Annotated in this window: 65 protein-coding genes, 1 tRNA gene and 1 other RNA gene (2 of these 67 cut by a window edge); 31 read left to right on the top strand and 36 right to left on the bottom strand. The window is 54.5% G+C overall.

What is annotated here, in order from left to right:
• From SRB521_RS16700 to spoIVA, 16 genes are all read left to right on the top strand, one after another.
• Positions 1-167, top strand: partial view of a J domain-containing protein gene (locus SRB521_RS16700; protein WP_033116727.1) — the final stretch only. It extends 439 nt beyond the left edge of the window; only the last 167 of its 606 coding nucleotides appear in the window; its start codon lies beyond the left edge, outside the window; its stop codon occupies positions 165-167.
• A gap of 1 nt (position 168) precedes the next feature.
• Positions 169-708 carry a hypothetical protein gene (locus tag SRB521_RS08520; protein ID WP_116721684.1) on the top strand — a complete coding sequence of 180 codons (540 nt, stop codon included), beginning with the start codon at positions 169-171 and terminating at the stop codon, positions 706-708.
• Positions 709-747: 39 nt separating this feature from the next.
• Entirely contained in the window at positions 748-1,614 is an 867-nt protein-coding gene (locus SRB521_RS08515) for a YicC/YloC family endoribonuclease (RefSeq protein WP_178388489.1), read from the top strand.
• A 14-nt stretch (positions 1,615-1,628) separates the two neighbouring features.
• Complete coding sequence (gene remA, locus SRB521_RS08510) at positions 1,629-1,904, top strand: extracellular matrix/biofilm regulator RemA (RefSeq protein WP_033116724.1); 276 nt, start codon at positions 1,629-1,631, stop codon at positions 1,902-1,904.
• Positions 1,904-2,515, top strand: coding sequence for a guanylate kinase (gmk, locus tag SRB521_RS08505; RefSeq protein WP_075703846.1), 612 nt, complete (start codon positions 1,904-1,906; stop codon positions 2,513-2,515). Before remA ends, gmk begins: the two co-directional genes overlap by 1 nt.
• A gap of 7 nt (positions 2,516-2,522) precedes the next feature.
• Entirely contained in the window at positions 2,523-2,726 is a 204-nt protein-coding gene (gene rpoZ / locus SRB521_RS08500) for a DNA-directed RNA polymerase subunit omega (protein ID WP_052082501.1), read from the top strand.
• A 71-nt stretch (positions 2,727-2,797) separates the two neighbouring features.
• Entirely contained in the window at positions 2,798-5,275 is a 2,478-nt protein-coding gene (priA, locus tag SRB521_RS08495; protein WP_075703847.1) for a replication restart helicase PriA, read from the top strand.
• Positions 5,276-5,297: 22 nt separating this feature from the next.
• Positions 5,298-5,801, top strand: a complete 504-nt coding sequence (gene def / locus SRB521_RS08490; protein WP_116721683.1) for a peptide deformylase — start codon at positions 5,298-5,300, stop codon at positions 5,799-5,801.
• A complete protein-coding gene (fmt, locus tag SRB521_RS08485; RefSeq protein ID WP_116721682.1) occupies positions 5,798-6,718 on the top strand; it encodes a methionyl-tRNA formyltransferase in 921 nt (306 codons plus the stop codon). Before def ends, fmt begins: the two co-directional genes overlap by 4 nt.
• Positions 6,719-8,077 (top strand): 16S rRNA (cytosine(967)-C(5))-methyltransferase RsmB, encoded by a 1,359-nt coding sequence (rsmB, locus tag SRB521_RS08480; RefSeq protein ID WP_242976517.1) that lies wholly within the window; start codon positions 6,719-6,721, stop codon positions 8,075-8,077.
• Entirely contained in the window at positions 8,074-9,096 is a 1,023-nt protein-coding gene (gene rlmN, locus SRB521_RS08475) for a dual-specificity RNA methyltransferase RlmN (RefSeq protein WP_075703850.1), read from the top strand. The genes rsmB and rlmN overlap by 4 nt, the downstream gene beginning before the upstream one ends.
• Positions 9,097-9,142: 46 nt before the next feature.
• Positions 9,143-9,871 carry a Stp1/IreP family PP2C-type Ser/Thr phosphatase gene (locus SRB521_RS08470; RefSeq protein ID WP_033116718.1) on the top strand — a complete coding sequence of 243 codons (729 nt, stop codon included), beginning with the start codon at positions 9,143-9,145 and terminating at the stop codon, positions 9,869-9,871.
• A 20-nt stretch (positions 9,872-9,891) separates the two neighbouring features.
• On the top strand, positions 9,892-11,973 hold the full coding sequence (gene pknB, locus SRB521_RS08465) for a Stk1 family PASTA domain-containing Ser/Thr kinase (RefSeq protein ID WP_075703851.1): 2,082 nt from the start codon (positions 9,892-9,894) through the stop codon (positions 11,971-11,973).
• A gap of 8 nt (positions 11,974-11,981) precedes the next feature.
• Positions 11,982-12,878: a ribosome small subunit-dependent GTPase A gene (gene rsgA / locus SRB521_RS08460; RefSeq protein WP_116721681.1), complete on the top strand. Its 897-nt coding sequence runs from the start codon at positions 11,982-11,984 to the stop codon at positions 12,876-12,878.
• Positions 12,879-13,117: 239 nt separating this feature from the next.
• Positions 13,118-14,644, top strand: a complete 1,527-nt coding sequence (locus SRB521_RS08455) for a DUF3794 and LysM peptidoglycan-binding domain-containing protein (protein WP_075703853.1) — start codon at positions 13,118-13,120, stop codon at positions 14,642-14,644.
• Between the two features lie 16 nt (positions 14,645-14,660).
• Positions 14,661-16,139 carry a stage IV sporulation protein A gene (spoIVA, locus tag SRB521_RS08450; RefSeq protein ID WP_033116714.1) on the top strand — a complete coding sequence of 493 codons (1,479 nt, stop codon included), beginning with the start codon at positions 14,661-14,663 and terminating at the stop codon, positions 16,137-16,139.
• 66 nt (positions 16,140-16,205) lie between these two features.
• On the opposite strand, the gene SRB521_RS08445 is transcribed toward spoIVA, so the two are convergent.
• Positions 16,206-17,168 (bottom strand): DUF6179 domain-containing protein, encoded by a 963-nt coding sequence (locus SRB521_RS08445; RefSeq protein WP_116721680.1) that lies wholly within the window; start codon positions 17,166-17,168, stop codon positions 16,206-16,208.
• Positions 17,161-17,616 carry a DUF6323 family protein gene (locus SRB521_RS08440; protein WP_033116712.1) on the bottom strand — a complete coding sequence of 152 codons (456 nt, stop codon included), beginning with the start codon at positions 17,614-17,616 and terminating at the stop codon, positions 17,161-17,163. The genes SRB521_RS08445 and SRB521_RS08440 overlap by 8 nt, the downstream gene beginning before the upstream one ends.
• A 253-nt stretch (positions 17,617-17,869) precedes the next feature.
• Here SRB521_RS08440 and SRB521_RS08435 point away from each other — a divergent pair, with 253 nt between their 5' ends.
• Positions 17,870-18,691 carry a formate/nitrite transporter family protein gene (locus SRB521_RS08435; RefSeq protein ID WP_075703855.1) on the top strand — a complete coding sequence of 274 codons (822 nt, stop codon included), beginning with the start codon at positions 17,870-17,872 and terminating at the stop codon, positions 18,689-18,691.
• A gap of 4 nt (positions 18,692-18,695) precedes the next feature.
• Here the strand turns inward: SRB521_RS08435 and SRB521_RS08430 are convergent, their stop codons facing one another.
• Entirely contained in the window at positions 18,696-19,316 is a 621-nt protein-coding gene (locus SRB521_RS08430) for a Crp/Fnr family transcriptional regulator (protein ID WP_075703856.1), read from the bottom strand.
• Positions 19,317-19,414: 98 nt separating this feature from the next.
• Between SRB521_RS08430 and leuC the strand changes: the two genes are divergently transcribed.
• From leuC to SRB521_RS08405, 5 genes are all read left to right on the top strand, one after another.
• On the top strand, positions 19,415-20,692 hold the full coding sequence (leuC, locus tag SRB521_RS08425; protein WP_075703857.1) for a 3-isopropylmalate dehydratase large subunit: 1,278 nt from the start codon (positions 19,415-19,417) through the stop codon (positions 20,690-20,692).
• The gene (locus tag SRB521_RS08420; protein ID WP_075703858.1) at positions 20,689-21,174 is read left to right on the top strand and encodes a 3-isopropylmalate dehydratase small subunit; all 486 of its coding nucleotides are present in this window, start codon (positions 20,689-20,691) and stop codon (positions 21,172-21,174) included. Before leuC ends, SRB521_RS08420 begins: the two co-directional genes overlap by 4 nt.
• On the top strand, positions 21,171-22,247 hold the full coding sequence (gene leuB / locus SRB521_RS08415; RefSeq protein ID WP_058117708.1) for a 3-isopropylmalate dehydrogenase: 1,077 nt from the start codon (positions 21,171-21,173) through the stop codon (positions 22,245-22,247). Before SRB521_RS08420 ends, leuB begins: the two co-directional genes overlap by 4 nt.
• A 152-nt stretch (positions 22,248-22,399) precedes the next feature.
• Positions 22,400-23,200, top strand: coding sequence for a type III pantothenate kinase (locus SRB521_RS08410; protein WP_242848452.1), 801 nt, complete (start codon positions 22,400-22,402; stop codon positions 23,198-23,200).
• A gap of 97 nt (positions 23,201-23,297) precedes the next feature.
• Positions 23,298-23,927 (top strand): ECF transporter S component, encoded by a 630-nt coding sequence (locus tag SRB521_RS08405; protein WP_033116705.1) that lies wholly within the window; start codon positions 23,298-23,300, stop codon positions 23,925-23,927.
• Positions 23,928-23,994: 67 nt separating this feature from the next.
• Here the strand turns inward: SRB521_RS08405 and SRB521_RS08400 are convergent, their stop codons facing one another.
• Positions 23,995-24,648, bottom strand: a complete 654-nt coding sequence (locus SRB521_RS08400) for an HAD family hydrolase (RefSeq protein ID WP_116721679.1) — start codon at positions 24,646-24,648, stop codon at positions 23,995-23,997.
• Between the two features lie 120 nt (positions 24,649-24,768).
• Here SRB521_RS08400 and SRB521_RS08395 point away from each other — a divergent pair, with 120 nt between their 5' ends.
• Positions 24,769-25,323: an amidase domain-containing protein gene (locus SRB521_RS08395; protein ID WP_075703861.1), complete on the top strand. Its 555-nt coding sequence runs from the start codon at positions 24,769-24,771 to the stop codon at positions 25,321-25,323.
• Here SRB521_RS08395 and SRB521_RS08390 read toward each other — a convergent pair.
• From SRB521_RS08390 to SRB521_RS08345, 13 genes are all read right to left on the bottom strand, one after another.
• Positions 25,320-26,348, bottom strand: coding sequence for a tyrosine-type recombinase/integrase (locus SRB521_RS08390; protein ID WP_075703862.1), 1,029 nt, complete (start codon positions 26,346-26,348; stop codon positions 25,320-25,322). The two genes, SRB521_RS08395 and SRB521_RS08390, sit on opposite strands and share 4 nt — an antisense overlap.
• 86 nt (positions 26,349-26,434) lie before the next feature.
• The gene (locus tag SRB521_RS08385; protein WP_116721678.1) at positions 26,435-27,169 is read right to left on the bottom strand and encodes an ATP-binding protein; all 735 of its coding nucleotides are present in this window, start codon (positions 27,167-27,169) and stop codon (positions 26,435-26,437) included.
• A gap of 432 nt (positions 27,170-27,601) precedes the next feature.
• A complete protein-coding gene (locus tag SRB521_RS16325; protein ID WP_165816283.1) occupies positions 27,602-27,769 on the bottom strand; it encodes a hypothetical protein in 168 nt (55 codons plus the stop codon).
• A 16-nt stretch (positions 27,770-27,785) separates the two neighbouring features.
• Positions 27,786-27,935: a hypothetical protein gene (locus tag SRB521_RS16130; RefSeq protein WP_165366608.1), complete on the bottom strand. Its 150-nt coding sequence runs from the start codon at positions 27,933-27,935 to the stop codon at positions 27,786-27,788.
• Positions 27,936-28,070: 135 nt separating this feature from the next.
• The gene (locus SRB521_RS08380; RefSeq protein WP_129868837.1) at positions 28,071-28,595 is read right to left on the bottom strand and encodes a hypothetical protein; all 525 of its coding nucleotides are present in this window, start codon (positions 28,593-28,595) and stop codon (positions 28,071-28,073) included.
• 167 nt (positions 28,596-28,762) lie between these two features.
• Entirely contained in the window at positions 28,763-28,975 is a 213-nt protein-coding gene (locus tag SRB521_RS08375; RefSeq protein WP_033116701.1) for a hypothetical protein, read from the bottom strand.
• Positions 28,975-30,195: a hypothetical protein gene (locus SRB521_RS08370; RefSeq protein ID WP_129868836.1), complete on the bottom strand. Its 1,221-nt coding sequence runs from the start codon at positions 30,193-30,195 to the stop codon at positions 28,975-28,977. Before SRB521_RS08370 ends, SRB521_RS08375 begins: the two co-directional genes overlap by 1 nt.
• A gap of 25 nt (positions 30,196-30,220) precedes the next feature.
• Positions 30,221-30,295 (bottom strand) — tRNA-Thr (locus SRB521_RS08365).
• Entirely contained in the window at positions 30,268-30,972 is a 705-nt protein-coding gene (locus SRB521_RS08360) for a rolling circle replication-associated protein (RefSeq protein WP_165816282.1), read from the bottom strand. Before SRB521_RS08360 ends, SRB521_RS08365 begins: the two co-directional genes overlap by 28 nt.
• A 257-nt stretch (positions 30,973-31,229) precedes the next feature.
• Positions 31,230-31,496, bottom strand: coding sequence for a hypothetical protein (locus SRB521_RS08355; RefSeq protein ID WP_129868834.1), 267 nt, complete (start codon positions 31,494-31,496; stop codon positions 31,230-31,232).
• A gap of 10 nt (positions 31,497-31,506) precedes the next feature.
• A complete protein-coding gene (locus SRB521_RS08350; protein ID WP_116721673.1) occupies positions 31,507-31,755 on the bottom strand; it encodes a hypothetical protein in 249 nt (82 codons plus the stop codon).
• Positions 31,756-31,884: 129 nt separating this feature from the next.
• Positions 31,885-32,019 carry a hypothetical protein gene (locus SRB521_RS16695; RefSeq protein ID WP_257534813.1) on the bottom strand — a complete coding sequence of 45 codons (135 nt, stop codon included), beginning with the start codon at positions 32,017-32,019 and terminating at the stop codon, positions 31,885-31,887.
• Positions 32,016-32,225, bottom strand: coding sequence for a hypothetical protein (locus tag SRB521_RS08345; protein ID WP_116721672.1), 210 nt, complete (start codon positions 32,223-32,225; stop codon positions 32,016-32,018). The genes SRB521_RS16695 and SRB521_RS08345 overlap by 4 nt, the downstream gene beginning before the upstream one ends.
• A gap of 131 nt (positions 32,226-32,356) precedes the next feature.
• Between SRB521_RS08345 and SRB521_RS08340 the strand changes: the two genes are divergently transcribed.
• The 5 genes from SRB521_RS08340 (at position 32,357) to SRB521_RS08320 (ending at position 34,145) form a co-directional block, all read left to right on the top strand.
• Entirely contained in the window at positions 32,357-32,575 is a 219-nt protein-coding gene (locus tag SRB521_RS08340) for a helix-turn-helix domain-containing protein (protein WP_116721671.1), read from the top strand.
• Between the two features lie 24 nt (positions 32,576-32,599).
• Positions 32,600-33,193: a DUF2726 domain-containing protein gene (locus tag SRB521_RS08335; protein WP_116721670.1), complete on the top strand. Its 594-nt coding sequence runs from the start codon at positions 32,600-32,602 to the stop codon at positions 33,191-33,193.
• A 233-nt stretch (positions 33,194-33,426) separates the two neighbouring features.
• Positions 33,427-33,606 (top strand): hypothetical protein, encoded by a 180-nt coding sequence (locus SRB521_RS08330; protein ID WP_033116695.1) that lies wholly within the window; start codon positions 33,427-33,429, stop codon positions 33,604-33,606.
• Position 33,607: 1 nt separating this feature from the next.
• Entirely contained in the window at positions 33,608-33,814 is a 207-nt protein-coding gene (locus SRB521_RS08325; RefSeq protein WP_129868833.1) for a hypothetical protein, read from the top strand.
• An 88-nt stretch (positions 33,815-33,902) separates the two neighbouring features.
• Positions 33,903-34,145 (top strand): hypothetical protein, encoded by a 243-nt coding sequence (locus tag SRB521_RS08320; RefSeq protein WP_116721669.1) that lies wholly within the window; start codon positions 33,903-33,905, stop codon positions 34,143-34,145.
• Positions 34,146-34,461: 316 nt separating this feature from the next.
• Here SRB521_RS08320 and radA read toward each other — a convergent pair whose 3' ends face one another.
• Genes radA through SRB521_RS08305 form a run of 3 tightly spaced genes read right to left on the bottom strand, consistent with a single transcriptional unit; the run spans position 34,462 to position 38,166 of the window.
• Entirely contained in the window at positions 34,462-35,832 is a 1,371-nt protein-coding gene (radA, locus tag SRB521_RS08315) for a DNA repair protein RadA (protein WP_116721668.1), read from the bottom strand.
• Positions 35,822-36,571 (bottom strand): N-acetylmuramoyl-L-alanine amidase, encoded by a 750-nt coding sequence (locus SRB521_RS08310; RefSeq protein WP_116721667.1) that lies wholly within the window; start codon positions 36,569-36,571, stop codon positions 35,822-35,824. The genes radA and SRB521_RS08310 overlap by 11 nt, the downstream gene beginning before the upstream one ends.
• A 50-nt stretch (positions 36,572-36,621) precedes the next feature.
• Entirely contained in the window at positions 36,622-38,166 is a 1,545-nt protein-coding gene (locus SRB521_RS08305; protein WP_334260281.1) for an MATE family efflux transporter, read from the bottom strand.
• An 18-nt stretch (positions 38,167-38,184) separates the two neighbouring features.
• On the opposite strand from SRB521_RS08305, the gene SRB521_RS08300 reads away from it, so the two are divergent.
• Together SRB521_RS08300 and SRB521_RS08295 are read left to right on the top strand one after the other, a co-directional pair.
• Positions 38,185-38,643, top strand: a complete 459-nt coding sequence (locus SRB521_RS08300; RefSeq protein WP_058117713.1) for a spore coat protein CotJB — start codon at positions 38,185-38,187, stop codon at positions 38,641-38,643.
• Complete coding sequence (locus tag SRB521_RS08295) at positions 38,644-39,240, top strand: manganese catalase family protein (RefSeq protein ID WP_033116692.1); 597 nt, start codon at positions 38,644-38,646, stop codon at positions 39,238-39,240.
• Positions 39,241-39,303: 63 nt separating this feature from the next.
• On the opposite strand, the gene SRB521_RS08290 is transcribed toward SRB521_RS08295, so the two are convergent.
• From SRB521_RS08290 to murD, 9 genes are all read right to left on the bottom strand, one after another.
• Complete coding sequence (locus tag SRB521_RS08290; RefSeq protein WP_058117714.1) at positions 39,304-40,665, bottom strand: radical SAM/SPASM domain-containing protein; 1,362 nt, start codon at positions 40,663-40,665, stop codon at positions 39,304-39,306.
• A gap of 141 nt (positions 40,666-40,806) precedes the next feature.
• Positions 40,807-42,783 (bottom strand): NAD-dependent DNA ligase LigA, encoded by a 1,977-nt coding sequence (ligA, locus tag SRB521_RS08285; protein WP_075703865.1) that lies wholly within the window; start codon positions 42,781-42,783, stop codon positions 40,807-40,809.
• Positions 42,761-43,375: a VanZ family protein gene (locus tag SRB521_RS08280; protein WP_165366607.1), complete on the bottom strand. Its 615-nt coding sequence runs from the start codon at positions 43,373-43,375 to the stop codon at positions 42,761-42,763. Before SRB521_RS08280 ends, ligA begins: the two co-directional genes overlap by 23 nt.
• A 13-nt stretch (positions 43,376-43,388) precedes the next feature.
• Positions 43,389-44,066, bottom strand: coding sequence for a sporulation protein YunB (gene yunB, locus SRB521_RS08275; protein WP_075703867.1), 678 nt, complete (start codon positions 44,064-44,066; stop codon positions 43,389-43,391).
• Positions 44,067-44,114: 48 nt separating this feature from the next.
• Complete coding sequence (locus SRB521_RS08270) at positions 44,115-45,365, bottom strand: methionine gamma-lyase family protein (RefSeq protein WP_116721790.1); 1,251 nt, start codon at positions 45,363-45,365, stop codon at positions 44,115-44,117.
• A 35-nt stretch (positions 45,366-45,400) separates the two neighbouring features.
• On the bottom strand, positions 45,401-46,393 hold the full coding sequence (locus SRB521_RS08265) for a M42 family metallopeptidase (RefSeq protein WP_116721665.1): 993 nt from the start codon (positions 46,391-46,393) through the stop codon (positions 45,401-45,403).
• 16 nt (positions 46,394-46,409) lie between these two features.
• A complete protein-coding gene (locus tag SRB521_RS08260; RefSeq protein ID WP_116721664.1) occupies positions 46,410-47,432 on the bottom strand; it encodes a M42 family metallopeptidase in 1,023 nt (340 codons plus the stop codon).
• Positions 47,426-48,466, bottom strand: coding sequence for a zinc-binding metallopeptidase family protein (locus tag SRB521_RS08255; RefSeq protein WP_242976516.1), 1,041 nt, complete (start codon positions 48,464-48,466; stop codon positions 47,426-47,428). The genes SRB521_RS08260 and SRB521_RS08255 overlap by 7 nt, the downstream gene beginning before the upstream one ends.
• A gap of 78 nt (positions 48,467-48,544) precedes the next feature.
• A complete protein-coding gene (gene murD, locus SRB521_RS08250; protein ID WP_116721663.1) occupies positions 48,545-49,921 on the bottom strand; it encodes a UDP-N-acetylmuramoyl-L-alanine--D-glutamate ligase in 1,377 nt (458 codons plus the stop codon).
• 115 nt (positions 49,922-50,036) lie between these two features.
• Here murD and rnpB point away from each other — a divergent pair.
• Positions 50,037-50,433: RNase P RNA component class A (gene rnpB / locus SRB521_RS08245), an RNA gene on the top strand.
• A 78-nt stretch (positions 50,434-50,511) separates the two neighbouring features.
• Here rnpB and SRB521_RS08240 read toward each other — a convergent pair.
• The 7 genes from SRB521_RS08240 to glmM form a co-directional block, all read right to left on the bottom strand.
• A complete protein-coding gene (locus SRB521_RS08240; RefSeq protein ID WP_058117720.1) occupies positions 50,512-51,240 on the bottom strand; it encodes a YebC/PmpR family DNA-binding transcriptional regulator in 729 nt (242 codons plus the stop codon).
• 74 nt (positions 51,241-51,314) lie between these two features.
• On the bottom strand, positions 51,315-52,115 hold the full coding sequence (locus SRB521_RS08235) for a Nif3-like dinuclear metal center hexameric protein (protein WP_116721662.1): 801 nt from the start codon (positions 52,113-52,115) through the stop codon (positions 51,315-51,317).
• A complete protein-coding gene (locus SRB521_RS08230) occupies positions 52,103-52,798 on the bottom strand; it encodes a tRNA (adenine(22)-N(1))-methyltransferase (RefSeq protein ID WP_242976515.1) in 696 nt (231 codons plus the stop codon). Before SRB521_RS08230 ends, SRB521_RS08235 begins: the two co-directional genes overlap by 13 nt.
• Before the next feature lie 115 nt (positions 52,799-52,913).
• Positions 52,914-53,120, bottom strand: a complete 207-nt coding sequence (locus SRB521_RS08225) for a DUF1858 domain-containing protein (RefSeq protein WP_033116682.1) — start codon at positions 53,118-53,120, stop codon at positions 52,914-52,916.
• A gap of 185 nt (positions 53,121-53,305) precedes the next feature.
• Positions 53,306-53,590 carry a zinc-ribbon domain containing protein gene (locus tag SRB521_RS08220; protein ID WP_033116681.1) on the bottom strand — a complete coding sequence of 95 codons (285 nt, stop codon included), beginning with the start codon at positions 53,588-53,590 and terminating at the stop codon, positions 53,306-53,308.
• A gap of 74 nt (positions 53,591-53,664) precedes the next feature.
• Positions 53,665-54,300 (bottom strand): sigma-70 family RNA polymerase sigma factor, encoded by a 636-nt coding sequence (locus tag SRB521_RS08215; RefSeq protein WP_033116680.1) that lies wholly within the window; start codon positions 54,298-54,300, stop codon positions 53,665-53,667.
• A gap of 83 nt (positions 54,301-54,383) precedes the next feature.
• Positions 54,384-55,646 carry the 3' portion of a phosphoglucosamine mutase gene (glmM, locus tag SRB521_RS08210; protein ID WP_075703872.1) on the bottom strand. 90 nt of this gene lie beyond the right edge of the window, so the window shows 1,263 of its 1,353 coding nt (coding positions 91-1,353); its start codon lies beyond the right edge, outside the window; the stop codon is at positions 54,384-54,386.

Genomic DNA, 55,646 nt, shown 5'->3' with positions numbered 1-55,646 from the left:
CCGTCAATATGGAGCCGGGGAACCCGGAATACCGGCAGGCCTACAACATGATGCAGCGGGGAGGACAGGCCTATCGGCCCTATGGGTATGCCGGGGGGGCGGACTCCTGTGACTGCTGCACCACCATGTTGTGTCTGAACTGCCTGTGCGGCGGCTGCGGCAACTGATATGAGAAGACAACGACAGGCCGCTTTCAGCGTGGCCTATACGGCCCTTCTGGCCGCGCTGTCTCTGGTGATCCTCTATGGTTCCTGCCTCGTCCCCACGGGGCGCGCGGGCGTGGTGGGATTAGCGGGGCTGTTGCCTGCAGCAGCGGTGATTTCCGGCGGCCCAAGCTCCGGCGTCCTCTGTTACGCCGGGACCGGTATCTTGGCGTTTCTGCTGCTGCCCGACAAGGGAAACGCACTCCTGTACCTGCTGTTTTTTGGACTTTATCCTCTGGTGAAATACAGCATAGAGCGAATTCGGCGCTTACCGTTGGAGCTGGTCTTGAAGCTCGCCTTTTTTAACGGTATGCTGTCTGTCTTTTGGTTTGTACTTCGTACCATTTTTTTGTCCGCGATCCCACTGAGCACACAGTCACTTCCCCTGCTTTACCTGGGGGGGAGCGCCGTATTTCTGATGTATGACTTCGGCTTTTCCAAGTTGATTTCCTTTTATATCGCCCGGGTGGACAAACCGCTGCGCAATGGGCGATCTGCAAATTAGTACGAAAGAAGAAAGGGGAGACCGCCGGTGGTCCGCAGTATGACCGGCTATGGCAGGGGAGAGGCGGTTTTGAACGACCGAACCATTACAGTGGAGGTCCGTTCCGTCAACAACCGTTACCTGGATTGTACCGTCAAGATGCCTCGTGCCTATATGTTTGCGGAGGATGCGATTAAAAGCACCGTCCAGCGCAGTATTTCCAGGGGGAAGGTAGATATTTTCGTCACCATCAACAGCACCAAGGCGGATGGAGTGATCGTCAGCCTGAACCGGCCGGTGGCCGACGGCTATTATGCCGCGCTTACAGAGCTTCGAGACACCTATGGGCTCCGGGACGACATTTCCCTGTCCCTGCTGTCTCGGTTTCAGGACGTGTTTTTTGTGGAGAAGGCCCCCGAGGACGTGGAGGCCGTCGCGGCGGATATCTGTGCCGTACTGGATATGGCTCTGCAGGACTTCAATGGCATGCGGGAGCGGGAGGGCGCCAAGCTCTCTGCCGATATTCTCTCCCGAGCCGGAACCATTGAGGCGCTGACGGCCCAGGTGGAGGCACAGTCCCCTAAAACCGTAGCGGAGTATCGCGGCAGGCTCGAGAACAAAATGAAGGAAGTCCTCCAGAACACCCAAATCGATGAGAGCCGCATCCTCACGGAGGCCGCCATTTTTGCTGATAAAGTCGCCGTTGATGAGGAGACCGTGCGTCTGCACAGTCATCTCTCTCAACTGCGCACGTTGTTGGAGCAGGACGGACCGATGGGGCGGAAGTTGGATTTTCTCATTCAGGAGTTCAATCGTGAGGCAAACACCATCGGCTCCAAATGCAATGACTTGGAGACTGCTCGACATGTCATCGACATCAAGGCAGAAATCGAGAAGATCCGGGAGCAGGTCCAGAATATCGAGTGAGGGAGGCGGGAAGCATGAAGCTCATCAACATTGGATTTGGCAACATGGTCTCCGCCAGCCGGCTGATTGCCATCGTAAGTCCGGAGTCGGCGCCCATCAAGCGGATGATACAGGAGGCCCGGGAGCGCGGTGTGCTCATCGACGCAACCTATGGCCGACGTACTCGGGCCGTACTGGTTATGGACAGCGACCACATCGTTCTTTCGGCAATCCAGCCGGAGACGGTGGCCGGCCGCTTGAGCGGCGGCAGGGATGCCGCGGATCCCATACCGGAGGAGGACGAGGACTGATGGCTCTGAAAAAGAAAGCCAAGGGACAGCTCATCGTCCTGTCCGGTCCCTCCGGTGTGGGGAAGAGCACGGTGATCGCCGAACTCCTCGGACAGAGGCAGGACATCCACTTTTCCGTCTCCTTCACCACCCGAAAGCCGCGGGTGGGGGAGGCAAACGGCGTCAACTACAACTTTGTGGAACGGGACGAGTTTGAACGCATGATTGCTGACGGCGAACTGCTGGAGCATGCAGAGTATGTCAACAACTATTACGGCACCTCTCTGAAAGTCATCCAGGAAAAGCTGGACGCCGGCATCGACGTGCTTTTGGATATCGAAGTCCAGGGTGCGGCCAAGGTGAGGAGCAAATGTCCCGACGCCGTTTTGATTTTCATTATTCCGCCCTCTTTTGAGGAGCTCTCCCGGCGCCTCCGCGGTCGAAATACGGACAGCGAAGAGGTCATAGCCGGACGGCTCCAAAAGGCGAGGGAAGAATATAAGCAGATACCCAAATACGATTATCTGGTGGTCAACGACAAGGTATCCGCCGCTGCGGAGGAGATCATCTCCATCCTGATCGCGGAGGATTGCCGGACCAAGAACCGCATCCATCTCATAGAAGGAGTGTGACTTTTGTATGATGCTCTATCCCGCAATGAAAGATCTGCTCAAGCAGGTGCCCAGCCGCTATCAATTGGTGAACGTGGTGGCCCACAGGGCCCGTGAGATCGCCGCCGATGCCGACGAGCAGGGCTATCCCCTCAACGATAAGCCGGTGTCCATCGCCATCCGTGAGATTGCCGAGGGCAAGGTGGATTTGAGCGTACCGGAACAGCATTGACGGATGCAAGGCAAGTGCCGAGGGGCGGCTATCCCCGGTACTTGCCTTTTGTGGACGAAGGAGGTCGCGGAATGGAGCATGTCAGTATCGCCCGGGTGGCCCTTGCCGCGGCGACCTATGCGATCGACAGGCCCTATGACTATCAGATTCCCCAGGAGCTGGAAGGACGCGCCGCCCCGGGAGTACGGGTCATTGTCCCTTTTGGAGCGGGAAACCGCCGTACAGAGGGATTGATCTTGGCCCTGACAGACGAAACCCGTCTGGAAAAGAAGATAAAGGCTGTCCTTACCGTTTTGGATGATGCGCCGGTGCTGGGTGCCGATGGCATCAAGCTGGCGCTCTGGGTCCGCGACCGTTTTTTCTGCACGGTCTATGACGCGGCACGCGCCATGCTTCCTGCCGGACTGTGGTTTTCCATTCAGGACAGTTACCGTGTGGCGGAAGGTGTAGACCGGGAGCGATCCTATGATGCGGCCGGCCGCTCCGACCATGCACGGCGGATTCTGGATCTGATTTGGGCCGCCGGCGGCTCCGCCGAATTGGGACAGATCAGAGCGGCTTTGGGGACCAAAGATCCAAATCCAGCGCTCCGCCAACTCACCGAGCAGGGGATACTGGTCCTGGAGACCAGCGCCTCCCGCGGCGTGGGGGACAAGACCGAACAGGTAGCCGCGCTAGCCCTTCCAGCGGAGGAGGCGTTGGCTTTGGTGACGCCCAAGCGAAAGACCGCTCCGCTGCGTTACGCTGTGGTAGAACTTCTCTGTGGGCTCGGGAGCGCGGCATCCAAGGAGATCTGCTATTTTACCGGAGCATCCCCCGCCACCCTGCGCGCCTTGGCGAAAAGCGGGATCTTGACGCTGGAAAAGCGCGAGGTATTCCGACGTGTGTCTGCGGGCGAAGTCGAGCCGGCGGCACCGCCGGTCCTCAATCAGGAGCAGCAGACAGCCTTTCTGCACTTGGACGCACTTGCCCGGGCGGAAAAGCCGGCGGTGGCGCTTTTATACGGCGTCACCGGGAGTGGTAAGACCCAGGTCTATATCAGCCTCATCCGTGCGGCGCTGGACCGTGGCGAATCTGCTATGGTGCTGGTGCCCGAGATCGCCCTGACGCCCCAGCTCCTGCGTATCTTCTCCGCCCACTTCGGGGAAAATATTGCCGTTCTTCACAGCTCACTGAGAGCAGGGGAGCGGTATGACGAGTGGAAACGGGTCCGCTCCGGCCGGGCCCGTGTCGTGCTGGGCACCCGCTCCGCTGTGTTCGCGCCGCTGAAAGATCTGGGCCTCATTATCCTGGATGAAGAGCAGGAGGCCTCTTATAAATCAGAAAATACGCCCCGGTACCATGCCAGGGACGTGGCCAAATATCGTTGCGCCAGGAATGGAGGGCTGCTGGTGCTCGGGTCCGCCACGCCGTCTATAGAGACCATGTATCTGGCAAAGAGCGGAGTCTACCATATGGTTACCCTCTCCCGCCGCTATAATGAGCACGCCCTTCCCCATGTCTTTGTCACTGATATGAAGGAGGCGCTTCGCAGCGGAAACGGTACCTCCATCAGTGCGCGCCTGCACAGGGAACTGGCATCCAATCTGGAACGCGGAGAGCAGAGCATTCTGTTCTTGAACCGGAGGGGGGCCAGCCGTATGGTCTCCTGTGGGGAGTGTGGCGCCGTTCCCACATGCCCAAGGTGCTCTGTCCATCTCACATATCATTCAGCCAATGGGCGGCTGATGTGCCACTATTGCGGCCATTCTGAACGGCTGCCGGACCACTGTCCAGAGTGTGGTGGTGCCCTCAATTTTATCGGAGTCGGAACACAGAAGGTCCAGGAGGAGCTGGAGTCGTTGTTTCCAGGGGTGGAAGTTCTGAGAATGGATACCGATACCATTTCCGCCTCTCAGTCCCATGAGGCGTTGCTCTCCAGATTTGAAAAGGAGAAGATTCCCATCCTGGTTGGGACACAGATGGTGGCGAAAGGCTTGGATTTCGAAAATGTAACTCTGGTGGGTGTCATCGCGGCTGACCTTGCCCTGTATGTCGATTCCTTTCGCGCCGCGGAGCGGACCTTTTCTCTGCTTACACAGGTGGTCGGCCGGGCGGGGCGAGGCGGAAAGACGGGGCGGGCGGTCATTCAGACCTATACGCCCGACAACGACGTGATCCGATATGCGGCGGCTCAGGATTACGACAACTTTTTTGAACAGGAGATCGACCTGAGAAGATTGATGGAGTACCCACCTTTCCGGGACCTCTTCGTGCTCACGGCATCGGGGCTGAACGAGGTTTCGGTGCTCAGAGCCTGCCAGCAGCTTCGGCGCAGCCTGGAGCGATGGATCGCCGCCTGGCCTTCCCCGGAAAACCGCCCCAGACTTTTGGGGCCCGCTCCTGCAGCGGTGGCCAAGGTCAACCACCGCTATCGCTATCGCCTGACCTTGATGTGCCAAAATACCAAGGAGGTGCGGGGGCTCTTGGCGCAGATGCTGCGCGCAGCGAACAGTGATAAAGAAAACAGGGGCGTATCCATATTCGCGGATGTGAACCCCTATGATTAGTTGGATACGGAGGAATGCAACCATGGCATTGAGAAAAATTTTGACCGACCGGGACCCGGTGCTGCACAAGACATCCCGTCCCGTTACTAATTTTGACGACAGGCTCTATGATTTGCTGGACGACCTCAAAGAGACCCTCGCCAACGCGGGCGGCGCCGGCCTTGCAGCTCCCCAGGTGGGAATTCTGCGCCGCTGCGTCATTGTAGTGGACGAGAATGATGAGATGCTGGAACTGGTCAATCCCGAGGTCATTGAACGCTCGGAGGAGATCCAGGACGGCTTTGAGGGCTGTCTCAGCGTACCCGGGATGTGGGGGATGGTGGAGCGCCCTATGCGTGTAAAGGTCCGGGCCCAGGACCGTACCGGCGCATTCTTCGAGGCGGAGGGGGCTGGTATCGTGGCCCGATGCTTCTGCCATGAGATCGACCACCTGGACGGGCATCTCTTTACGGAACTCACCGACCACCTCTACACCCAAAAGGAGCTGGACGAGATGATGGAGGCGGAGGAGGGAAAAAAGCGTTGAGGATTCTCTTTATGGGCACGCCGGAATTTGCCGTCCCCTCGCTGGAGGCTCTGCTCACCGCCGGCCATCAGGTCTGCGGGGTGTTTACGCAGCCGGATAAGCCAAAAAACAGAGGGATGAAGCTCCAGATAAGCCCTGTAAAGGAATGTGCCCTGTCATATAATGTTCCAGTGTTTCAGCCAGGCAAAATGCGGGATGGGGAGGCATTGGGGTATCTGCGCGCAGTGGACCCTGAGCTGATCGTGGTGGCGGCCTATGGGCGTATCCTGCCGGATAATATTTTGGCATATCCGCAATACGGCTGTATCAACGTCCACTCGTCCCTGCTGCCCAAATATCGTGGCGCGGCCCCCATCAACTGGGCCATCTTGAATGGCGAAGCGGAGACTGGCGTTACGATTATGCATATGGCCTCCGAGTTGGATGCCGGGGATATCATCTGTCAGTCCGCCACGCCGATTGGAGAGAATGAAACCGCGCCGGAACTCTTTCAGCGGCTTGCGCAACTGGGGGCGGGGCTGTTGCTGGAGGCGGTGGGACAAATCGCGGATGGCAGGCCCGCCAGGGTGCCTCAGGATGCCGCCCTGGCCACCTATGCGCCTATGCTGAGCCGTGCGCTCTCGCCCATCGATTGGAACCGGGACGCCCGCAGCCTCCACAATCAGGTTCGCGGGCTTCTGCCATGGCCGGCAGCCGTGGCGGAGTTTGGAGGCAACCGGTGTAAAGTGCTTTCAACTGTCGTGATTGACGACAAAATGGAGAAGGCGCCTGGGACTGTGATAGAAGCGGGGAAAAACGGCATCGTAATGGTCTGCGGCGGAGGGACGCTCCTTCGCATTTGTGAGTTGCAGCCGGATGGAGGCAAGCGGATGAAGGCCGCCGACTATCTGCGCGGGCACCCCCTGAGTTTGGGGTAGATGGGACGAGTGGGTGAGGATATTATGGCTGGAAATGCCCGGGAAGTAGCGCTGTTGACGCTCTCCGCCTGTGAAAAACAAGGTGCGTGGTCCGACCTCGCCCTCAAGAAAAATATCCATTCCGTCGGACTGGACGGCAGGGACGCCGCCCTGGCCACCCGTCTGTGCTTTGGCGTGCTTCAGAACAGGATGCTTCTGGATTTTTATATTGGAAAGTTCTCCTCCGTGCGGGTAGAGCGTATGGAAAATCGGGTGCTCAACGCACTTCGGCTGGGCGTCTATCAGATGGCGTTTCTCACCAGGATTCCGGTCAGCGCTGCTGTCAACGAGTCGGTAACCCTTTCCCGCAAATACAGCAAGAACCCCAGAAGTCCTGGCCTGGTCAACGGGATTCTCAGGGCGGTGTCCCGAAATATGGACCACCTTCCGCTCATTGAGGAAAAAGATCCAGCCAGATACCTCTCCATTCGATACAGCCATCCGCTGTGGCTGGTACACGAGTTCCTTGACGCGCTGGGGGAAAAGGAGGCGGAGCGGCTGCTGGCGACGGATAACAGCGAACCCGCTACGGTGGCCCAGATCAATATTCTCCGGGCCTCCACGCCGGAGGTCTTAAACGCCTTGGCTGCAGAGGGGGCTGACGCTGCACCCCATCCCTGGCTGCCGGACTGTGTTACGCTGACAGGAGGGGGCGACCTGGAACAGCTCTCGGTATTCCGGGACGGACGACTCTACATCCAGGACGCGGCGGCCCGCCTCGCTGTAATGGCGGCGGCTCCCAGGCCTGGGATGCGGGTTCTGGATGCCTGCGCCGCGCCGGGGGGCAAGTCCTTTGGCACCGCCATTGCGATGGGGGACCGGGGTGAAGTTTTGTCCTGTGATATCCACCCGCACAAGAAAAAGCTCATAGACGCCGGTGCGCAGCGGCTGGGCCTGGCCTGTATCCGCTCGGCTGTGCAGGACGCCAAGTCCCCCTGTGCGCAATGGGTGGATGCCTTTGATCTAGTGATCGCCGATGTACCGTGCTCCGGCCTGGGCATCATCCGAAAAAAGCCGGACATCCGTTACAAGGAGCCGGGGCCTCTGGCTGGGCTGCCTGCCGTACAGCGTTCCATTTTGGAGAATGTATCGGCCTATGTAAAGCCGGGAGGTGCACTGTTGTACTGTACCTGTACACTGCTGGAGCGGGAGAATGGGGATGTGGTGTCTTGGTTTTTGGACGCGCATCCGGAGTATCACACAGAGCCCTTTGAACTGCCTGCTCCCATCGGGCGGGCGGCGGAGGGCAGGCTGACGCTTTGGCCCCATATTCATGGTACGGACGGATTTTACATTGCAAAGCTGCGGAGGGACCTATGACCGATATCAAATCCATGACCCAGGAGGAGATGGCCGCATGGCTCAAAGAGCTGGGGGAACCGGCCTTTCGTGCTAAACAGGTGTTTACCTGGCTCCACCGCGGGGCCATATCCTTTGAGGAGATGACCGATCTCTCCAAGTCATTGAGGGAGAAGCTGTCCCGCGAATGTGTGATCACGAAGCCGGAGGTGGAGCGGAAACAGGTCTCCGCGCAGGATGGCACGATCAAATATCTCTGGCGTCTGGGAGATAAAAATTGCATTGAGACGGTTTTGATGCGCTACCGCCATGGGAATACTGTATGCATCTCTTCCCAGGTAGGGTGCCGAATGGGCTGCGCCTTCTGTGCGTCCACCCTGGGGGGCAAGGTGCGGAACTTGACCCCATCTGAGATGTTGGATCAGGTGCTCTTCACCCAACTGGACGCAGGGGTGACCATATCCAATATCGTGCTGATGGGGATAGGAGAACCGCTGGATAATTTTGACACCGTACTCCGCTTTTTAGAGCTGGTCAATCATCCGGACGGCCTTCATATCGGGATGCGGCATATCTCTCTGTCCACCTGCGGGCTCACAGACAAAATTGACAAATTGGCGGAACATGGGTTACAATTAACATTGTCTGTTTCACTCCATGCCCCGGACGACGAGACCCGCAGCCGTATTATGCCGGTGAACCGCTCGGTAGGTGTGGAAAAATTGTTTGCCGCCTGCCGCCGCTATTTTGAAGTTACGGGACGGCGTATTTCCTATGAGTACGCCATGATCGACGGGGTGAATGACAGCGACTGGCAGGCCGATTTGCTCGCCGCGCATCTGAAGGGGACGCCGGGCCATGTGAATCTCATCCCCCTCAATGAGGTCAAGGAGAGCCCGCTGAAACCCAGCCGCAGGGTCGCCGCATTCCAAAGACGATTGGAGCAGCAGGGTATCAACGTCACGGTCCGGCGGAAGCTGGGAGGGGATATCGACGCCTCCTGTGGTCAGCTCCGTCGGAAAGCCATGCAGGAATCGTGAGACATAAGTCAGCCTGTGCCTGTTAGGGCGAAAGGACTGGTTCAATATGAACATATGGGGTATCACCGACACAGGTGTGGTCCGGGAACAAAATCAGGATTACTATCATATCGAGCTACTCGAGGAGAATGTGGGACTTGCCGTCGTCTGTGACGGTATGGGTGGCGCCAAGGCCGGCAATGTGGCCAGCCATATGGCGGTGGAGACCTTTCTCGAAACGGCCGGGGCGCAGCCGCCAGAACAGTGGAAAAATGAACCGGAGGCTGTGCTTCACTTCGCTGCGGAGCAGGCCAACCAGGCGGTCTACTTCCGCGCCGGTATCGACCCCGATTGCCGCGGTATGGGCACCACGATGGTAGCTGCGCTTGTGGTGGAGCAGACGGCCTATCTGCTGAACATCGGGGACAGCCGGGCATATCTGATTCGACCTGACGGCATCAGTCGCCTTACCCGGGATCACTCCGTGGTGGAGGCCCTGGTGGCCAGGGGAGAGATCACCCCAGAAGAGGCCCGGCAGCACCCTCAAAAAAATCTCATCACCAGAGTCTTGGGGGCGGAAGCCAAACTCCGCGCCGACCTGTACCGCCAACAGCTCAGTCCCGGAGACGTACTGCTCCTCTGTTCGGACGGGCTCATCAACGTGGTCACCGACCAGGAGGTCCTCTATGAGGTCCTGCACGGCGGCCCGGCTGAGGACTGCTGCCAGCGCCTGCTGGATATCGCACTGTCCCGGGGCGCTCCGGACAATGTGACCGTGGTCCTGCTTCAGATGTAACCTAAGGAGGATACCGCTTCATGGATCAGTACATAGGGAAAATGCTGGATAACCGGTATGAGATACTGGAGGTCATCGGCACCGGCGGCATGGCGGTGGTCTACAAAGCCCGCTGTCACCGGCTCAACCGCTTGGTGGCCATCAAGATCCTCCGGGACGATCTGGCAAAGGACGCTGAGTTCCGCCGCCGGTTCCACGATGAGTCCCAAGCTGTGGCGATGCTGTCCCATCCCAATATCATGGCCGTTTATGACGTGAGCCGTTCCTCCGACGTGGAATATATCGTGATGGAACTTATCGACGGCATTACTCTCAAGCAGTATATGCAGAAGAAGGGTGCGCCCCTCAATTGGCGGGAGGCACTCCATTTCATTACCCAGATCATGAAGGCCCTGTCCCATGCCCACAGCAGAGGCATCATACACCGGGATATCAAGCCCCAGAACATCATGGTCCTCCGGGACGGCAGCGTCAAGGTGGCTGACTTCGGGATCGCCCGGCTGGCTTCCGCTGCTCAGAATACGCTGACGCAGGAGGCACTGGGCTCCGTCCACTATATCTCGCCGGAGCAGGCGAGGGGCAGCCGGATCGACGCGCGCAGCGATATCTATTCCGCCGGCGTCGTTCTCTATGAGATGCTTACCGGACGGCTCCCTTTTGAGGGGGATACCCCTGTCTCCGTGGCCATTCAGCATATCAACTCAATTCCGTTGCCTCCCAGAGAGCTGAATCCCGATATCCCCGAGGCCCTCGAGAGCATCACGATGAAGGCTATGGCACCCAATGTGGAAAATCGCTATGCCAGCGCCGACGCCATGCTCTCTGATTTGGAGGAATTCCGCAAAAATCCCAGCATCAATTTTGAGTATACGCCTTCCGACCTCTTTCCTACACCAGGCGTTACTGACGAGCCGACTCAGATCATTGATACGCACCGGCGAAAAGCTTACGCCCCAGCGTCCCAGGAATCCCCTCGTAAGGCGGCGCGCGGAGAACAGCGCAAGGCGGAGAATGACGACGACCCGGAGGAATACCGCAGCTCTGCCAGAAAACACAAGGACCAAGGCGGTGGCATGTCCGTCCCGCTGGCAGTGGCGTCTATCCTAGTGTTTGTGGTCGGGATCGGCGTTCTGCTGTGGGTCATCTTCTTCAGCAATATTTTTGCCAGCACGACTACCTATACCGTCCCCAAAGTGACAGGGATGACGCTGGAAGAGGCCCGGGAGGACCCGGATGTGGTCGGGCGATTTACCATTGTAGAGGGAGAAAAAGTGACCAGCGATACGGTGCCGGCTGGACAGATTGTCTCCCAGGAACCAGCGGCCCACCGCCAGGTAGGAGAGGACGGCCTTACCATTACGGTCAACATCAGTGCCGGTACCGAGACCATCACCATGCCGCCCGTAGTGGGTAAGGAGTATCGCGAGGCCCTGGTAGAACTGCAAAAATATGGACTGCGCCCCACAGAAACGCAGTATGAGGCCTCTGAGACCATTACAGAGAACTATGTGATCCGTACCACGCCCGCTGAGGGAACGGTCGTGGTGCCGGGCGACGATATCCTTGTGGTGATCAGCTCCGGTCCTGCGGTCAAGCCGGTGACGATGCTACCCGTTGTGGGCCAAATGGTGGACGACGCCAAAAAGACACTGGAGGAGGACCTGCACCTGTCGGTAAAGGTGGTCACGATGGACAGCGACAAGCCCGAGGGTCTGGTCCTGTACCAGAGCATCGCGTCCGGCACAGAGGTGGACGAGGGGACTACTGTGACCCTTCAGGTCAGCAACGGCTCCGGCACATCCTCCGGAGAGACGCCCAGCCCCAGCGAGAGCACAAATCCTGGCAGCAGTTCCCAGCCGGAAGATCCCTCTGTCAACGGGAATCTCAAGTCAAAAGATGTGGAGGTTTCTCTGCCCAGTGACGGTGAGCCAGGGGATATCGTCCAGGTCCGCATTTCCGGGAAGGATATCGACCAGTCTAAGAGCGCCGAACGCCGGGTTGGAAATGTTCACTTTACTGTGTGGGGAACCGGAACACAGGAGATAAAAGTCTACATTGACGGCGATTTTATCGGTACTGTGACCGTCAACTTTGACACCTGACGAATCATATGGATGAGGGAATCATTTTAAAAGCGCTCAGCGGCTTCTACTATGTCTACGACGGCACAGGGGACTTGGTGACCTGCCGCGCGAGGGGAAAATTCCGTCACCAGAAGATCACGCCCCTGGTGGGAGACCGGGTGAGATTCACCCGGCTCTCCGGGAGCGAGGGTGCTCTGGATGAGATATTTCCCAGGAAAAACCAGTTCCAACGTCCAGCAGTTGCCAACATCGACCAGCTGGTGATTGTGGTCTCCGGTGCCATACCCATCACCGATCCCTTTCTAATTGACCGTGTGGCGGCGATCGCAGACAACAAAGAGGGCTGTGAAAGTCTCATCTGTATCAATAAGTGTGATTTGGATGCGGCCGACATGCTCTATCAGATCTATACCGCGGCTGGGTTCCACACTCTGCGGGTCAGTGCTGAGACAGGAGAGGGCATCCAGGAGCTTTCTGCTGCAATCGCAGGAAAGGTTTCTGCCTTTACAGGAAATTCGGGCGTTGGGAAGTCCAGCATTCTGAACGCGCTGGACTCAGATTTTCACCTCCAAGTGGGAGAAGTCAGCGAGAAGCTGGGGCGTGGGAGGCATACTACGCGGCATGTCGAGCTCTATCGCCTAAGGAATGGGGCGATTGTAGCCGACACTCCCGGCTTTTCCTCCTTTGACACGGAACGCATGGAGTCCCTGAGAAAAGAATCGCTGGCCCATGCTTTCCGGGAATTTCGGCCCTATCTTGGAATGTGCAGATATGCCGGCTGTGCACATGTAAAGGAAAAAGACTGTGCAATATTGCAGGCCCTTTCCGAAGGGAAGATCCCACCCAGCCGCCATGAGAGTTATGTCCGCCTCTATGAGCAGGCAAGGGAGATCAAGGACTGGGAGCGAGTTACGAAACCATAAACATACTGCCATATACTTTTGCACACGCAGCGCCTTCTTCCGCGTATACTGGTATAGCGATACCAGACCACGTCGGAAGGAGGCGTTTTTGTTGAAGATCGTTGTAGTACGTTCCCCGAAGTGCCTGTGCGGCATTTTGAAAGCGCTGTTTGGACTGCGCTGAAAAAATGAAAAGATGTCATAGCGGCGAGACCTTGTACATATGCTCCCTGTAGAATCAGTACAAGGAGAGGAACGCTATGGAGCTGGAATGTAAGACCACCCATCTCAACTGTTACGATACCGTTCTGGACACCACCCTGTATCAGGAGGAGACCCTGGAGAGCATTGTCCCCGACGCCTGCCCGGATATCCTGCGCATCGTGGATACCGAAGCGGTGGTATGTCTCAAGAGCAAAGAAGCCCAGGAGGGGCGGATCGAGGTGGCCGGAACCGCCCGGTGCGCCGTCCTCTATGTCCCCGATGGCGCCGAAGGGCTCCGGCGGATGACCATCAGTATCCCTTTTACCTGCTCCGCAGAACACGCCGGTCTGGGGAGCAGCTGTCGGCTGATGGCCGTCCCCCGGGTCCAGGCGGCGGATGCCCGCAGTCTAAACCCCAGAAAAGTCCTCACCAGAGTGAGTCTGGCCGTGGAGGTCCAAGTATTCGCCCCCAGAACCGCCAGCTTCTGCGATGGGGTGGAGTGCGAAAGTGCCGCCGGAATCCAGCAGCTTGGCGAGACCCAATCCGCTTGCCTGGTCATAGCTGTGGAGGAAAAACCCTTTACATTTTCTGACGATCTGAACCTCTCAGGCTCCAAACCCACGATGGAAGAACTCTTGAAGAGCAGGGTGGACCTCCGCTGCAGCGAGTCCAAGATCATTGGAAACAAGCTGATCTTCAAAGGGGAGGCGGAGCTGCAGCTCTTGTACCGTGAGCCCTCCGGCGCGATCTGTCCGGCCAGCTTTGAACTGCCCTTTTCCCAGATCATGGAGGTCTCTGGTGTAGAGGAGGACGCTGACTGTACCCTCCAGGTGCTCCTCACGGGCTGTGACTGCAGCCTGGATGGAGGAGAGGGGCATACGGTCGCGGTCTCTCTTGCCATGCTGGCCCAGGCAGTGGTACGCGAGGAGCGGCAGATCGCACTGCTATCCGATGTCTACAGCACGGTCTACGAGCTGAACGCCGAGCGCCGCCCCTATACCTTCTATCGCCTTATGGAGCACACAGAGCGCAGGGTCATGGTAAGAGAGATTCTGGAGACGGTCACACCGGCCCGGGAGGTCTGCGATGTCTATGTGACCGTGGGCGCTGTGAGCCAGAGCCGGGAGAGGAGCCAGGTCAATCTGTCAGCGGAGACCACTGTCAACGTGGTTTATCGCGGCGAAGACGGAAGCCTCTGTACGGTCGCACGGACGCTGCCCTGTTCCTGTTCGGTGGAATTGGCGGAGGGGGCTTCCTGCACCTGCCGCTGTACGTGTCCCGGAGAACGATTTGCCACCCCAGCGGGCGGAGGCATAGAGGTCCGTTATCCTTTGGATTTCCGCTATCTGGCATTGATGCCGCATAACACGACCGGAGTATCCGATATCCGTCTGGATGAGAGCGCACTGCGCAATACCGCCGGTCAGCCCTCCATTGTCCTGCGGATGGTGGGCGAGGGGGAACGGCTCTGGGATATCGCCAAGGCCTACGGCACGACGATGGACGATATCGTTCAGGCCAACGCCTTGGGTGAGGACGTATTGCCCATGGGTCAGTTGCTGCTCATCCCCAAGAAGCGGTAAAAAGGAGGAATTTCCAGTGGAAGATCGGAACATTTACGAGGATATCGCCCTGCGCACGGAGGGTGATATCTACATCGGGGTGGTGGGCCCGGTGCGGACGGGCAAATCCACATTCATCAAGCGGTTTATGGAGACCCTGGTGATTCCCCATATCGACAACGTTTACCGCAAGGAGCGGGCACGGGATGAACTTCCCCAGAGTGGCTCAGGGCGCACCATCATGACTGCTGAGCCGAAATTTGTCCCGGAGGAAGCGGTGGAAATCGCCATGGACGGAGGCGCCAATCTATCGGTCCGTCTCATCGACTGCGTGGGCTACATGGTCCCGGGTGCGGCGGGACAATTCGAGGACGATATGCCCCGGATGGTCACCACGCCTTGGTTCGACCATGAGATTCCTATGACGGAGGCGGCGGAGATCGGCACCCGAAAGGTCATTGCGGAGCACTCCACCATCGGCATTGTCATCACCACCGACGGAACCATCACGGATATTCCCCGAGAGGACTATCTGGAAGCGGAAGACCGGGTCATTTCTGAATTGCAGGAGCTGGGCAAGCCCTTCTTGGTGCTGCTCAACTCGTCCAGCCCCAAGTCGGAGCGGGCACGGGCCATCCGAAACGATATCGCCGCTCGGTACGACGTGACATGTATGGCGGTCAACTGCCTGGAGCTGGACCAGGGCGATGTGGCGGATATCATCAAAGCGGTCCTCTATGAGTTCCCCCTCAAGGAACTGGACCTGTCCCTTCCTCCCTGGGTGGATGCCCTTCCGTACGATCACCCCATCAAGAGCGGTCTGTACGCCGCGATCCGTGAAAACTCCGCTGGGATGCGTCGTATCCGGGATGTGGAGCAGGCGGTGAGCGCCATTGGCGCCTGCGAGGGCGTCAGCAGCGCACGGATTAGCGGTATCCAGCTCGGTACCGGCTTGGCGGCGGCAGATCTGGACCTGCCCAGGGGCCTTTTCTATGAGACATTGTCCAACCAGTCCGGCTTTACCATCCAGGATGACGGGGACCTGATGGAACTTCTGACCGAGTTGGCTGGTGTCAAAAGCGAGTATGACAAGGTAGCCGCCGCCCTCCAAGAGGTGAGAGAGACCGGCTATGGTATCGTGGTCCCCACCACCGATGAGCTCCATCTGGAGGAGCCCGAGATCGTCCGTCAGGGCGGACGCTATGGCGTACGCCTGAAGGCCAGCGCCCCGAGCATCCATATGATTCGGGCCGATATCGAAACCGAGGTCTCTCCCATCGTCGGGAATGAGAAACAATCCGAAGAGATGATCAATTATCTCCTTCAGGAATTTGAAGGGGATACAAAGGCCATCTGGCAGTCCAACATTTTCGGAAAGTCCTTCCATGAGCTGGTCAGTGAGGACCTGAACACCAAGCTCAAACGGATGCCGGAGGATGCCAGAAGCAAGCTTCAGGAAACTCTGCAGCGCATCATCAACGAGGGGTCCGGCGGTTTGATTTGCATCATCTTATAAAGTTATCGGATTTTAAATTCATCCGGCCCAGAGGCGCGCCCCTGGGCCGGATCTTTATGCCCTCCTCTATCGTTCGGCCAAGAGATGAATCATTTGTTTGATTGAGGCAACGCTTATAGAAACGGCCTCTCGGAGCATCGCCTTCGACGAATCCCCCAGTGACGTCTGGAGGGAGGCGTAGGACAGGATCTTTTCCAATCCCTCCAGCAACAGTCTGCGGTCTTCCGTCGCACCGCTCAACCGCTCCCATGCCCGCTGCGCCTCTTCCTTGGAAAAGGTAAGACTGTACAACTCCCCACCGCCCAATCCGCAGGCCAGCGCACAGGCAAGGACCGGTTCGCACAGATTGCAGACCATGCTTTTCACCGTCTCTCCATAATCAATGGCGTGCAGGGAGAGAACACGGGAGACCGCTCTCGGTTCAAATGCTTGGCACAGGAGGTCCTCACTGTGGATGCGGCCCAGATAGAGACGGATAAAGTCGAGTCCCTGATATCCCTGCGGGTAGAGAAGGGGAGGATAGTCCGCCGTGATGGAAATGCGGTGTGAGGTGAATGCAGGACGGTATCGTTCGAAAAAAGCGGGGATTCCGTCCCGCAATGTGGAATTGTAGAGCTCGTTTTCTGTCGGAATCCTGTGCTTCATCACTTGGCGATAAAATTGCTGGGTGGACCGAAGCTGAATGATAAGCTTCAGGCTGCCTCTGCGGTAACCTTCCGCGAGGCTGGTCTCCAAAAGTGCATGCAGCGCATCCTCTGGATCGGGAAACTCTTTCAGCCATATGCCAAGCGTAAAGAGGAGGGAACGGCTCAATTCTTCCGCTGTCTCGACGGGTACTGAACTGCCGGATCCTCCGGTATAGGTCCCACAAGTCTGAGACAGAAGCGCGAGAAACTCTCCCTGCATCCTGAGAAGATCATTTTGCGTGAGGAGTCCGTGATCCAGCGAAACGGAGAGCAGCGTGTCAAAATATCGCCTCTCATCCAGACATTCCCGCCGCAGGACACGCTGCGGCTTCAGATCAGACATCCTGGTCCTCCTCGCATGCGCCTGAACGCAGCCTGTGGGCCAAGCGGTAAAGCGCGCGGCCGCCCAGAAGTTCCAGTGAACCGCCGCAGGGACCGTCAAATGCAGCGCGCATATAGCGGATCAGACCGTCGTCTGTGACACGCTCCCCGGTCTCGCTCTTATAGAGATAAAAAAGCTCCACCAACTCGTTCAAAGTTTCCGCATAGGTCTCTCTGCTGAGATAGGGAGAGGAGCAAAATGCCTCTGCGAGCTTTCCTATCATGCCCGCACCGAACTCCACCCTGCCGCAGGCATGAAGTGCTCTGGAGCGGGTCTCCGCCAATTCCAGAGCCTGCTGTTTGGTGAGTTGCAGGCCAAACGGAAGAGAATGCCTGTTTGAGTGCAGGATTTCTTCCGCAGCCTGTTCCTGAAGGAGAAAGGATGACATTTCGTACCACATCAGCGCCATAAAACCACCCCGTTTGAAAAGAGTAACTATAGATATACACCTGTGCCGGACTTGGGACAAGACTTGAATTTTAGTCGGATTTGTGGTATGATACAAACATAAAAGGGCGGGAATTTTTCAAATTCCCGCCCTTCATCCTTCTATTTCCCATATCTCAATTTTATTACTGTCCTCAGTCAAAGAGGAAAAGCCGGGATTGCAATCTCCTGTCGATTCAGGTATGCTTATTGAGAATTCCTTCTGGAGGTGCGTCGTGAATCTGTTTACACCTATTGAAACCGTTGAAAACTATGCTGCCGCCGGAGTCGCCAAGACACAGGCCCCCGCTTGGAGGCTCCTGATGCTGGGCATACTGGCGGGGTTTCTCATCGCTATGGGCGGGGCCGTCACCAATACCGCCGGACACAGTATCGCCAATGTGGGGCTGTGCCGGCTGGTCTCAGGATTGCTCTTCCCCTTTGGTCTTGCTATGGTGATCCTCACCGGCGCCGAGCTTTTTACCGGAAACACGCTCCTTTTTCTCTCTGTACTGAATCAGAGGACCAGCGCAGCGAGAATGCTCCGCAACTGGGGGCTGGTGTACCTCGGAAATTTTGCCGGTGCGCTGGCCGTGGCCGCCGGTTGTGCCTTTTCCGGTCAAATGGACTACTCCGCTGGTGGACTGGCGGTCTTTACCATAAAGGCGGCCGCCGGAAAGTGTGCTCTGACCTTTGGAAACGCCGTTCTCCTCGGCCTGTTTTGCAATGTACTGGTCACCCTCGGGGTTCTCCTCTCTCTGACAGGGCAGGACCTCACCGGTCGGGTGCTAGGCGCCTATCTGCCGGTCGCCTTTTTTGTAATCTGTGGTTTTGAGCACAGCATTGCAAATATGTTTTATATCCCGGCGGGCCTTTTTGCGCGGAGCATCCCGCGATATGCCGAGCTGGCTGCCAGGGCGGGGCTGGACCTGACCGCGCTTACCTGGGAGAATTTCCTGCTTCGGAACCTGCTTCCCGTCACGCTGGGAAATATTCTGGGCGGTATGGCGGTTGCCCTTGTCTTTTGGCTGTGTCACTTGAGAGGGAAGAGCGGGTGACCTCCTAATCCTCCCTTTGGCTTGCAAAGTCGATGAGCGCCCCGCGGTCTAGGATTCTCATAGAGCGGTAACCGGTCTCCAGAAAGCCGCGACGGGCAAACTCGCTCAAAACCCGGCTCACCGTCACCCGGCTTACGCCCACGGCGGCGCCCAGCTCCTCATGGGTGCAGTGCAGGGTGCCGTCCGTCTCTTCCTGGAATGTGAGGAGACAGCGGGCCACCCGGCGGTCCGCTTGGAGGAAGGACATATTATCCACGTGGCTGGAGAGCATCCGCACCGTGCGGGCCAGGTACTGGAGCATCGGGAGAGCCAGACTCGGGTGAGCACGGAAGATGCGGTCCAGGCGGTCGCGGTCCACCGAGACCACACGGCATTCCGTGACCGCCACAGCGGAGGACACCCGGGGACAAGCGTCAAAAAAAGATGCCTCGCCCATCAGGTCTCCGGAGCGGTGGGTGGCAAGTACCCGCTCCCCGCCGGATGCGGAGCTGATATAGCTGCGTGCCTTACCGGAGAGCAGATAATAGAACACATCCGCTTCCGTGCCCTGAAGGTAGATGAGCTGCCCTGGCGCATAGATCCGCGGCGTCTGGCCCTCAGCCAGTGGGGCCCAATGATACGCCATCTTTTTCACCTCTTTTTTTTAATTGTATCACACTTTACATTCTTTTTCTACCACAGGCTTCATAATAAAGACAATCAAAAACAAGGAGGGACCCAAAGATGGGCATGACCATGACCCAGAAGATTCTGGCAAAGCATGCGGGACTCGCTTCTGTGACGGCAGGGCAGTTGGTCGAGGGCAGGCTGGATCTGGTGCTGGGCAACGACATCACCACACCGGTGGCTATCACGGAATTTGACAAGGCGGGGCTTACACAGGTGTTCGACCGGGACAAGATCGCCATCGTCCTGGACCACTACACTCCCTGTAAGGATATCAAGGCGGCGCAGCTCTGCGCCCAGGCCCGAAGCTTTGCCCAGCGTTTTGGGATCACACACTTCTATGACGTGGGGCAGATGGGAGTGGAACATGCCCTAATCCCCGAGAAGGGGCTGGCCGCCCCCGGTGAGGTCATCACCGGAGCCGACTCCCACACCTGTACCTATGGCGCCCTGGGCGCATTCTCCACCGGTGTGGGCTCCACCGATATGGCCGCCGGCATGGCCACCGGTCTTGCCTGGTTCAAGGTTCCCTCCGCCATCAAAGTGACCCTTACGGGAAAGCCGGGAAAGTATGTCAGCGGAAAAGACGTCGTGCTCCATCTTATCGGTGAGATCGGCGTGGACGGCGCGCTCTATCAGTCCTTGGAATTTGCGGGAGACGGGGTGGCGGAGCTCACCATGGACGACCGCTTTACTATCGCCAACATGGCCATCGAGGCAGGGGCTAAGAACGGCATCTTCCCGGTGGACGCCAGGACCAGGGCCTATTTGAAGGGCAGGGTGGACCGCCCTTGGGAAGCCGTAGAGCCCGATGCCGACGCCGTGTATGAGCGCGAGGTGATCATTGATCTCTCCGCGCTCCGTCCCACCGTGTCTCTTCCGCATCTACCCTCCAATACCAAGACGGTGGACGAGGCGGCTGGTATGTCCATTCAGCAGGTGGTCATAGGTTCCTGTACCAATGGTCGGCTCAAAGATCTTCAGGAGGCCGCCGATATCCTGAAGGGCCGGCAGGTGGCAAAGGGCGTACGCTGCATCGTCATCCCGGCTACCCAGCAGATCTATATGGACGCCATGGCCCAGGGCCTCATCCAGACCTTTATCGAGTCCGGCTGTGCCGTATCCACCCCTACCTGCGGACCCTGCCTGGGCGGCCATATGGGTGTGCTGGCGGACGGTGAACGGGCAGTCTCCACCACAAACCGGAATTTTGTGGGCCGCATGGGTCCGGTGAGCTCTGAAATCATCTTGGCCAGCCCCGCGGTAGCCGCCGCCTCCGCCGTGGCCGGCATCATCGCAGATCCTGAAACCGTGATGGGAGGTACACAGGCATGAAAGTCTATCGCTATGGGGACAATGTGGATACCGACGTTATCATCCCCGCCCGTTATCTGAATGCGCCGGATGAAAAATCCCTGGCCTCGCATTGTATGGAGGATATCGATGCGCAGTTCGCCGGAACGGTGGAGCCGGGCGATATCGTGGTGGCCGGGGCCAACTTTGGCTGCGGTTCTTCCCGGGAGCATGCCCCTCTGGCCCTGAAGGCCTGTGGCGTAAAATGTGTGATCGCGGCCTCCTTTGCCCGCATTTTCTACCGCAACGCCATCAACATTGGCTTTCCCATTCTGGAGTGTCCGGAGGCCGCAGCGGCCATTCAGGCCGGCGACACGGTAGCTGTGGACTTCGGGACCGGCGTCATCACGGATGAGACCCTGGGGAAGACCTTCCAGGCCGCGCCTTTCCCCGCGTTTATCGAGGAGATCATCGAGGGCGGGGGACTGCTCAAGTCTCTGAAAGCCCGGGGGGTGGCAAAATGAACTACAAAATCGCATTGATCAAGGGCGACGGCATCGGGCCTGAGGTGGTCGGCGAGGCCGTGGGAGTGCTGGAGGCCGTCGGGAAGCGGTTCGGGCATACGTTCGATTTTGTGGACGTGCTGCTGGGCGGCTGTGCCACCGATGCGGTGGGGAAGAGCTACCCAGATGGGACTGCAGAGGTCTGCCGGGCTTGTGATGCCGTCCTCCTGGGCGCGGTAGGCGGGCCCAAGTGGGGCTCCGACAAACCGGCTGAACAGCGGCCCGAAACAGCGCTGCTGGCCATTCGGAAGGACCTGGGACTCTATGCAAACCTGCGTCCCGCCACACTGCGCTCCGCTATGGCCGGTGCCTGTCCCCTGAAAAAGGAGACCGCAGAGAAGGGGATCGACCTTATGATGGTCCGTGAGCTCACCGGCGGCGTCTATTTTGGTAAGCGGGACCGGTATCAGACAGAGGACCGGGGCGTGGAATGTACCGATCTTATGGCCTATTCCGAGAAAGAGATCGAGCGCATTGGGCGCCGCGCTTTTGAGCTGGCCCGCCTCCGCCGCGGCAAGGTCTCTTCGGTAGACAAGGCCAACGTACTGGAGACCTCCCGCCTGTGGCGCTCCGTCATGCACCGGTTGGCCGGGGAGTATCCCGACGTCGCATATGAGGATGTGCTGGTGGATAACTGTGCCATGCAGTTGGTCCGTGATCCCGGACAGTTTGATGTGGTGGTAACAGAGAATATGTTCGGGGATATCCTTTCTGACGAGGCGTCTATGGTCACAGGTTCTATCGGGCTGCTGCCTTCGGCTTCCATTGGAGATGCCGCTCCGGGCCTTTATGAGCCGATTCACGGCTCTGCACCGGATATCGCCGGTCAGGATAAAGCCAACCCCATCGCCACCATTTTGTCTGTGGCGATGATGTTCCGGTACTCCTTCCAGTGTGCGGAGGAGGCCGCCGCCATTGAACACGCTGTGGATGCTGTTCTGGCGGAGGGCTGGCGCACTCCCGATATCGCCGAACCGGGTGCTGCCGCCATTGGGACCCGCGAGATGGGACGTCTCATTCGAGAGCACATCTGAATGAATCGAGCTGAGAGGCGGGCCGTTATGGCCCGCCTCTCAAAGCGTCTGCTGGATCACTTGCGGATGTGCCGGTATTTTTAAACAGCGGGAAATCCCTTGCATATTTGTGCTGTCTCTGATAAAATCCTAGTTGACAACGGAGAAGGAGCGTGGCAGAATTGGTTTTGGCAATCGACATTGGGAATTCCACAACGACAATCGCCCTGTTCGGACCAGATGGGAAGCCTGCTTTCCGCTCCGATACTGCGACGAGACGGAATACGACGCGCGACCAGTTTGCTATCGTGCTCAAGGGTATTTTTGACCTGTATCATGCCGACCTCACCGCGATCGGCGGGGCCGTCATCTCCAGTGTGGTGCCCTCTGTGACTCATGCCGCCAGCGCCAGTGTGGAGCTGCTCACCGGAAAGCCACCCATGATGATGAGCCCCGGACTGAAAACAGGACTTAACATTAAGTCGGATATCCACACTCAGATGGGCGGCGACATTGTGGCCTGTTCTGTGGCTGCGATTGACAAATATCCTTCTCCCGTCATTGTAATCGATATGGGAACGGCGATTACTATGTCGTTTCTGCGGGGCAATGTCTATGAAGGCTGTGTTATTATGCCAGGGGTCCGAGTGGCGCTGGAGGCGCTCTCGGAGCGCGCAGCCGCGTTGCCCCACATTTCCATTACGCCTCCGCCCTCGATTTTCGGACACAATACAGTGGATGCCATGCGAGCCGGCGTACTCTACGGAAACGCCAGCATGGTGGATGGAATGATCGGCAGATTGGAAGAGGAGGCCGGGATATCCTCCGCCGCTGTAGTCGCAACAGGCGGAAATGCGCCCGACGTTTTAAAATATTGCAAAAGAGACATTCTATATGATGCCGACCTGCTCATGAACGGGCTCTATCTGATTTATCGGAAGAACACCGAAGGGAAGGGCGGACGCAAAATTTAATATCATGTTTCTCTTGTGCTCAACGGCTGCATGCCGTGGGTAAATAAATTGCGCTGCATCCCCGCCACAGGGGAGCGGTAGCAGGAGGGTTCAAACCATGGAAAAAGCAGTATCCCACTCCCGTACCCATTATGATACCAGGCGGCTGGTACGTATGGCTGTCCTGGTGGCCATCATTTTTTTGCTGGCCTTTACACCTCTGGGCTATTTGGTGATCGGGCCCATAGCCGCCACCACCATTCAAATGCCCGTCATCATCGGTGCGGTCCTCATGGGGCCGACTGCCGGTGCGATTCTGGGTGGCTTTTTTGGACTGTCTGCGCTTTTAAAGGTCATCACCATGCCCGGCGCAGATCTCTTCGCCACCACCATCATGACCTACAGTCCCTTCCTCTATATTGTCATCGCCATGATTCCCCGTATTCTGATGGGGTGGCTGGCCGGGCTGCTGGCGGTCGGTCTGAAAAAAATGTCGTTTGACAAAAGCGGTATGGTCGGCTACGCTATTACAGGCTTTGTAGGTTCCATGCTCAATACGATTTTCTATCTGGGCGCGCTATGGCTGCTGGCCAGCAATGTCGTTGCCACTTATTATGGTATTGACGTAAGCGGCGTAGGTGCCATGGTGATGACGGTTGCGACCACTGCCGGTATTCCGGAAGCAATCGTATCCTGCATTGTTGTCGCAGCGGTCTCTAAAGCGCTCTCAAAGTCCCTATTCAAGTAAACAAAACAGTGGCGGTATAAACATCCACCCCTGACGTGCACTATGCACGTCAGGGGTGGATGTTATTTTAGTATACCAAAAGCTTCTGTAGTTCCAAAGGGGAAGGGATGACCACGGACGCCCCATGCTCTATTAAAAAGTCTCTACTGCGAAACCCCCAGGAGACAGAAATACAGGGGAGTCCTGCATTTTTGGCGGTCTGAATGTCTACGTCCGAGTCTCCCACATAAACTGCGCGGCCCGGATCGGCATCAAGGCACTGGAGGCAGCACTCCACAAGATCTGGAGCCGGCTTTTTCCGGATGCCGGCCTGCTCTCCAACGGCAACAGAGAAGATATCTCCAAAATATTGCCTGCAGAGCCCCTTTACTGCACCGTCAAATTTGTTGGAGACCACACCGATTCGGCAGCCTGACTGTTGAAGTGCGGTCAACAGTTCCCGAATTCCAGGATAAGGTTCTGTTTTACAGCTCATATGGTCGAGATAATAGTGTCTGAACAGTGCCAGACACCGCTCTTCGCAAAACTCCGATGTCCCGTCCGGCACAGCTAGATGGATCAGCCGTGCTACGCCATTTCCAACAAACGCTCGGATCTCTTCCAAGCTGCGTGCTGGAAAGCCGCTACTCACCAAAGCGTAGTTTGTACTCTCGGCCAGGTCTTGCAGGGTGTCCAGAAGCGTCCCGTCCAAATCAAACAGGACGGAATCATATAAAAGCATATTTTGTTCCTCTCTTTCTGAGCGCCCGTACTATTCAAAGATGGGAGGGAACTTGAGAACATTGCGTGGGCCGAGACATAGAATGTAGCGAAAACACTCGTGTGGAAGGAGGGACCCATTATGCCCCCGCCCAAGCCTGTTATCCCATACGATCGAAAGGCAGCCCTGCGTTATGCCCATAAATGGGCCTTTGGCCGCAACCCGGCCTATTATGATTATGAAGAGCTAGGAGGGGACTGTACCAACTTCGCCTCGCAATGTCTGTATGCGGGCACAGGCGTTATGAATTTTACCCCCGACCTGGGCTGGTATTATATCGATGCCAATCGGAAGGCGCCCGCGTGGACTGGGGTTCCATATTTTTATAATTTTATCACACGGGACTGGAACGGTCCCGGCCCTTTTGGACTGGAGACAACGCTCGAGAATTTAGAGCCTGGAGATTTCGTACAGCTCCGATTTCATAAAGAGATTTTTGGACATACGCCGATCATCGTGGCCATGGGAGATCCCCCCACATTAGAAAACACACTGATTGCCGCCCACTCCTACGATGCCGACTGGAGACCTCTGAGCACCTATTTCTTTCAGGAGATCCGTTTTCTACACATCCTGGGCGCATATTCTCCAGGGCCGATGGAACCGCCTCCGGAGAACGGAGCTCCTATGTCCTAATCTCTCTTTGGAGGAGCCGGGGGGCTCCTCTTCTTTTTTAATTTCCCCAAAGGATTGGCCTTCGCCGCCACACGCAGATTGTCGTTCTCTACGTGGGTATAAATCTGCGTGGTATTCAAATGATCGTGGCCCAAGACTTCTTGAAGCGTTCGTACATCAACTCCGTTCTGGAGCATCAATGTGGCCGCCGTATGGCGCAGCTTATGGGGCGAATACTGCGCACTGTCCAATCCTGCTGCGGAGAGATGCTTCTTGACCAGCTTTTCGACAGCGGATTTTGTAATTCGGGTGCGACGTTTGCTGAGAAAAAGAGCATTTTTGTCGATTATTTGGCCTTCCGGACCGCGGACGGCCAAATAATCGTCGATGGCTGTTTTACAGGCATCGTTTAAATAGACGATGCGCTCTTTATTTCCTTTCCCTAGTACTCTGAGGGTATCCTCTCGAACATCTGTTAGATTAAGTCCAATCAGCTCTGAAATCCGCAGACCGCAATTGAGAAAAATCGTCAAAATACAGTAGTCACGCTCCCTAAAAGCACCATCTACAGCCTGCAAAAGCGCCACGCTGCCCTCCAAATCCAGATATCGCGGCAGGGTTTTCTTTAATCGTGGGGAATCCAAGTCCTGCATAGGGTTTTCCGGAATCAGTTTTGCCTTATTGGAAAGGTACTTATAGAACGAGCGGATCGCTGCAACCTTTCGTGCGCGGGCCGCCGCACCCAAACCATAGCTGGTCGCAGAACTGTTGGGATGCTGGGCCCGGTCCCGGCTGAGATAAGCCATATAAGAATATACGTCTGTGAGCGTTACCGATGCGACGAGAGACAGATCCACATCCTCAACAGAAATTTCATCAAGCTCCGCACTGCGCGGAACAAAACCGCGTTCAATTTTTATGTAGCGAAAGAAATTCCTCAGATCCAGGTAATACTCATCAACCGTTTTTCGCGAATGACCTTGAATGGTCTCATGATACATCAAAAAATCGCGAAGAATTGGTGGAGCCTCGGCACGATAATCCATAGGTATTTCGGCATACAGATCAAAGAATTCCTCCCTCCAAGTAAACAAAAACTTTATTTTGTTTACTTGGAGGTGACCCCCTACGCCTACCTCCGTTTCCTGAATTTAAGCCTTGGGAACAGTCTAGCACGTTTCACCGGGATTTTCAATTCCGGAACCTTTTCAAAATCCCGATGCTTCAACTCAGGAACCTTGAAGGAATCGAAATACTTAGTATACCTAGGGATGAAAGTAAACTTCCGAGCACCAGCCCAAAACAAAAGCAAAGAATCAAACACAAGATTCTCATCGATTTTACTCGGACTCTGGCCCGTAGCTTCCACCAAAACCGTCTGACGGAGAATCTTCTTTGCATAAGAAAATACGCGCAGTTTCTTAGTAACCAGATACATTTCATCGGCCAAGTCCCTTATCTTCTTATCAACATCAAAAGTCTGACTGGCGAGAATCACCACATGCTGATAATGACGCTGGAGCTTAAAATAGTCCCTTACCTGAGACGAAAAATTCTTGAAATCACGGTTATCCCAGATCATACCAACTTCATCCACGATAATAACTGACCTGGGAGGAAACTGGACAACACCAACATCCTCCGGACGGATATGATATGTACCAGGACAATTTTCTGTAGAATAGACATTCCAACCACGTTTCAGGTAATCCAAAGCATATTTTGTAAGAAGAGTAGACTTACCACTCCCCTTCTTACCAAAGATGAAAATCAGCTTATAGGGATTCACATACTTTTGAGTACACCGGAAGTAAACAAAAACTAAGATAGGGAAAATAACAAACGCAAAAACAGCAAAAACAGTCATCAAAAAGACCTCATCAATCTTTTAATCAAGACAAAGGAAAAGCAGAACAGGAAAACGCCGAAAACTACAAGAAAAAGACTATTATCAGAAAGAGAAAAAGGGAAAAACAATAAATTAAGCAGAGCTTCAACCAAATCCGGTCCATGCATAAAAACACCTCAAATACAGACAGAGGGGCCCCGGCCAAACTAAAGTTTATGGCCGGGGCCCCTCTATACTCAACTCCGAGACAGGAGACGGCCAAAGATACCGATCACGCCGCCGATAAAAAGGAATCCTACCGTAAGCAGGAGCAGGGGTTGAGCAACAATGACACCAGCCACATCAGCAACCGTATCCAGGACCGCAGTTGCAACAGTGCCAAGTTGAGTCAGGAGCGCAGACATAGCGGAGGGAGTTTCTGTCAAAAGACCACCTTTCAAAAATCATATCCTAGCTGCGGGAGAGCAGCCGCCCAAAAATACCGATCACGCCACCGATGAAGAGGAAGCCGACAGTCAAAAGCAGCAGAGGCTGACCCGTGATTGTCGTACAGACAGTAGCAACATAAGTAATAACCGATGTAGCAACTTCCCCCAGAGACGTAAGCAAAGCAGTCATATTCCTATCCTCCCTTCTAATAAAGTTGGCGAAATATCTTCACGACCTTACGCAGAAGCCACAAGGCCAGAACGCCCGTAAGAACCATCGTACCGGTATAGAGGTTAAAAATAGAAGTGAGCAAATCAAAAATGGAACCAACCATCAAAGTGAGATCATCCAGCACACTACTTCCCCCCTATCCAACTGAGCACAGTCCAGAGGACAGAGGAAACAAACTGGAGGAACCACAGGAGCAGGAGACAGCAAAACACATAAACAAGAGGTTCAAACCCCTGAGGGACCTCACCAAGGAGGGCGACTACTTCTTCATAAAGCATACGACAAGGACACCTCCAAGAAGCAAAAGACTAATGAACGGCAACAGATCAGAAACAGAGTAAGTAGGGCTAGGAGAATCAGGCAGAACCAAATTTGACTCTGAGGGAACCAGATAAAGATCATAATACTGATAACTAGAGCCGCTATAAAGCCGATAACGAGGAATAGCAAAGGAACCAAAGGATACATAGTAAGAATCCCCCGAAGAATCATACAAAACACCAGCAAAAGAAGCATCAGAAACATTAAAGAGCCTGCCAGAAGAATCCAGGCCAAGATAACCATCTTTACGGTTAATCGGAAAATAAAGAGAGACCTTGCCCAGGCCAGAGGCCGTACCCTTCACCCAGGCAGAACCATAAAACGGAAAGCCATCACCAGCAGAGGCCAGAGCAGGGGCAGAGAAAACAACCGGCTCAGAGAGATCATAAACCGGATCAGCCTCGGCAGCAGAAGCCGGAACCACCAGCAGGAGCGAGACCAGGACAACCAGGAGAAGCGACATACCTACCACCCTACACACGATAAATCACAGAACGAACGATCAGACCAATAAAAAGACAAGCGAGGATGATCCACATAACAGACACACCAAGAAGCTGAATCGACCCAAGCCAATCAACACAGACCTGGATGAGAGCAATACACCATTCAATCCACTCTGACATAACATCACCTATCGATCAAAAACAGGAAGACCGAGACAGCAATACCGGTAAGGCCAAAAATAGCCAACACCTGTGGGAGCACCAGAAAGACCGTATTAAAAAAGACGAAGGACTGAGAGACCAGGCCAAAAATCGTGATAAGGCCAGTGATAGTAGAAACAATAAAGTTCAGAACCGTACCGATAGCCTGACCAATCGAACTAATGAAAGAAAGCATCAATCATCCTCCCCCTTCCCCCTGTTAAAAGCACCAGAAGCATAAGCGCGGGCGATACGACCGGTCAAAACCAGACAAAGAGCCAAAGTCAAGGGAAACACAAAAAGTATCTTATAATCTCCGAAGGCATACCAGATATCTTGAAAAATACCAGAGACCAACGCCCCAGCAGACTGGAGATCGGAAGGAAACGTAAAATCAGAGATAGAAAGCTGACTCACATACTGATTCATCTTCTGGCCCCAGTCAGTTTCAAGACCTTCCATTTCATCTATCTTAGACTGGGCATTATCAATAATAGTGCCGATCTCAGGAGAACCAGTATAAACCGTCATAAATGGATCTGACTGATCAGCAGAATCAACACCGATCATAAGACGAAGCCCATAAGTAGCACCCTCAGTAGAAGGAAAAACGACCGTATTACCAATACCATCATGTAAATCCGCAGGATTACCGAAAGTTCCATAGATGCGCAAAACGACAGAAGAAATAGCAACAGCAGAATCATAGCGGACAGAAGTCAAATCGAAATAAGCAATATCAGTAGAAAGAGAAACCGGAACAGGAGACAAAGAACGGAGCAGCTCACCATTAACGAGCACGTCAAGACGATAAGGGACACCAGAAACAGAGGGATGAATTGAAGGAGAAACACAACGAAAAACAAAAGCCAATGGAGTATTAAACTCTAAGGAATAAAAACTACCCAAAGACGATATAGGCAACTGATAATCAAAATAACCATCAGTCCAAACACTAGGAGTAGAACCACTATCCTTAATAGCTCCAACACCATAGCCAAAGACACTACCAGCAGTGTAAGAACCGGAAGCAGAAGGCACAGTCACAGAAGCAGAAAATTGACGGAAAAGAGGAAACTCAGATAAAGCAGCCGAAGTAGCCCCCAAAGAAAGATTCTCACCCGCTACAACCCGAAGAATAGAACCATAAGAATTCGTTAAAGTCTGATACAGACCAAAATTGATAGAAGGGAAGCCAGAGTAAAAATCAGAAATAGAAAAAGATGCTATATCCGAATCATCGGACTCCGCAGCATAAGCAGAAACAGACCTGGAAGCCCTACGCATTGTAGGAGTCTCCCCTATTGCGTACATGCCGTAATCATTGCCTACAAAAGACTCCGCATCCCAGGCAAAGCACGTACCAACGAGGAGAGAGGCGGACAGCGACAGAACCACCAACAGACGACGAATCACTTCTACCTCTCCCCTCTTCAAATTCTGGGTGCGGGAGCTGGAATCGAACCAGCGGCCAGTCATGACAAGAGACTAATGTTCACCACTACACCACCCCGCAGAATCAAACATAGACAACTGCAACAGCGCATTGGACATACAAAGAGGAACTGGAGACTCAGGCGCATAACACGGGAGCTGAAGCGGCTCGGCCGGAAGGTAATCCAGCCAGAAAGACCAATCGACATCCTTCACATATCCGGTAGAGCAATACTTTCCATCATTCTGGATAAACTTATCCAAAGCAACACACCGCTCATAGCTATACCCCATAGGAACAGCACGGGCCAGACGAATAGAACAGTAATACATGTGAAGCCCATAGCCTACACACGCTTCGGCCATATCCTCAGTAATATACTTGGTCACATAATGACCAGCGGCGACAGGGTCCTTGATACGGGCAAGACTACAAAAGCCAAATTTATAAGAGCAATCTCCCCAATTCAAAAAACCGCCATCCACCAGATTACAAGGATGAATACCACGAACAAAAGGCGTCAAGCGATCAGAAGGGACGCCACGGAGAAAACCATGAATATGCCAAGCGCCATCTTTATGACGCTCAGGCACTAAGAGATAACGTATCTTACAACGGTACTTCTTGTTATAATCCCGGAGCCATTGAGGGAATACTTTACGAAAAGAGTCCAGGTCATAACGGTCATGCTTAGCCCCATCCAAAGTACAAGTAAAGAAATAATCCCAATCATTACAGATAGCGACCTGAGTGATCACAGACCGGGCACGGGCAATAGCCTGAGACAACTTCTTCTCCGCATCGCCAAAAGCCTCACGAGGAGTCGGAAGACAAGGGATACGAGGCGTATTAAAGCGGATCAGCTTATAATACCCATCACGAAAATACTTGACGCTATAGACTGGACACAACATATAAAAAGCACTCTCCCCGACTTATGTTACAGAGTCAAGTGCCCCACTGGGAGGCCTCAGCCTCCCGGGAGCACCGCGGAGAATGCATGTCATCACGACGTTCATTCACGCAGACGGTCAAACATGGACCGCCGTACCTTGATCCCATGCTCACGGCACAGGTCCAACAATTCAGTGTTCACTACTACCTCACAGCGATAGAGGAACTCAGTATGGTTATAGGAGGCCCGGAGAGCGTCCAATTCCTTTTCAAGGGATTCTATCCGGGCACGGAGGGAAAGGACCTCCTGGGAGTCCGTGAGGCTCACAGAGAGGCTTACAGGCCCCTCCCCCACCCTGTCCACCAGCCGGGACAGAGCAGAGACCAAAAGCGAGAGATCAGACCGGGACGATATCCGCGATCTTACCATACTTGTTATACAGCAGCCGGCACCGAGCGCCGATCTCAGGGACAAAAGACAGAGAATCAAATCGCTTGGAGGTGACAAAGACCTTCTCAGTCCCTACGCCTTCAATATGGACATCCTCATAAGTAAGGTAAAGATTCATACCCTCTACCTTCTTTCCATCGCCGGAGCCCGTGAAATCCACACTACGCATACCGACCAGCTCATACACATCATTCATTAATAACTACTCCTTTCATTTTTTTATGGCTGAGAAAGCCTTGAGAACACCCGGCGGTCTACGGGACGGCGCCCCGTGGCTTTTTGATGTGACCTAAACTCAGCACTATAATCACGCCCACTGGCGGGATTAAAGAGAGAAAAAAGCATAAACAAAAAGCCAAACAGCCATGAAACCAAGACCACCCCAAACAATGATCCTAGAGTCACGATCTGACTTCTTCCAATGCTCTTCCAGTTTCTGATAAAACTCATCTAAATTCATTCCGAAACCTCCTCAGAGACAGGATCATCCGACTCGCGTTCCAACTCAATACGCTCAACAACCTCAGAAGGTAAAACAGAAAGGCGAAGCCCGGGACGCTCCTCATGAAATTTCGCTAAAAAGTAGTATTGCGCAGACGCAAAAGAGGCAAAATCCTTATGCCGTCGATCTTCAAACTTCCCAGAAACATAACTCACACGAAACATACAATTCATCCCTTCTTAAAAATAGCTGATATCTCAGCTACATAATAGCCGACTTATCAGCTAAAAATCAATAGTCAATATCTCAGCTATGATAAAATCGGCAATATCAACAAAACGGAGACGAAAAAATTATGGAGTACAACGACAGAATACGAGCTCTCCGAGAGGACAAAGACTTAAATCAAAAAGACATAGCAACAATACTAGGAACGACTCAAAGCTACTACAGTGAATACGAGCTCGGGAAACGTCAACTACCGATAGCACATTTAAAAACATTATGTCTCTATTACCATGTATCGGCAGATTATATATTGGGACTACAAAAAGGGCTTGACTGGCCCAGATGAAGAGTGTGGAGGCATAACAAAAAAATGAATACAACAGAAGCTATAATACAATCGACGATATTCGTAGTTATAATCATAGTCCTAGTAAGAGCTTGCCGAAAATACAGCAACCAGCATAAAAAGATACCTCTCACTCCTCCTCAAATACAAGAACCGGAAGAAGAGAGTCTGATATATGATGAAGAACTAGAAAAAGAATTAGACGAAATAGTCAAAGAAATCGAATATACGGAATATATCAGAAAATCCTACACCCCCAAATGGATGTTCACACAAAACGAAAAAAGAGCATACTACAAGCTAAAAGAGATAGCAACTAAATTAGACTTAATCGTTTTCGCAAAAGTAAGACTATTTGATCTCGTGACCCCAATAAGAAAACACCCCAAATACAAAACAAATCTATATAAAATACAAGCAAAACATGTAGATTTTGTATTGACAAGACAAAACTTAGTCGCAAAATATATAATAGAATTAGACGACAACAGTCACAATACCCCCGAAAGAAAAGAACGTGATAAATTCGTAAACACAGTATTAGAGACGTGCGGATATAAAGTCCTACATACAAAAGAAATCACAGAAGAAGAAATAAAAAAATTCATAGGAGAATAAATAAGCCGTCTCCCCACCCGGGGAGGCGGCTTTCTTGTGCGCACTACCGCCACCATCGTGCGGTATTGTTTTGGCACATCTGGGCTTTGCACCATAGCAGGCCAAGGGCCTATGGATACAAGGGTCAAGACAAGCGCCTACGGCGCCCTTGTATCCGGCCCCCAGCCTGCTCTTTGTGCTTTGCCAGATGTACCTTGACAAACCAATACTCAGCACCGAAGGAGGCGATCAGGTTGCGCAAAAGAAGGTACGCCCTCCCGGCCAACGAGGCGGAGATCGTAAGACTGGCGTTACGCATCACCCTCGACGGCCTGGAGGAAACCAAAAACGACAGCGCCTACATGAAGTGGGTACACGCACGGGCCGAAGAGCTCCTAAACAAGCTACAAAATTATCAGTGGGAGGTATTCTAAAATGAGAACAGAACCAATGACAAGAAAAGAATGGGAAGAAATCCTACTTCCAATTGAAACACAAGCACTAGAAGACTACTACGGAAGAAGAGAAGAACTAATAAGCCCAAACGAAGTATTTGAAACAATAGTCGAATGGAACGGCGGAATGGCAAGCGCATACAAAATAAAAAGCTGCATATCGAGAGTCTACGGAGTAGAGCTATAAAAAGGAGAGGGAGGAAAACACTCCCTCTCTCTCCCTTGACACCCATGTTATACTTAAATCACTCAGAACATCAAAGGGAGGCGCTAAAATGACAGATCAGGAAATACTCCAAGCAATGAGCAAAATGATGGACGAGAAATTAACCGCCCAGAGAAAAGACATCATGCACGATGTAGTAGTACTTATGGACGCAGAATTCAAGCCCAAATTCAACCTACTGGCCGAAGAAATGCAAAACATAAATGAAAGGCTCGACAGGATGGAAAAGAAAATAGACCGGATAGAGGACAAAGTAGCAGAACACGAAATCAAACTCAAAATCGTAGAATAAAACAAAGGGGAGAGGCTAAAACCTCTCCCCTTTTCTATGCCAAAGCAACAAGAAGAAAAACTTTATTTTGTTTACTTGTGGACCCTCAACTCTGCCGCCGCGACACCTCCTCTTCTTTGATATTTTTATATTCTTATCATTGCTGGACAGACTAACCAAACACAAAAGCTTTGGAGGGATTTCCTTGAGTTTGATCGCCTGTACCAGTGAATGTATCTACCAGCAGGACGGCTACTGTGTACTCACCCATGCGGCGTCGATTGGAACGCCCAGTCATCTGAATTCCTGCGTCAACTTTGCACCACGTAAAGACCATTTACAAAACTGCGCTGAGCGCCTCCCGAATATTTCGAACTCGGACAAGCTGTAACCCATCCGGTTCCACCAGTTTCATACTTTTTTGAGCTGGAATCAGACACTGTTTAAAGCCCAAACGCCTAACTTCAGAAAGACGCTGTCCCAGGGCGCTGACGGAACGGAGTTCGCCGGTAAGTCCCACCTCGCCAATTGCAGTCAAATCGCCCGGTACAGGCTTGTCCCGAAAACTAGATGCAATGGCAATAATTGCAGCTAAGTCTGCTGCGGGTTCATCCAGATAAAGTCCACCTATCACATTCATATAGGCGTCACAAGAACTTACCATGAGCCCTCCCCTCTTTTCCAGAACTGCCAGCAAGAGCATCGCGCGGTTGTAGTCAAACCCATTGCTGGTCCTGCGAGGGTTTCCAAAACTTGTAGGGGCAAGCAACGCCTGAATCTCGGCCAGCACAGGTCGATTTCCCTCCATAACACAAGTCACACAGGTTCCTGGCGTGTCCTTGGGTCGACCTTCCAATAGCGTCTCAGAGGGATTTGGGACCTCGACGAGACCGCTGTCAGCCATCTCAAAAACACCGATCTCGTTGGTAGCTCCGAACCGATTCTTTGCCGCTCTCAGGATCCGATAGGACATATGGGGCTCCCCTTCAAAGTATAGAACACAGTCTACCATATGTTCCAGTACCTTGGGCCCGGCAATGGAGCCCTCCTTGTTCACATGTCCAATGACGAATACAGTGATTCCTTCTCCTTTTGCGAGCTGCATCAGTGACATGGTACAACACTTTACCTGACCTACACTGCCTGGAGAAGTAGTCTGCTCCTCGTCGTACATGGTCTGAATAGAGTCCACAATAAGTACATCGGGTTTTAACTCATGGACGGACTCCAGAATATTCTCCAGACTAGTTTCAGCCAGCAGATAAAGGCTCTCACTGCGGACGCCTAACCGCTCGGCCCGCAGCTTGATCTGCCGTTCAGACTCTTCGCCGGATACATAGAGCACTTTGGAAAAGCGGCAGAGATTATCGCAGATTTGAAGCATCAGCGTAGACTTTCCAATCCCTGGAGCACCGCCCACCAAAACCAGAGATCCCTGAACAGCTCCGCCGCCCAAGACACGGTCCAACTCACTCAGGCCTGTGGGGAATCGCAGTTCATCTGTGGTTTCGACCTCTGCAAGAGATTTAGGATGACTGACAGAACTCCCTCTGGAAGATATCCCCTGCGCCGCAGGCCCCCCTTTCTTTTTGGACTCTTGGGGTTGTTCCACCATAGTGTTCCAGCTCCCGCAGGCAGGGCACTTCCCTACCCATTTGGGCGTTTCATTGCCGCATTCCGTACAATAAAAAATCATTTTAGCCCTCATTTTGGAATGGTTCCTCCAAATTTGTCTCAGAATAACCAAGATAAGCTCCCGCCAGTGCAGTTGCGATTTTGGTTTGATAGCCACTGGTTTGAAGCAGGACGTCCTCATCCGGGTTGGATAGAAAGCCGCATTCTACCAAGATAGCCCGGCAGGTAATGTGGTTCATGAGATAAACGGTATCTGGGATTTTAGCAGCTTTCCGCCCGTTTTCAGGATCCAATACCACGCGCAGTGTCTCTTGTGCAAATTTGGCAAAGGGCAGGCTCGACGCCTCGCTTGCATAAAAGACCTGTGCACCGTGATATTTCGAACTGCCGCTGTAGGTATTCTGGTGGATACTGATGAGGGTTGCATTGGGAGTTTCCTCAATGATTTTTACCCGTTTATGAAGATCTGACACTTTTTTTTGACGTAGCGTCTCGGAGCCGGGATCATGAAGGGACACATCCTTTTCCCGAAGCATGATGACATTCGCCCCATAAAGGCCTAGAATGGAGTCCAGCCGCTTCGCAACGGCCAAATTGATGCTGCTCTCCACTGTCCCGGAAGGCGAGACGGCTCCCCCGTCCTCACCGCCGTGTCCGGCATCGATTATGATTGTCTCGGCTGAGAATCGGTCGGGATGCGCCATGGCAGGTACCGTGTTTCCCTTCCAGAGAAAAAGATAATAGCAGGTACTTAACGTTAATATACTCAGCAAGGCGACAGAAAAAATGCGTTTCTCAAAGATCTGTTTCACTGTGGACACCCCCTCTCTGCACTCTATGAGAGGGAGGCATCCGATATGTATTACACCTCAGGCAGGGGTTCCGCAGGGGAACGCTTGTTTAATATCTTTCGGATGGTCAGCAGGTAGACCACGACAGATACCAACGCTCCTCCAAAATCTGAAATGGGGCCGGTAAAGAAGACTGCCTCCGCTCCAAAGGCGGCGGGAAGGGCAAACAGACTTACAAAGTAGATCAGCTTGCGCCAAAATGAGAGCGGCAACGCGGCCTGGACCACCCCCATTCCAGTAAAGCCATCCACAATTTCATACTGTATCCCCAAGGGGATAATGCCCAATGTATAAATTCTTATGGCGCGCGAAGCCAACGCCACATATTCCGTTTCACGTGTGAAAATCAAAACAAACAAGTGAGGAGCCAGTTGGGCAAACAAGAACAAGAGTGCAGTGAAGGAGACGCAGAGCAGGATAATATACTTTTGCGCCTTGAGCACCCGGTCTGGCCGCCTCGCTCCATAGTTAAAGCCCAGGATGCTCTGCGTGCCCCCCGTGATGCCGCCTAACGGCATGGTAACCATCAGCATAAAGCTCTGCATAATGGTGCAGCAGGTAATCAAGATATCCCCCTGTCCAGGGCCTCCATATCGCTGCAACACAGCATTCATGGCAATGATCATCCCATTATCAATGGCAATAATCAGAAAGGATGTGAAGCCCACGGTCAGAACCGAACGGACGACCTTGAGTTGGTAGCCGCCAAATGTAATCCGAATCGGCGGGCGCTGTCCGAACAGGAAGAGAAGTACATACGTGCATGACGCCATTTGGGAGAGAACGGTAGCCAAGGCCGCTCCTTTTACCCCCATACCCAAGCTGAAAATAAAAATCGGATCGAGAATAATGTTGAGCACCGCGCCCAAAAGGACCGAGCGCATCCCTGTGTTTGCAAATCCCTGGCAGACGATAAATTGATTCAATCCGGAAGACATCAGGGCAAAGACTGTGCCTAGGAGATAGATTGTGATATAGTCCTTTGCGTATGGGAATGTCAATGCACTGGTGCCAAACCACATCAGGAGCCGTTCCCTCCAGACAAGCGCCAGCGCGGTCAGCAGAGCGGACAGGGCGGCAAGCATCAAAAAGCAATTGGAGAGGATTCTTTGCGCCCCCTCCCGGTCTCCCTCTCCCAGCTTGATGCTCATCAAAGGGGCACCGCCTACCCCGACTAAAAAGGCAAATGCCCCAACCAGGTTCACAATCGGACCGCAGATTCCCACGCCGGCCAGGGCTGTATCGCCGATCTCCGGGATATTCCCGATGTACATCCGGTCCACGATGCTATAGAGTACGCTGACGAATTGCGCCAACATGGAGGGCAGCGCTACACGCAGGACAAGCTGCTTGATGTCGTCTCTGCCCAGGTCATTTACATGCTGCAAAAATTTTTTCTCCCCTAAATCATATTCACCGTGGGCCATTATACCACACCCGCGCTTCAAAAGCAAAATGGTTTCCGGCTTTAAAACGTCAGGTTCCCTTTTGCACCATGCCACATAAGATAAAACGGAGGGGAACTCTGCCGGACAGAGTGTTCTCTCTGAAACCATAGAAGGAGGAATCCTGAATTGTACCCTGACAATGCACCGAATCCCGCCACATGCAGCGATAACTGCGGCACACTGCCCGAATGTGCCCCTCTGGCGGTACCATATGTCCCCTTTCAGCAAAACAATCCAAAGCGATATTCCCAAATGGATGCCCTCAATAATGGGACGCTTTATCCCGGCTTAAATCTCCCCTTCCGTGCCAAAGTCAACGCGGCCAGCCTGCCGCAGACGCCTATGACGGAACTGCAAGCGCTGGAATTTGTGCTCCAGGAACTGGCGCTCTATCTGGATACGCATCCCTCTGACGGCGAGGCCTTCGAGCTTTTCCGCCAGTATGCCGCTCTGGAGGAGACCGCGCGGGCCGACTATGTAGAGATCGGCGGCCCCATTATGCGCGGCGAAACCGCCAGGAGCAAGACCTACACTTGGCTCCAGGATCCGTGGCCCTGGAACTACACAGAGAAGGAGGGCAAATAAATGTTTTCTTACGAGAAGAAACTACAGTATCCAGTGAAAATCAAGACGCCCAATCCCAAACTGGCGTCCTTCATTATCAGTCAGTATGGCGGACCGGATGGCGAACTCGGCGCATCTTTACGCTATCTGAGCCAAAGATACGCGATGCCCTACGCCGAACTGAAAGGCCTTTTGACCGACATTGGTACAGAAGAACTGGGGCATTTAGAGATGATTGGTGCCATCGTCCATCAGCTCACGCGGAACATCAGCGACACCGATGCTCGTATTGCTGAGTTTGCCCCCTACTTTGTGGACCATACCACAGGGGTCTATCCGACTGCGGCCTCCGGTTTTCCCTGGAGCGCCGCCTCCATGGCTGTAAAAGGCGATGTAATCGCCGACCTTACCGAGGACATGGCCGCGGAGCAGAAGGCCAGAGTCACCTACGATAACATTTTACGCCTTTGTGATGATCCGGACGTTACCGACGTAATCCGGTTCCTCCGTGAGCGGGAGGTCGTCCACTTCCAGAGATTTGGTGAAGCGGTCCGCCTGGCAAAAGAAAAAATGGATCAGAAAAATATTTACTTCACCAATCCCGTTACAGACAAATAATCCCCTTCAGGCCGAAAGCGGCGCAAGGCCGATCGCCTTGCGCCGCTTTGAAATAAGAGAAATCTATTCCGCCTTATGGACGCCATCCGGATGTGAAGCCGCCCACAGCGCTCCAGCGGTGACTGCCCAGTGTTCAGCTGCATCCTTACATTTTCCGCAGAGGGTATGTACATCCTCCGGTGCAGCGAGATCCGTAGACTTTGCTCCGCTCTGCTCCACCATGTCCGCCAGCCGTCCATAGTTATCCAGCAGCGGGCAAGGACGCAGATGATTTTGATTGAAAGGCTGATTGTCATGATAGGCCATAAAGAGCGGAGATTGATAGGCCTCCAGAAGGGTTTTATTGTGGATATTGGAGTCTGAATAATGGATAAACGCACAGGGCTCAATGTCCCCCGCCGCATTGATGTGGCAGTAGTGCCGTCCGCCGGCAATACACCCCTCCACATACTCTCCGTCATTCCAGAAATCCAGCGTAAAGATGGGTTTGGAATCCCGAAATTTTCGAATTTGATGGTACATAAACTCCCGCTGCTCGGCAGTGACCATCAACTCCGGCACCGCGTCGGCGCCGATCGGCATATATGTAAAGAACCAAGCAAACTTTGCCCCCCACTCCACCATCTTGTCAAAATAGGCCTCGCTGCCGATAACATCCACGTTGGCGCGAGTATAGCAGCAAGAGACGCCGAAGGGCAGCTTTTTGCGCTTGAGTATCTCCATGGCGCGCATCACAGCTTGAAAAGTGCCATGCCCTCTCCTGGAATCTGTCGCCTCTTCAAAGCCTTCTACGCTGATAGCGGGGACAAAATTCTTGACACGCAGCATCTCGTCGGCAAATGCCTCATCGATCAGCGTCGCGTTGGTAAAAGACATAAATACACAGTCGGGATGGCGTTCGCAGAGGGTAATGATATCCTTTTTCCGAACAAGCGGTTCGCCGCCGGTATAGAGATACATGTAGGTACCCAGCTCCGTACCCTGGCGGATGATGGAGTCCATCGTATCCAAGTCCATATTCATCTTATTGCCGTATTCCGCCGCCCAGCAGCCTGTACAGTGAAGATTGCAGGCAGAAGTGGGGTCCATCAGGATAGCCCATGGGATATTGCAGCCGTACTTCTCACGGTTGTCACACTCTTTTGGGAACCCGATCAGCGCCGAGTTCACAATAAAATTTTCAAAAAGCGTCTTACGAACTCCGTCGTCGATGTCTGTCCACAGACTTTTAATCAGACGATACCAGTTGTTGTCCGGATCCTCGATCACCTTCCGGGCCTGCTTCCGGGCAGCAGCAAAGACATCTTTTCCCGCAAACTGATCTACCCAGTCCATAATTTTCGGCAGATTCCGATCCGGGTCCTTGTCCAAATAGTCGTACATGATGGACATGCCTGTTTTTTTAACCCGATCCATCAGTCCCATGCAGAATCACTCCTTTTTGAATGCAAAAACATTTCGAAACTGCTTTCGCTTTCGTAGTTCTATTATAAAGCGAATTTTTAAGGACTTCCATAGACAAAACAGGGAAACTGTGTCACAGGACGCAAGATTTCTGGATATGATCTATGTGCCGATCATATCCAGAAACTCCTGCTCAGAGAGCACAGGGACCCCCAGCGTACGAGCCTTTTCCAGTTTGGAGCCCGCCTCTTCTCCGGCCACCACATAGCTGGTTTTTTTGGAGACGGAAGAGGACACCTTCCCGCCCAGCGCCTCAATACATGCTCCGGCTTCAGAACGGCTGAAATGAGCCAGTGTCCCCGTAAGGACAAAGGTTTTTCCGGCAAGCTGATCTCCTGTGCTCTGCGCGCTACTTGCCATATTCACACCCGCATCCTTCAGCGCAGAGATCAGGTGTTCCGCCTGAGGACTATGGAGCCACGCAATCAGACTCCGCGCCGTAATTTCACCAATATCGTTTACCTCGGTGAGGGTTTCCACTGTCGCCCCGCGCAGTGCGTCCAACGTACCAAAACGGGCGGCCAGGACCTTGGCCGCCTTCTGTCCCACCTGTCGGATACCAAAGGCGAACAAGAGACGGGAAAGGTCGTTCTGCTTGGAACGCTCAATAGCGTGGATCAGGTTTTCCGCGGACTTTGGTCCCAGTCGCTCCAATTTGGCAACTTCATCGATCCGCAGGGTGTAAAGGTCTCCCGGAGCCTTCAACAGACCGGCGTTTACCAGACTCTCCACCACGGCCGGTCCCAGCCCTTCAATATCCATGGCATCCCTGGATGCAAAATGCGTTAGATTTCTCAGGAGCTGTGCCGGACACTCGGCGCCGGTGCAGCGAATGGCCGCTCCCTCCTCGTCCCGTACTACCGGGGCGCCGCAGACAGGACATTTCCCCGGCAGATGATAGGGGGCTGAATTTGGAAGGCGTTTTTCTTTTATAACTCTTACTACCTCGGGGATGATTTCTCCGGCCTTCTGGACCAAAACGGTATCTCCGATCCGAATATCCTTTTCTGCAATATAGTCCTGGTTGTGCAGACTGGCGCTGGTGACTGTGGTGCCGGCCAGACGCACTGGGCTCAAAGTGGCTTTTGGCGTCAGAACACCGGTGCGCCCCACTTGGACCATGATATCAAGGACCGTAGCCTCCTTTTGCTCCGGCGGGTATTTAAACGCTGCAGCCCAGCGTGGAAACTTTGCGGTACTGCCCAATTCTACGCGCTCTGAAAGGGAATTTACCTTTACAACTGCGCCGTCAATGTCGTAGGGGAATTGAATCCGGTTCTCTCCGATATCTTCCACCTGTTTCTGGGCCTCACGTATCGTCTGACAAATTTTGCGGGGAATCACTTTGAATTTCATCTGCTCCAGAAAATCCAGCGTTTCCGAATGCGTCTGGAACGAGCGGCCCTCCATATACTGGATATTGAAAAGGACAATGTCCAAACGGCGGGCCGCTGCGATTTTAGGGTCCAATTGCCGGAGCGAACCCGCAGCGGCGTTGCGGGGATTTGCAAAAAGGGATTCTCCGTTTTGTTCCCGCTCTTCATTGAGTTTTGCAAATACGGTGCGTGGCATGAACACCTCTCCGCGGACAATGAGGCTGGGCAGTCGTTGTGGCAGCAACATGGGAATGGATTTGATGGTACGAAGATTTTCGGTGACATCCTCTCCCACCAGCCCATCCCCGCGGGTAGCGCCCCTGACAAAAAGGCCATCCCGGTATTCCAGCGCCACAGAGAGGCCGTCTACTTTGGGCTCCACCGTATACTCCACATCGCCAACGCTCTCATGGACGCGCTGGTCGAAGTCGGAGAGTTCTTCCATGGAAAACACATCCTGAAGACTTTCCAGCGGAACACGGTGGCGGACCTCTTCAAATCCGGAGACCGCCTCTCCTCCCACCCGCTGGGTGGGAGAATCCGGTGTGATATACTCCGGGTATGCCTTCTCCAGCTCCTCTAAACGCCGGAGCCGGTGATCATAATCGTAATCGCTCATGGTAGGGCGATCCAAAACATAGTATTCATAGCCGGCCTCGTTGAGCGCGGCACGCAACTGTTCAATCTCCTGTTTTACATCCATGGGAGGTCTCCTCTTCTGTCTTGTATATCACTTTACAGGCTTTTGTCCACCGCGGTCTCCGTCCGTCCAAGGTCCGATATAGTCCATGTCCAATTGCTGTGCCCGACGTGTTGAGCCAAAGGTCGTCAATATCGGTGCTGCGTCCCAGGGGAAGCTGGCACAACTCGATGGTGAGTGAGGTGCAGGCTCCGATCAGCAGTGCGATCCGAAAGGTAATTCTGTGCCAAAGCAGTGCGGGGCAAAATCCTAAAGGCAAAAACATAACAATATTTCCCGGGAAACTAACCCAAAATCCCATCCAGATTCCGGCATGCAGCTCTGAGGCCAGATCCGCTATTATTTGGAACGGGATTAGATTGTCGTGCAGTCCTCCGGAAGATTTTCCGGAGGACTGCACGATCAGCGCAAAAAGCCCCGCAAGAAAAGCGGTGAAGAGCATCAAGCAAAGCTCATGCGCGGCGCTTGTGCCCATATTGTTTCGAGAAAGTCTCCTGCGCCGCAGAGGCAGTGTCGCCGCGCAGAACAGCACCCCGAAGCACCCAGCGGGGAACATTTTGACCATATAAGTTCCGATCACTGCAATCTCGCGCAAAGTACCGCCTCTCTTATGTTCCAAGCTGCAAGTAAGTGTCCGGTACTGCACCCACGATAACAGTTTCCGCCACGGGGACCTGTGCGGTGACCTCGGTCCGTAGGGTATCCCCGGGCAGCAGGATGTCCACAGCGACGGACACATCCAGCAGGATCTGATGCCGGGTCTGGTTGATCCCGGCATAGTCGAACTGATTGTGAAATTCCGCATGGGCGGAACCCACGGCCACCACTTCCACTGGCAGAGATATGCCTCTTCCGGAGAGAAAGTTGATCCCTGTCAGGTTTCCCACCGGAATTGAAAGCTGCTCCTGATCCAGGGTATCCACGGCTGTGACCACAGCGCTGAGAATACTCGTCCGGAGTCGGTTGAGCTCCGCCATATTGCTGGTAAGGGCGGTCACGCGCCCCGTACTGTCCTTTTCCATAGAGATGAGATCTCCGTAGGTGATCCCAACGGAGGATATCTCATTGGCGATGGCGCCATCCAGCGTCTGCGTAACCGTATTGGTCACCTTTGCCGTGGCCATAGCGTTCAGGATTGGATGCAGCCTGATTTCCAGGTATCCGATGAGGAGGAGCGCAAGGCTCACCCCGAGCAGTCCGCTGAGCAGCAGTCCATGCGCCTTTCGGGCTTGGGGCGGTCCCCGTCGCCTGAATCGGGGAAATCCCCATCTGTGCCAAGTCCGCATATATAAGGTCACCCCCATATGCAGACTTTATGCGCACACCGGCTTGTATCAGTCCTTTAAAAGTTCCTCCACGGCCAAAAGCACGCCCGCTTTCCCGGATTCATAGGTGAGGCCGCCCTGAAGATAGAGGGTATAGGGCTCACGCATGGGAGCGTCGCAGGAGAGCTCGATGGAAGCCCCCTGGATAAAAGCGCCAGCCGCCATGATGACAGGGCAGTCATAGCCCGGCATATCCCAGGGCTCCGGCGTCACGTAGGAGTCGACCGGCGCCCCCATCTGGATACCTTTGCAAAACTTTTTCAGCTTTTCCGGCTCACCGAAATGAATCATCTGAATGATATCGTGCCGCGGCGCACTGGAGGCGGGCTCAGCCCGATAACCAAGCAGTTCCATCGTCTTGGCGGCAAATACAGCGGTCTTTACCGCCTGAGCCACGGTGTGGGGTGCAAGGAAAAGTCCCTGATAGAGCAGACGATTGTTTCCCAAAGTAGAGCCGCATTCTCTGCCGATTCCAGGCGTAGTGAGGCGCATAGAGGCCGCCTCCACCAGATCGCGGCGTCCGGCGATGTATCCCCCGGTGGGCGCAAGACCGCCCCCCGGGTTTTTGATGAGGGACCCCACGACCAGATCCGCCCCGGCCTGTGTTGGTTCACGCTCCTCCACAAACTCTCCGTAGCAGTTGTCTACCAAGATATTGACCCCAGGGTTGGCGCTGCGAATGGCGGCGCACAGCGTTCCAATTTCATCCACAGAGAGAGAAGCTCGGGTCGCATATCCCCTTGAACGCTGGATCAGTACCGTACTTACGGAGGGGGCCTTTACCGCCTCCACGATTCCCTCCACATCCGGGCGGTCCTCGGGGGTGACATCTACCTGACGGTAGTTTACGCCATACTGCTTGAGCGATCCTGGGCCTTTATCCACCACTCCGATCACGCCTAAAAGGGTATCATAAGGAGCGCCCACCGCCGAAACCAGAGTATCTCCCGGCTTCAGCGCGCCAAAAAGCGCGCAAGAGATGGCATGTGTGCCGTTGACAAAGCCGATTCGGACCAGAGCATCTTCCGTCCCAAAAAGGTCCGCAAAAATGGCGTCCAACTGGTCACGGCCCAGGTCATCGTATCCATAGCCGGTGGTCCCGGCAAAATAGGACTCCGCCACCCGATGTCTCTGGAAGGCGGCCAGGACCTTCTGGGTATTCTCCTCCGCAATGGCGTCAATGCGTGCAAACTGTTCCCCTAGTGCCGCCTGCGCCTCCCTGCCCAATGTGCGGACGTGATCGCTTATCTGTAATGGCATTTCCCTTTTCACACTCTGCTTTCCTAATAGTTTTATTATAGACTGGCTTCTGCAAAAGCGCAAACCAGCCGGGCACAGGCCTCTACATCGCCGCGGTCCACCATCTCTTGCGGAGTATGGACATATCGGCATGGGATGGAAATTCCACCGGTCAGTACCCCCATCTTCGTGGTATAGATGCTTCCGGCATCGGTGCCGCCGGATCGGATGACATCCATCTGGACATCGATCCCCCGCTCCCCGGCCAGCGCCGATAATTTGGAGACCATTTCAGGGTGACAGATGATGGAGGAGTCCATGACCTTGATCGCCGCGCCTCCGCCCAACCTGCTGCTGCCGGAGTGCTTACTGCCCAATTCATCGGCGGATACGGTCACGTCCACTGCAATGCCGTAGTCCGGATCGATGGCGTAGGCTGCGGTTTTCGCCCCGCGCAGCCCCAGCTCCTCCTGGACGGTAAATACAAAATAGAGATCGTTCTCGCTCTTTTGGAACTGCTCCATTGCCATCAGAAGGACAATGCAGGAAATGCGATTGTCCATGTAGGGGGAGACCAGACGGTCTCCTGCGCCAAAGGCGGGAGTATCATAGACCGCGGTATCGCCAATGCCCACCATTGCGCGTGCCTCCTCTTCGTCATGGGCCCCAATGTCAATATAGAGATCCTCCAAAGTCATTTCCTTGGGCTCGACACCCTCGTTCAGGCAGATCACGCCCCGCACTCCGTTTTTAAAGCGTACAGGTGTGGCGATCAGGTCAGGCGCATGGAGGCCGCCCACTTTGCAGAAGCGGACAAAGCCCTCCTTCTCAATATAGGTGGCGATGAAGCCGATGGAGTCCATATGGGCTGCAAACAGGACCCGTGACCCAGCCCCCTTCTTGTGGGCAATCAGATTCCCCATGGTGTCCCGGCGGCACTCGTCTACAAAGGGCATGGCCAGCTTCTCCAGCAGCGAAGCCACCTCTGCTTCGTCTCCAGAGGGGCCGTGACAGGCATTTAAGCTTTGCAGCGTTTTTAAAATATTCATTTCCTATCCTCCCGTATTATAAGCATGCGACGGCTTCAATCCACTTCCTCGCCAAAGCATGCATATGATCAAAATCCTGGACGCAAGCCACACTGGATGGCGCGTGCAGATAGCGCACGGCCACGGATATTGCCGCCACCCTGACGCCCTCCTTGGTACGTTGGACGGCAGATGCGTCGTTGCCGCCCGAGATGCCGCTTTTCAACTGCCATGGAATCTGGTGCTTTTCGCCCAGCTCCCGCATCAGCTCAAAAAGTTCGCGGTCGTATACCGTGCCTCCGTCCATGAACGAGAGAACCGGACCCCTTCCGGGGACGGCCACCTGTCTGTGGCTGTCGGCTCCTGGCAGATCTGCCGCCGTGGTCCCCTCCAGGACCAGCGCGATCTCCGGCGTCACGGAAAAGGCTGCCCCCAAAGCCCCTCGGGTCCCCACTTCCTCCTGTGTGGAAAATACGAAGGTACAGTCCATGGGAAGCTCCTCTTCCAGGAGCTTGAGCATAACGGCACATCCCACCCGGTCGTCAATTGCCTTCGCTTTAAACATCCCGTATCCAAATTCCACAGCATCGCTCTCAAAGGCGACCAGAGCCCCCAGCGAGACTGCGGCTTCCGCGTCCGCCCGGTCCCTGGCTCCGATGTCAATATACATATCTTCAAATTTGGGGACGTTCTTTTCCTCTTCCGCACTGACCAGATGATACGCCTTGAGACCGATTGCGCCCTGGACCCGTCCCAGGCCCACGCTGACCCGTTTGCCGATCACGACCCTGGGATCGATCCCGCCTACCGGAGCAAATTTCAAATATCCATCCTCTGTGATGTCATTGACGATAAAACCGACTTCATCCATGTGGGCGGTCAGCATCAGCTTGTTTCCGGTGGCCTTCGCCCCTTTTTTGAATACAATGAGGTTGCCCAAGGCGTCGGTCCGCATCGCTTCGGCATAAGGGGCAGCCTTTTCACGGATAAAGGCCCGGACTTCATCCTCTCCGCTGGAGACGCCGTTGAGCAGGCACAATTCCTTTACAAGACTCAGCATATGCTTCCGGCCTCCTTCCCCAAATGTTCGGCAAAGGCGGCCAAGAGCTGCGCTGTCTGCTCGATATCCGCCAGGTCCAGCACCTCGATAGGGCTGTGCATATATTTCAGCGGCAGGGATACCACAGAGGTAGCCACACCTTCGCGGACTATCTGCATGTGCCAGCCATTGGTGCCCGTGTGCCCCTCCATGACCTCCAAATCATAGGGAATTCCAAGCTCACGGGCCTTGACGACCATACGCTCCGTCATCCAGCGCGTCATATTGGGCCCCACTCCAATTTGTGGGCCGCCGCCGATATTGCTGCGGCGGCCCTTTCCCATATCGGGCGTCTTGGCATGTGTGACGTCCACCGCCACACAGTAATCGGGATGTATCCCGTAGGTCCCCACCTTGGCCCCCGCTCCGCTGACCTCTTCCCGGGTGCTGCCCATCACATAGAGGTCAACATCCAGCGGCTTGTCCTTCAAAAGCTCCGCCGTCCGCAGGAGGATGGTAAAGCAGGACCGGTCATCCATAGATTTGCCGCAGAGCCTTCCGTTCTTCAAATCGAAGCATCCGCCGCGAAAGACCATAGGAGTGCCGATGGGAACTGTACGCTCGGCTTCTTTTTGGTCCATACCGATATCTACGCGCAGCTCAGAAATTGGGATGGCCTTCTTGGTATCCCCCGGCTTGAGCACATGGGGCGGCAGACAGGTCACCACGCCTAAGATAGAGGGATGCGTGAGCACGGTGAGTTCCCGGTCCGGCAACATGCGGGGATCTACTCCGCCGATGGTGCGGAAACGGAGAAATCCATCCTCAACTCCGGTCACCATCAGGCTGATTTCATCTAAATGAGCATCCAAAAGCAAGCGGGGGGCTCCCGGCTTGCCACAAAGACGCACCCCCACCGCATTTCCGAAGCGGTCTACATTGGCTTCGTCCAGGAAGGGCCGCATCAGCTCGGCCGCCTGCTCCGCTACAGGGTGCTCAAAGCCTGAAGGACCTGCCATAGCACTCAGTGTACCAAGTGTCTCTCTGATATTCAAAGTCTTCCCTCCTTGGCGGGAAACTCGTCGTTCCGCCGTCTGAATTGTCCGTATATCCACGTGCCCTTGGAACCGGGCCTACAGCTCATAGATGATCTTCTTGAATGCTTCGCCACGCTGGGCAAAGTTTTTGAACTGGTCAAACGAGGCACAGGCCGGTGAGAAGAGGACCACATCCCCTGGCTGGGCCATACCGTGGGCTGCCATCACAGCGGCGCTGAAATCCTCATATTGGGAGATGGACGGCTCGCCACGGTATTCCGCGCATTCCCGGACCGCCGCACTGATCTTATCCGCCGTGGCGCCGGTGAGGACCAGATGCTTCACATGAGCGACCACCTCGGGCCCCAGCACATCAAAGGGGATATGCTTGTCATACCCTCCGGCAATCAGAATGACCTTGTCCGGGAAGGAGCGCAGTCCGGCGATGGTCCTGGAGGGGCTGGAGGCGATGGAGTCGTTGTAATACCGCACGCCGTTCCGCGTGCGCACCAGCTCGATACGGTGCTCCACCCCGCCAAACTCCGCGGCAAACTTGCGGATCACCTCGTCGGGCACCATGCCGTCTACTGCGGCGATGGCGGCCATGTAGTTCTCCACGTTATGCTCACCCGGGAGAAGGATCCCGTCCAGAGGGAGAACCGATCTCCTGCCCCGATCGTTGGCGACCCAGATCGCGCCATCCTTCCCATACACACCTTGGGAGAGCTCCTGCTTGAGGCTGAAGGAGACGGCCCGGCCGGGGGCCTCCTCGAGAAACTCACGCGTAATCTCATTATCATAGTTGAATACGGCGCGGTCCGCTGTACCCTGATGCAGAAAAATATTTTTCTTTGCCGCAGTATACTCCTCCATGGACGTGTGCATATCCAAATGGTTGGGCGCAAGATTGGTGACCACTGCGATCTCAGGACTCAGGTCCATGGTCATCAGTTGAAAGGAGGAGAGCTCCAGTACGGCCCAATCGTCCGGCTCCATCCCGTCTGCGTCGGCCAGAAGGGGGCGGCCAATATTGCCGCCTACAAAAGTATGATAGCCGGCCGCTTTTAAAAGCGAGGCAATGATCGTCGTCGTGGTGGTCTTTCCATCGCTTCCTGTGACCCCAATGGTATGGCATGGGCAGACTTGGAAAAACGCTTCCATTTCAGAGGTGATCATGCTGCCCTTTGCCTGGGCCGACAAAAGTTCGGGAACATCGGGGCGCAGCCCGGGTGTGCGGAAAATCACATCCTGATCCAGACCTTTCAGATAGTCAGGCCCCAGGCGCAATTCGGCCCCCAGACTCTCCAGCTCCTCCGCCAAGCCGCCGAAATCCTCGCGGCGATTCTTATCGCAGGCGGTAACGCGGATTCCTGCCCGCAACAGCATTTTAATAAGCGGCGTGTTGGATACGCCGATGCCGATCACAGCCACTGTTTTCCCCTTGAGCCCGGCCAGATATTCTTTGAGCGTCATTTGCACTGCCGTTCCCCCTTTTGATCGTAATATCGTGAAATTTATTATATCTTATTGCGCAGAATATTTCAATCGAATTGACAGTGTGCTTCTCTTCCGATATAATAAAACACTGCAAGCAGGCTGGACAGCCACGTGGACAGTGCCGAAAGGCCGTTCATGAGGAAAGTCCGGGCTCCACAGGGCAAGGATAACGGGTAACGCCCGCCGGAGGCAACTCTAGGAAAAGTGCAACAGAGAGATACCGCCTCGCCCCTTGAATGCGCTTTCTGTAAGGACTTTGTTTTTGCGGGAACATGCGTCGGCGAGGTAAGGGTGGAAAGGTGAGGTAAGAGCTCACCCGATGGCTGGAGACTGCCCATCGATGTAAACTCTATCCGGAGCAACACCGTGGAGGGACACACGGCCGGCCCGGCCGTCCCGGGGAGGTGGCTGGAACGCGTTGGCAACAGCGCGTCTAGATAGATGGCTGTCTTAAATGACAGAACCCGGCTTACAGGCCTACTTGCATACAGGAAGCGGCGGGGAGCATATCCCCGCCGCTTCTCTTTTTCTTTCTAGCAAAAAGATCCATCCCTAAGCTCAGTAGCTCAGTCCTGCTCCCAGTTGTGGTACACGTTCTGCACATCGTCATTCTCTTCCAACAGATCGATGAGCTTCTCCATGTTTTTGACATCCTCTTCTTTTTCCAGCTTCACATAGTTCTGCGGGACCATATCCACTCCGGCGGAAAGGAAGGCATATCCCTTCTCTTCCAGCTTAGCCAAGACCTCGCCGAAGGAATCCGGCGTAGTAGTGATTTCAAAGCACTCCTCATCCGCCTGCATATCGTCGGCGCCGCTGTCCAGAGCGTCCATCATAACGGTATCCTCATCCAAGTCTTCCCTCTCAATGACGATAACACCCTTCTGATCAAAGGACCAGGAAACACAGCCGGTAGCGCCCAGACCCTTTCCGTACTTGTCCAAAAGATGGCGCACCTCCGGAGCCGTACGGTTACGGTTGTCTGTCAGCGCCTCCACGATCACGGCGACGCCGCAGGGGCCGTAGCCCTCATAGACTACGCTCTCAAAATCGTCGGCGTTCCCGGAGCCAAGCGCCTTGTCAATGGTCCGCTTGATGTTATCATTGGGCATATTGGCGGCTTTGGCCTTGGCAATCACGGTGGCCAGTCGGGAGTTATTGTTGGGGTCCCCGCTGCCGCCCTGTTTCACTGCCACGATCATCTCACGGGCGATCTTTGTGAAGATCTGAGAACGCTTCGCGTCGGCTGCCCCTTTGGTCTTCTGAATATTATGCCACTTGGAATGTCCTGACATTGGATTCGTCCCCTTCTAGAAATCTCAAAATTAGCTAAAACATTTTACCATACCGGCGTCTGTAACGCAACCCCTCACAAGTAGGAAAAAACCTCTTTATGACGCTGAGAAAGCATGACCTCCACGCCTGGAAATATATTGCGCAACTTTTGGGCCAAAATCGGGCAAATCACATTTTCCGTTGGAAAATGTCCTGCGTCGATGAGATTGACGCCCTCCGCCTTGGCGTCCAAAAAAATATTATATTTTACGTCTGCGGTAACAAAGGTATCACATCCCAGCTTGCAGGCCAAGGACAGCATATCCCCGCAGGCGCCGCCGCCAACGGCCACCCGACAGACGGGACGCCCCGCGTCCACATAGCGTACCCCATTTGCCCCCAGTGCCTTTTTTACCTGTGCGGCATAGGTTGCCGCATCCATGCCCGTTCCAGTCCGTAGCACACCGGCGCGACCAATCCCGATCACCGCCCCCGCACGGTCTGTGCCGGACGGTTCCAACACGGTGCACTCCGTCAGGCTCAAGGCATCGGCCAGCGCGTCGTTGACGCCGCCCACCGAGGCGTCCAGATTCGTGTGTGCACAAATTGCGGCAATTCCCCGCTCCGCCAGGGCCAATACGATTCGTCCTACCGAGGTCTCGTCGGTAATGCTGCGGGCAGGATGAAAAATAATGGGATGGTGGGAGACAATGAGTTCAACTCCCCGCTCCACGGCCTCCCAGACGACCTCTTCCGTAATATCCAGCGACACCAGCAGCCGTGTGACCTGCTGCTCTCCCCTGCCTACCAGAAACCCGGCGTTGTCAAAATCCATTTGTGCAGCAAAGGGGGCGATCTGATTCACAGCAGCGTAGACATCCTTCACCGTTGCCATGCTATCCATTCCTCCTTCATCTGTTTTAATTCCGAAACAAGACCTCTCCAACGCTTTGCTCTCTCCTGGTCCTTCAAACGCGCAGAACATCCCAAACCTTCCAGGGCCCGTTCGGCTCTGGAAAGCATCATCGACAGATACTCCCCTCTGTAAGGTGACGTCATGTCGCGGTCCTGTTTCCCACACCATTCTTCTGCGGGCGTCAGCGGCGCCATCTCTCCTCCACGAGCTGTGATCACCACATAGAGCTTGTCTTCACGGACCAATTCCTCCCGTTCGATGACAAAACCATTCCGCCATAGCCACCGCCGCAGATCAGGCACTGAAGTCATTGGTTGGAGGTAAAAAAGGCAGGTCCCCCCGGATGCCCATGGAGCATTCCCCAAAATAGAGGCAATGGTCTCACCACCCATACCCGCGATTGCTACGGCATCGGCCTCCTCAGGTCCCAGGGGCGTCAATCCATCTCCCAAACGGAATGAAATACGCTCTGTCAGATCATGACGCGCAGCAGTCTGGCGCGCACGCGAAAGCGGTCCTTCCTTCAAGTCGGCCGCAATGGCGCTGGGGATCCTTCCGTGTTCCAGCAGCCAGACCGGCAGCCTGGCATGGTCTGTACCGATATCGGCAAAATGCGCACCCATCGGAACCTGGTGGGCAATTGCCAGCAGTCTGGGGGACAACTCAACAGGGCGCACAGAGACCACCTTCCTTTATGCATGATGCACGATAATCCTCTCAATCTCGATCACATAAAAACGGGGCGGCAGATTGCCGCCCCGTTTTTATGTGACGATCTTATTTTGCGGCGGGCACCAGCGCGTTGATCTTCTCCAACAGAGCGTCAACATCCACGCCATGGACCATGCAGGCCTGTTCCACAGTCTCCCCGCGGGAAGAGGGACAGCCCAGGCAGTGCATCCCGATGGACAGGAAAACCGGAGCGGTCTCCGGCGCAATATCCAGAATATCGCCGATGATGGTATCTTTGGTGATGGTAGCCATAAAATAAACCTCCAAAAAACTAGGATTTAGGATATGCTTTAGTATACCCTATCGTTCCCTATTTTTCAATAGGAATCGCAGTTTTTCTGGGAAACAAAATGTTGGATCATTTCTGCCTCGGTATGATCGCAAATCAAAAAAACAGGGGCGCCCTCATGAGCGTCCCTGTTTTTTATTGGCCTTAGTTAGCGGCCCTGCTCCTCACGCATGCGAGCGAAGCACTCGCTGCAGTAAACAGGACGATCGGACTTGGGCTCGAAGGGAACCTTTGCCTCGCCGCCGCAGGCAGCACAAGTGGCGGTGAAGTACTCACGGGGGCCACGGGCAGCCTGCTTGCGAGCGTCACGGCAGGCCTTGCAGCGCTGAGGCTCGTTCTGGAAGCCGCGCTCCGCATAGAACTCCTGCTCACCGGCGGTGAACACGAACTCCTGGCCGCATTCCTTGCATACAAGTGTCTTGTCTTCGTACATGATCTTTTCCCTCTCTTTGACTCGTTTGCCCAGGCCCGGAATAAACCGACAGTGCTGGGTCTGTAATATTGCGTTCAGCTCTCGCTGAAATCGCCGGAAAAAAGGTGCCGCGCTACTTTGCGCCGGATGCGCTGCACGGCGTTGTCCACCGCTTTCGGGGAACGGTTTACCTGTTCTGCAATCTCCACATAAGAATACCCGCGGAGATAGAGTTCCAGGATATTGGCCTCTAACCCGGATAACTGTCCCTTGAGCGTTCCAAGACGTTCCCGGCGCTCCTCCCTGCTGATCAACATATCTTCAGGATTTTGAAGCGGCTGCCGGGACGCGTTGAATGGATAACTGTCGGCAATCCCATCTAAAAGAGGGGGTTCGAAAGAGACATAGTGGTTGAGCGGAGTGTGCTTATCTCTAGATGCCGCCCGGATGGCGGACAGGATACGATTGCGGATACATATCTCAGCATAAGTCCGAAAGGCCGTACCCTTTTGGGGTACATACTCCCGGATGGCATTCAGCAGCCCCACCATGCCCTCCTGAATCAAATCTTCGCTGTCGCCCCCTGCGAGAAAATAAGGGCGGGCACAAATACGCACCAGACGATTATACCGCATCACAAGAGTCTCTTCTGCGATGCGGTCGCCTGATGCGGCTTGCAAACACAGGATCTCGTCGGTGAGCGAATTGGGGGTTTCTTCTGCTGGCTTCATTCCAAGGCTCCTTGTGTATTATAGGGCCGAAGTACCCGAAATGTCAAGTGTTTATGCAGATTATTTTAGGAATTTCAATGAAATCAAAGCTTTTTTATGAGATTTGCCAGTTCCTGTGCACGGCTGTCGGCGACTCCTTCCGTTTCAGCTTCCACCATGACCCGGATCAGAGCCTCCGTGCCGGAGGGGCGTACCAGGATGCGGCCATTCCCGGCCAGTGCCCTCTCTCCAGCCGCGATCGCGTCCTTCAGTTGTACAGAGCCCATGACCGCCTGCTTCTGGGCATTATCCGCAACCGCTACATTTACTAGCACCTGGGGATACTGCCGACAGTCCGCAACAAGCTTGGAAGCCGGCTGACGGGACTGATGAAGAATATTCAGAAACTGGAGCGCCGTAAGCTGTCCGTCACCGGTGGTGGCGTGCTCCAGAAAAATCATGTGGCCGGACTGTTCGCCGCCGAGCGAAAAGCCATTCTCCAGCATCCGCTCCAACACATTTCGATCTCCTACGTCGGTACAGACCACTTCCATATTATTTTCCGCTGCAAAACGGTGGAGCCCTATGTTGGACATAACTGTGGCAACAATGGTGTCTCCCGCCAGTTTTCCCCGGCTTTTCAGATAGCGACCGCAGACGGCCATAACCTGATCGCCGTCAATGGGTATGCCCGCTTCACTGACGGCCAAAAACCGGTCTGCATCCCCATCAAAGGCCAAACCCAAGTCGTAGCCTCCTGCCTTTACCATAGCCGCCAACCCCTCCAAGTGAGTGGAGCCACAGTTTGTATTGATGTTGATGCCATCGGGATCGGCATTGATGATGTCACAGTGAAGATCATCAAAGCGGTCAAAGAGCTGAGGCGCCGTCGCAGAGGCAGCGCCATTGGCGCAGTCGACAAGGATGCGAAGTCCGGCCAGGCCGTCCTCTACTGTGGACGCCAAATGATCAATATAGTCGTCCCGCGTCCGGTCTTCCGCATAAGTCACACGTCCGATCTCTCCGCCCGTTTTGAGGGAAACCTCCGCGCCGGAGAGAATGATATCCTCAATTTTCCCCTCCAGCTCGTCGGAGAGCTTAAAGCCCTGACCGTTAAAAATCTTAATGCCGTTGTGTTCAAAGGGATTATGGGAGGCAGAGATAACTACGCCTGCATCCGCCCCCTGATCCACTGTGATCCACGCCACTGCTGGAGTAGGAATGACGCCCAGATGGAGGACATCGGCGCCCGCCGAACAAAGGCCGGCCACCAGCGCGCCCTCCAAAAGGTCAGAGGAGATACGCGTATCTTTTCCGATGGTTACCAAAGGCTTCTTTCCAGGCTTGCCCTCGCCCAGCACTTGCGC

This window comes from Intestinimonas butyriciproducens, assembly GCF_004154955.1.
GTDB classification, from domain to species: domain Bacteria; phylum Bacillota; class Clostridia; order Oscillospirales; family Oscillospiraceae; genus Intestinimonas; species Intestinimonas butyriciproducens.
This window is presented reverse-complemented; position numbering and strand designations above follow the sequence as displayed.

Bases quoted from the DNA above. Each gene is read 5' to 3' on its own strand.
- SRB521_RS08265 (WP_116721665.1), bottom strand. From the start codon at position 46,393: ATGAATATTTTAAAAACGCTGCAAAGCTTAAATGCCTGTCACGGCCCC.
- SRB521_RS08290 (WP_058117714.1), bottom strand. From the start codon at position 40,665: ATGGGACTGATGGATCGGGTTAAAAAAACAGGCATGTCCATCATGTAC.
- leuC (WP_075703857.1), top strand. From the start codon at position 19,415: ATGGGCATGACCATGACCCAGAAGATTCTGGCAAAGCATGCGGGACTC.
- rlmN (WP_075703850.1), top strand. From the start codon at position 8,074: ATGACCGATATCAAATCCATGACCCAGGAGGAGATGGCCGCATGGCTC.
- SRB521_RS08405 (WP_033116705.1), top strand. From the start codon at position 23,298: ATGGAAAAAGCAGTATCCCACTCCCGTACCCATTATGATACCAGGCGG.
- SRB521_RS08320 (WP_116721669.1), top strand. From the start codon at position 33,903: ATGACAGATCAGGAAATACTCCAAGCAATGAGCAAAATGATGGACGAG.
- SRB521_RS08335 (WP_116721670.1), top strand. From the start codon at position 32,600: ATGAATACAACAGAAGCTATAATACAATCGACGATATTCGTAGTTATA.
- remA (WP_033116724.1), top strand. From the start codon at position 1,629: ATGAAGCTCATCAACATTGGATTTGGCAACATGGTCTCCGCCAGCCGG.
- SRB521_RS08240 (WP_058117720.1), bottom strand. From the start codon at position 51,240: ATGTCAGGACATTCCAAGTGGCATAATATTCAGAAGACCAAAGGGGCA.
- SRB521_RS08515 (WP_178388489.1), top strand. From the start codon at position 748: ATGACCGGCTATGGCAGGGGAGAGGCGGTTTTGAACGACCGAACCATT.
- SRB521_RS08445 (WP_116721680.1), bottom strand. From the start codon at position 17,168: ATGTCTGATCTGAAGCCGCAGCGTGTCCTGCGGCGGGAATGTCTGGAT.
- SRB521_RS08375 (WP_033116701.1), bottom strand. From the start codon at position 28,975: ATGCTTTCTTTCATTAGTTCGATTGGTCAGGCTATCGGTACGGTTCTG.
- SRB521_RS08470 (WP_033116718.1), top strand. From the start codon at position 9,143: ATGAACATATGGGGTATCACCGACACAGGTGTGGTCCGGGAACAAAAT.
- murD (WP_116721663.1), bottom strand. From the start codon at position 49,921: ATGACGCTCAAAGAATATCTGGCCGGGCTCAAGGGGAAAACAGTGGCT.
- leuB (WP_058117708.1), top strand. From the start codon at position 21,171: ATGAACTACAAAATCGCATTGATCAAGGGCGACGGCATCGGGCCTGAG.
- SRB521_RS08235 (WP_116721662.1), bottom strand. From the start codon at position 52,115: ATGGCAACGGTGAAGGATGTCTACGCTGCTGTGAATCAGATCGCCCCC.
- rsmB (WP_242976517.1), top strand. From the start codon at position 6,719: ATGGGACGAGTGGGTGAGGATATTATGGCTGGAAATGCCCGGGAAGTA.
- SRB521_RS08350 (WP_116721673.1), bottom strand. From the start codon at position 31,755: ATGAATGATGTGTATGAGCTGGTCGGTATGCGTAGTGTGGATTTCACG.
- SRB521_RS08270 (WP_116721790.1), bottom strand. From the start codon at position 45,365: ATGCCATTACAGATAAGCGATCACGTCCGCACATTGGGCAGGGAGGCG.
- SRB521_RS08305 (WP_334260281.1), bottom strand. From the start codon at position 38,166: ATGGTTTCAGAGAGAACACTCTGTCCGGCAGAGTTCCCCTCCGTTTTA.
- rsgA (WP_116721681.1), top strand. From the start codon at position 11,982: ATGGATGAGGGAATCATTTTAAAAGCGCTCAGCGGCTTCTACTATGTC.
- SRB521_RS08520 (WP_116721684.1), top strand. From the start codon at position 169: ATGAGAAGACAACGACAGGCCGCTTTCAGCGTGGCCTATACGGCCCTT.
- SRB521_RS08215 (WP_033116680.1), bottom strand. From the start codon at position 54,300: ATGAAGCCAGCAGAAGAAACCCCCAATTCGCTCACCGACGAGATCCTG.
- SRB521_RS08430 (WP_075703856.1), bottom strand. From the start codon at position 19,316: ATGGCGTATCATTGGGCCCCACTGGCTGAGGGCCAGACGCCGCGGATC.
- SRB521_RS08380 (WP_129868837.1), bottom strand. From the start codon at position 28,595: ATGTCGCTTCTCCTGGTTGTCCTGGTCTCGCTCCTGCTGGTGGTTCCG.
- SRB521_RS08340 (WP_116721671.1), top strand. From the start codon at position 32,357: ATGGAGTACAACGACAGAATACGAGCTCTCCGAGAGGACAAAGACTTA.
- rpoZ (WP_052082501.1), top strand. From the start codon at position 2,523: ATGATGCTCTATCCCGCAATGAAAGATCTGCTCAAGCAGGTGCCCAGC.
- SRB521_RS08455 (WP_075703853.1), top strand. From the start codon at position 13,118: ATGGAGCTGGAATGTAAGACCACCCATCTCAACTGTTACGATACCGTT.
- SRB521_RS08225 (WP_033116682.1), bottom strand. From the start codon at position 53,120: ATGGCTACCATCACCAAAGATACCATCATCGGCGATATTCTGGATATT.
- SRB521_RS08440 (WP_033116712.1), bottom strand. From the start codon at position 17,616: ATGGCGCTGATGTGGTACGAAATGTCATCCTTTCTCCTTCAGGAACAG.
- SRB521_RS16695 (WP_257534813.1), bottom strand. From the start codon at position 32,019: ATGAATTTAGATGAGTTTTATCAGAAACTGGAAGAGCATTGGAAGAAG.
- SRB521_RS16325 (WP_165816283.1), bottom strand. From the start codon at position 27,769: ATGACTGCTTTGCTTACGTCTCTGGGGGAAGTTGCTACATCGGTTATT.
- yunB (WP_075703867.1), bottom strand. From the start codon at position 44,066: ATGCGGACTTGGCACAGATGGGGATTTCCCCGATTCAGGCGACGGGGA.
- ligA (WP_075703865.1), bottom strand. From the start codon at position 42,783: ATGGATGTAAAACAGGAGATTGAACAGTTGCGTGCCGCGCTCAACGAG.
- SRB521_RS08295 (WP_033116692.1), top strand. From the start codon at position 38,644: ATGTTTTCTTACGAGAAGAAACTACAGTATCCAGTGAAAATCAAGACG.
- SRB521_RS08400 (WP_116721679.1), bottom strand. From the start codon at position 24,648: ATGCTTTTATATGATTCCGTCCTGTTTGATTTGGACGGGACGCTTCTG.
- def (WP_116721683.1), top strand. From the start codon at position 5,298: ATGGCATTGAGAAAAATTTTGACCGACCGGGACCCGGTGCTGCACAAG.
- SRB521_RS08395 (WP_075703861.1), top strand. From the start codon at position 24,769: ATGCCCCCGCCCAAGCCTGTTATCCCATACGATCGAAAGGCAGCCCTG.
- radA (WP_116721668.1), bottom strand. From the start codon at position 35,832: ATGAGGGCTAAAATGATTTTTTATTGTACGGAATGCGGCAATGAAACG.
- SRB521_RS08220 (WP_033116681.1), bottom strand. From the start codon at position 53,590: ATGTACGAAGACAAGACACTTGTATGCAAGGAATGCGGCCAGGAGTTC.
- SRB521_RS08325 (WP_129868833.1), top strand. From the start codon at position 33,608: ATGAGAACAGAACCAATGACAAGAAAAGAATGGGAAGAAATCCTACTT.
- SRB521_RS08385 (WP_116721678.1), bottom strand. From the start codon at position 27,169: ATGACTGTTTTTGCTGTTTTTGCGTTTGTTATTTTCCCTATCTTAGTT.
- gmk (WP_075703846.1), top strand. From the start codon at position 1,904: ATGGCTCTGAAAAAGAAAGCCAAGGGACAGCTCATCGTCCTGTCCGGT.
- SRB521_RS08390 (WP_075703862.1), bottom strand. From the start codon at position 26,348: ATGGATTATCGTGCCGAGGCTCCACCAATTCTTCGCGATTTTTTGATG.
- pknB (WP_075703851.1), top strand. From the start codon at position 9,892: ATGGATCAGTACATAGGGAAAATGCTGGATAACCGGTATGAGATACTG.
- SRB521_RS08420 (WP_075703858.1), top strand. From the start codon at position 20,689: ATGAAAGTCTATCGCTATGGGGACAATGTGGATACCGACGTTATCATC.
- priA (WP_075703847.1), top strand. From the start codon at position 2,798: ATGGAGCATGTCAGTATCGCCCGGGTGGCCCTTGCCGCGGCGACCTAT.
- SRB521_RS08260 (WP_116721664.1), bottom strand. From the start codon at position 47,432: ATGCTGAGTCTTGTAAAGGAATTGTGCCTGCTCAACGGCGTCTCCAGC.
- SRB521_RS08345 (WP_116721672.1), bottom strand. From the start codon at position 32,225: ATGTTTCGTGTGAGTTATGTTTCTGGGAAGTTTGAAGATCGACGGCAT.